At 45.1% G+C, this 57,671-nt stretch carries 47 protein-coding genes (1 of these 47 running past the window's edge); 15 read left to right on the top strand and 32 right to left on the bottom strand.

The annotated features are described in order from the left end of the window. From LMJ53_RS08070 to LMJ53_RS08055, 4 genes are all read left to right on the top strand, one after another. Nucleotides 1–834 carry the 3' portion of a phage major capsid protein gene (locus LMJ53_RS08070; RefSeq protein ID WP_229585588.1) on the top strand. The gene continues 345 nt to the left of window position 1, outside the view, so 834 of the gene's 1,179 nt are visible here — the last part of the coding sequence; the start codon falls outside the window, past its left edge; it ends in the stop codon at nucleotides 832–834. Nucleotides 835–900: 66 nt separating this feature from the next. Next, nucleotides 901–1,128, top strand: coding sequence for a helix-turn-helix domain-containing protein (locus tag LMJ53_RS08065; RefSeq protein WP_229585587.1), 228 nt, complete (start codon nucleotides 901–903; stop codon nucleotides 1,126–1,128). Further along, on the top strand, nucleotides 1,125–1,463 hold the full coding sequence (locus tag LMJ53_RS08060; RefSeq protein WP_229585586.1) for a hypothetical protein: 339 nt from the start codon (nucleotides 1,125–1,127) through the stop codon (nucleotides 1,461–1,463). Before LMJ53_RS08065 ends, LMJ53_RS08060 begins: the two co-directional genes overlap by 4 nt. Before the next feature lie 566 nt (nucleotides 1,464–2,029). After that, the gene (locus LMJ53_RS08055; protein ID WP_324295596.1) at nucleotides 2,030–2,734 is read left to right on the top strand and encodes a superoxide dismutase; all 705 of its coding nucleotides are present in this window, start codon (nucleotides 2,030–2,032) and stop codon (nucleotides 2,732–2,734) included. Between the two features lie 362 nt (nucleotides 2,735–3,096). Here LMJ53_RS08055 and LMJ53_RS08050 read toward each other — a convergent pair whose 3' ends face one another. Further along, nucleotides 3,097–3,465 (bottom strand): hypothetical protein, encoded by a 369-nt coding sequence (locus LMJ53_RS08050; RefSeq protein WP_229585585.1) that lies wholly within the window; start codon nucleotides 3,463–3,465, stop codon nucleotides 3,097–3,099. Between the two features lie 679 nt (nucleotides 3,466–4,144). On the opposite strand from LMJ53_RS08050, the gene LMJ53_RS08045 reads away from it, so the two are divergent. Beyond that, entirely contained in the window at nucleotides 4,145–5,002 is an 858-nt protein-coding gene (locus LMJ53_RS08045) for a pirin family protein (protein ID WP_229585584.1), read from the top strand. A gap of 152 nt (nucleotides 5,003–5,154) precedes the next feature. On the opposite strand, the gene LMJ53_RS08040 is transcribed toward LMJ53_RS08045, so the two are convergent. Continuing rightward, a complete protein-coding gene (locus tag LMJ53_RS08040) occupies nucleotides 5,155–5,481 on the bottom strand; it encodes a hypothetical protein (protein ID WP_229585583.1) in 327 nt (108 codons plus the stop codon). Nucleotides 5,482–5,582: 101 nt separating this feature from the next. Further along, on the bottom strand, nucleotides 5,583–5,735 hold the full coding sequence (locus LMJ53_RS17140) for a PLDc N-terminal domain-containing protein (RefSeq protein WP_420778854.1): 153 nt from the start codon (nucleotides 5,733–5,735) through the stop codon (nucleotides 5,583–5,585). Nucleotides 5,736–6,203: 468 nt separating this feature from the next. Here LMJ53_RS17140 and LMJ53_RS08035 point away from each other — a divergent pair, with 468 nt between their 5' ends. Continuing rightward, a complete protein-coding gene (locus LMJ53_RS08035) occupies nucleotides 6,204–6,446 on the top strand; it encodes a type II toxin-antitoxin system ParD family antitoxin (protein ID WP_229585582.1) in 243 nt (80 codons plus the stop codon). Then, complete coding sequence (locus tag LMJ53_RS08030) at nucleotides 6,443–6,793, top strand: type II toxin-antitoxin system RelE/ParE family toxin (protein WP_229585581.1); 351 nt, start codon at nucleotides 6,443–6,445, stop codon at nucleotides 6,791–6,793. The genes LMJ53_RS08035 and LMJ53_RS08030 overlap by 4 nt, the downstream gene beginning before the upstream one ends. 19 nt (nucleotides 6,794–6,812) lie before the next feature. Here the strand turns inward: LMJ53_RS08030 and LMJ53_RS08025 are convergent, their stop codons facing one another. Both LMJ53_RS08025 and LMJ53_RS08020 read right to left on the bottom strand, forming a co-directional pair. Next, on the bottom strand, nucleotides 6,813–7,619 hold the full coding sequence (locus LMJ53_RS08025) for an alpha/beta fold hydrolase (protein ID WP_229585580.1): 807 nt from the start codon (nucleotides 7,617–7,619) through the stop codon (nucleotides 6,813–6,815). 385 nt (nucleotides 7,620–8,004) lie between these two features. After that, a complete protein-coding gene (locus tag LMJ53_RS08020; protein WP_229585579.1) occupies nucleotides 8,005–8,424 on the bottom strand; it encodes a hypothetical protein in 420 nt (139 codons plus the stop codon). A gap of 583 nt (nucleotides 8,425–9,007) precedes the next feature. On the opposite strand from LMJ53_RS08020, the gene LMJ53_RS08015 reads away from it, so the two are divergent. Beyond that, entirely contained in the window at nucleotides 9,008–9,553 is a 546-nt protein-coding gene (locus LMJ53_RS08015; RefSeq protein WP_226751653.1) for a YaeQ family protein, read from the top strand. A gap of 76 nt (nucleotides 9,554–9,629) precedes the next feature. Here LMJ53_RS08015 and LMJ53_RS08010 read toward each other — a convergent pair whose 3' ends face one another. From LMJ53_RS08010 to LMJ53_RS08000, 3 genes are all read right to left on the bottom strand, one after another. Next, a complete protein-coding gene (locus tag LMJ53_RS08010) occupies nucleotides 9,630–10,205 on the bottom strand; it encodes a glutathione S-transferase family protein (RefSeq protein ID WP_229585578.1) in 576 nt (191 codons plus the stop codon). 186 nt (nucleotides 10,206–10,391) lie between these two features. Then, nucleotides 10,392–10,985: a dCTP deaminase gene (gene dcd / locus LMJ53_RS08005; protein WP_229585577.1), complete on the bottom strand. Its 594-nt coding sequence runs from the start codon at nucleotides 10,983–10,985 to the stop codon at nucleotides 10,392–10,394. 2 nt (nucleotides 10,986–10,987) lie between these two features. Continuing rightward, on the bottom strand, nucleotides 10,988–11,884 hold the full coding sequence (locus tag LMJ53_RS08000) for an Mrp/NBP35 family ATP-binding protein (protein WP_229585576.1): 897 nt from the start codon (nucleotides 11,882–11,884) through the stop codon (nucleotides 10,988–10,990). 129 nt (nucleotides 11,885–12,013) lie between these two features. Between LMJ53_RS08000 and metG the strand changes: the two genes are divergently transcribed. Both metG and LMJ53_RS07990 read left to right on the top strand, forming a co-directional pair. Next, the gene (gene metG / locus LMJ53_RS07995) at nucleotides 12,014–14,074 is read left to right on the top strand and encodes a methionine--tRNA ligase (RefSeq protein ID WP_229585575.1); all 2,061 of its coding nucleotides are present in this window, start codon (nucleotides 12,014–12,016) and stop codon (nucleotides 14,072–14,074) included. 33 nt (nucleotides 14,075–14,107) lie between these two features. Further along, nucleotides 14,108–15,568 carry an MFS transporter gene (locus tag LMJ53_RS07990; RefSeq protein ID WP_229585574.1) on the top strand — a complete coding sequence of 487 codons (1,461 nt, stop codon included), beginning with the start codon at nucleotides 14,108–14,110 and terminating at the stop codon, nucleotides 15,566–15,568. A gap of 35 nt (nucleotides 15,569–15,603) precedes the next feature. Here LMJ53_RS07990 and LMJ53_RS07985 read toward each other — a convergent pair whose 3' ends face one another. Both LMJ53_RS07985 and LMJ53_RS07980 read right to left on the bottom strand, forming a co-directional pair. Then, nucleotides 15,604–17,064, bottom strand: coding sequence for a hypothetical protein (locus LMJ53_RS07985; protein WP_229585573.1), 1,461 nt, complete (start codon nucleotides 17,062–17,064; stop codon nucleotides 15,604–15,606). 39 nt (nucleotides 17,065–17,103) lie between these two features. Next, entirely contained in the window at nucleotides 17,104–18,105 is a 1,002-nt protein-coding gene (locus LMJ53_RS07980; protein WP_229585572.1) for an NAD(P)H-quinone oxidoreductase, read from the bottom strand. Between the two features lie 95 nt (nucleotides 18,106–18,200). Here LMJ53_RS07980 and LMJ53_RS07975 point away from each other — a divergent pair, with 95 nt between their 5' ends. Next, on the top strand, nucleotides 18,201–19,406 hold the full coding sequence (locus tag LMJ53_RS07975) for a class I SAM-dependent methyltransferase (protein WP_229585571.1): 1,206 nt from the start codon (nucleotides 18,201–18,203) through the stop codon (nucleotides 19,404–19,406). 209 nt (nucleotides 19,407–19,615) lie between these two features. Here the strand turns inward: LMJ53_RS07975 and LMJ53_RS07970 are convergent, their stop codons facing one another. The 4 genes from LMJ53_RS07970 to LMJ53_RS07955 form a co-directional block, all read right to left on the bottom strand. Continuing rightward, complete coding sequence (locus LMJ53_RS07970; RefSeq protein WP_226751662.1) at nucleotides 19,616–19,915, bottom strand: PilZ domain-containing protein; 300 nt, start codon at nucleotides 19,913–19,915, stop codon at nucleotides 19,616–19,618. Between the two features lie 61 nt (nucleotides 19,916–19,976). Beyond that, complete coding sequence (gene hrpA / locus LMJ53_RS07965) at nucleotides 19,977–23,861, bottom strand: ATP-dependent RNA helicase HrpA (protein WP_229585570.1); 3,885 nt, start codon at nucleotides 23,859–23,861, stop codon at nucleotides 19,977–19,979. Between the two features lie 161 nt (nucleotides 23,862–24,022). After that, nucleotides 24,023–24,442 (bottom strand): CBS domain-containing protein, encoded by a 420-nt coding sequence (locus LMJ53_RS07960; RefSeq protein ID WP_226751664.1) that lies wholly within the window; start codon nucleotides 24,440–24,442, stop codon nucleotides 24,023–24,025. Nucleotides 24,443–24,517: 75 nt separating this feature from the next. Then, nucleotides 24,518–25,525, bottom strand: coding sequence for an isoaspartyl peptidase/L-asparaginase family protein (locus LMJ53_RS07955; protein WP_229585569.1), 1,008 nt, complete (start codon nucleotides 25,523–25,525; stop codon nucleotides 24,518–24,520). Between the two features lie 423 nt (nucleotides 25,526–25,948). On the opposite strand from LMJ53_RS07955, the gene ggt reads away from it, so the two are divergent. Both ggt and LMJ53_RS07945 read left to right on the top strand, forming a co-directional pair. Further along, the gene (gene ggt / locus LMJ53_RS07950; RefSeq protein WP_229585568.1) at nucleotides 25,949–27,628 is read left to right on the top strand and encodes a gamma-glutamyltransferase; all 1,680 of its coding nucleotides are present in this window, start codon (nucleotides 25,949–25,951) and stop codon (nucleotides 27,626–27,628) included. A gap of 89 nt (nucleotides 27,629–27,717) precedes the next feature. Continuing rightward, the gene (locus LMJ53_RS07945; protein WP_229585567.1) at nucleotides 27,718–28,698 is read left to right on the top strand and encodes a PHB depolymerase family esterase; all 981 of its coding nucleotides are present in this window, start codon (nucleotides 27,718–27,720) and stop codon (nucleotides 28,696–28,698) included. Nucleotides 28,699–28,702: 4 nt separating this feature from the next. On the opposite strand, the gene LMJ53_RS07940 is transcribed toward LMJ53_RS07945, so the two are convergent. The 18 genes from LMJ53_RS07940 to LMJ53_RS07855 all read right to left on the bottom strand — a co-directional run bounded on the left by LMJ53_RS07940 (nucleotide 28,703) and on the right by LMJ53_RS07855 (nucleotide 56,288). Then, the gene (locus LMJ53_RS07940) at nucleotides 28,703–29,899 is read right to left on the bottom strand and encodes a class I SAM-dependent methyltransferase (protein WP_229585566.1); all 1,197 of its coding nucleotides are present in this window, start codon (nucleotides 29,897–29,899) and stop codon (nucleotides 28,703–28,705) included. A 10-nt stretch (nucleotides 29,900–29,909) separates the two neighbouring features. After that, nucleotides 29,910–31,385 (bottom strand): cardiolipin synthase, encoded by a 1,476-nt coding sequence (gene cls, locus LMJ53_RS07935; RefSeq protein WP_420778853.1) that lies wholly within the window; start codon nucleotides 31,383–31,385, stop codon nucleotides 29,910–29,912. 99 nt (nucleotides 31,386–31,484) lie between these two features. Beyond that, a complete protein-coding gene (locus LMJ53_RS07930; RefSeq protein ID WP_229585564.1) occupies nucleotides 31,485–32,000 on the bottom strand; it encodes a cell division protein ZapC domain-containing protein in 516 nt (171 codons plus the stop codon). A 98-nt stretch (nucleotides 32,001–32,098) separates the two neighbouring features. Next, a complete protein-coding gene (gene pyrD / locus LMJ53_RS07925; RefSeq protein WP_229585563.1) occupies nucleotides 32,099–33,109 on the bottom strand; it encodes a quinone-dependent dihydroorotate dehydrogenase in 1,011 nt (336 codons plus the stop codon). A 71-nt stretch (nucleotides 33,110–33,180) separates the two neighbouring features. Next, entirely contained in the window at nucleotides 33,181–38,007 is a 4,827-nt protein-coding gene (locus tag LMJ53_RS07920) for an NAD-glutamate dehydrogenase (protein ID WP_229585562.1), read from the bottom strand. Between the two features lie 251 nt (nucleotides 38,008–38,258). Next, nucleotides 38,259–40,574 (bottom strand): efflux RND transporter permease subunit, encoded by a 2,316-nt coding sequence (locus tag LMJ53_RS07915; RefSeq protein ID WP_229585561.1) that lies wholly within the window; start codon nucleotides 40,572–40,574, stop codon nucleotides 38,259–38,261. 1 nt (nucleotide 40,575) lies between these two features. Then, nucleotides 40,576–41,589 carry a WD40/YVTN/BNR-like repeat-containing protein gene (locus tag LMJ53_RS07910; RefSeq protein ID WP_229585560.1) on the bottom strand — a complete coding sequence of 338 codons (1,014 nt, stop codon included), beginning with the start codon at nucleotides 41,587–41,589 and terminating at the stop codon, nucleotides 40,576–40,578. Nucleotides 41,590–41,737: 148 nt separating this feature from the next. After that, entirely contained in the window at nucleotides 41,738–43,099 is a 1,362-nt protein-coding gene (locus LMJ53_RS07905; protein WP_229585559.1) for a DUF1329 domain-containing protein, read from the bottom strand. Between the two features lie 16 nt (nucleotides 43,100–43,115). Further along, nucleotides 43,116–45,191, bottom strand: coding sequence for a DUF1302 domain-containing protein (locus tag LMJ53_RS07900; RefSeq protein ID WP_229585558.1), 2,076 nt, complete (start codon nucleotides 45,189–45,191; stop codon nucleotides 43,116–43,118). A 319-nt stretch (nucleotides 45,192–45,510) separates the two neighbouring features. Continuing rightward, nucleotides 45,511–45,735, bottom strand: coding sequence for a DUF2835 family protein (locus LMJ53_RS07895; RefSeq protein WP_229585557.1), 225 nt, complete (start codon nucleotides 45,733–45,735; stop codon nucleotides 45,511–45,513). Beyond that, nucleotides 45,732–48,311: an aminopeptidase N gene (gene pepN / locus LMJ53_RS07890; protein ID WP_229585556.1), complete on the bottom strand. Its 2,580-nt coding sequence runs from the start codon at nucleotides 48,309–48,311 to the stop codon at nucleotides 45,732–45,734. The genes LMJ53_RS07895 and pepN overlap by 4 nt, the downstream gene beginning before the upstream one ends. Before the next feature lie 244 nt (nucleotides 48,312–48,555). Further along, nucleotides 48,556–50,025, bottom strand: coding sequence for a Na+/H+ antiporter NhaC (nhaC, locus tag LMJ53_RS07885; protein WP_229585555.1), 1,470 nt, complete (start codon nucleotides 50,023–50,025; stop codon nucleotides 48,556–48,558). 88 nt (nucleotides 50,026–50,113) lie between these two features. Further along, on the bottom strand, nucleotides 50,114–52,135 hold the full coding sequence (prc, locus tag LMJ53_RS07880) for a carboxy terminal-processing peptidase (RefSeq protein WP_229585554.1): 2,022 nt from the start codon (nucleotides 52,133–52,135) through the stop codon (nucleotides 50,114–50,116). 17 nt (nucleotides 52,136–52,152) lie between these two features. Further along, a complete protein-coding gene (proQ, locus tag LMJ53_RS07875; protein WP_229585553.1) occupies nucleotides 52,153–52,884 on the bottom strand; it encodes an RNA chaperone ProQ in 732 nt (243 codons plus the stop codon). Between the two features lie 7 nt (nucleotides 52,885–52,891). Beyond that, the gene (locus LMJ53_RS07870) at nucleotides 52,892–53,206 is read right to left on the bottom strand and encodes a hypothetical protein (protein WP_226751680.1); all 315 of its coding nucleotides are present in this window, start codon (nucleotides 53,204–53,206) and stop codon (nucleotides 52,892–52,894) included. Then, nucleotides 53,206–53,676 carry a GAF domain-containing protein gene (locus LMJ53_RS07865; protein WP_229585552.1) on the bottom strand — a complete coding sequence of 157 codons (471 nt, stop codon included), beginning with the start codon at nucleotides 53,674–53,676 and terminating at the stop codon, nucleotides 53,206–53,208. The genes LMJ53_RS07870 and LMJ53_RS07865 overlap by 1 nt, the downstream gene beginning before the upstream one ends. 150 nt (nucleotides 53,677–53,826) lie before the next feature. Beyond that, nucleotides 53,827–55,656, bottom strand: coding sequence for a protein kinase domain-containing protein (locus tag LMJ53_RS07860; RefSeq protein WP_229585551.1), 1,830 nt, complete (start codon nucleotides 55,654–55,656; stop codon nucleotides 53,827–53,829). Then, nucleotides 55,653–56,288: a DUF4919 domain-containing protein gene (locus tag LMJ53_RS07855; RefSeq protein WP_229585550.1), complete on the bottom strand. Its 636-nt coding sequence runs from the start codon at nucleotides 56,286–56,288 to the stop codon at nucleotides 55,653–55,655. The genes LMJ53_RS07860 and LMJ53_RS07855 overlap by 4 nt, the downstream gene beginning before the upstream one ends. A gap of 365 nt (nucleotides 56,289–56,653) precedes the next feature. Here LMJ53_RS07855 and LMJ53_RS07850 point away from each other — a divergent pair, with 365 nt between their 5' ends. Continuing rightward, on the top strand, nucleotides 56,654–57,142 hold the full coding sequence (locus LMJ53_RS07850; RefSeq protein WP_226751684.1) for a fasciclin domain-containing protein: 489 nt from the start codon (nucleotides 56,654–56,656) through the stop codon (nucleotides 57,140–57,142). Between the two features lie 352 nt (nucleotides 57,143–57,494). Next, a partial coding sequence (locus tag LMJ53_RS17135; RefSeq protein ID WP_420778852.1) for a helix-turn-helix domain-containing protein occupies nucleotides 57,495–57,671 on the top strand: 177 nt, incomplete at its 3' end.

Raw genomic sequence — 57,671 nt, 5'->3', positions numbered from 1 at the left:
CAGGAATTGGAAAAGCTAGAATATCAGTCATCTGCAATTATGCGCTTGGCGACGGTAGTCGAATCAGAAACAGGCACTTATAAAAAATTGGTTAATTTGCGCGGTACCGGTGCTGGATGGGTCGGTGAAACTGACGCAAGGCCAAACACCGGTACGCCTAAACTTGCCTCAGTTGACATTAAACTTGGCGAGCTGTACGCGAACCCGCAAGCAACGCAACAGATGATCGATGATGCTGCTTTCAATGTTGATCAGTTTATTACTGAGGAAGTAGGCGAAAAATTCTCAGACCAACTAGGTGAAGCCCTGATCAGTGGTGATGGCACTAACAAGCCTAAAGGTATTCTTACTTACGCTAGCACAGCCGAAAAAGATAACGTCCGCGAGTTTGGTACTTTGCAATTCGTAGAGACAGCCGCGGCCGCTTTGATTACTTTTGATGATGTCAAAGCATTGCGGTCATCATTAAATGCAAAATATCGCACCGGTGCAGCCTTTGTAATGAATGACACAACGGCGCTGATCTTAAGCCTTATTAAAGATGGTAATGACCGCTATATGTGGCAAGAAGCTGTTTCAGCAGGTGAACCGGCAACGCTGTTCGGTTACCCGGTAGAAATTGACGAAAATATGCCAGATATTGCAGCCGGTTCAGTGCCTGTAATGTTTGGCAACTTGTTACGGGGCTATCATATCCCGCGTCGGTTTGATATTCGTATGTTACGTGATCCGTATACCAGCAAACCCTATGTAAATTTTTACACCACACAGCGGATCGGTGGTGGCGTAGTTAATAGCGAATGTATTAAGCTGTTAAAAATTAAATCAGCATAGATAATCTTTAACAGATCTTCTAAAAGGCCGGTTTATGTAACTGGCCTTTTTTATTGGGGTTAGCTAATGTCAAAAACGATGGTTCATGGTGGCCAACTATTAAAAACAGTTAGACGTAAGCTGGGTTTAACTCAGGAAGAGCTGTGCGAACTTGCGGATCTTAAGGTGAGAACATACCAACGCTGGGAAAATAAATTATCAGAACCTAGCTTTAGCACTGTTTGTAATATTTGCCGTAATGCTTTCAATATGTCGCTATTAGATGCGCTTAAATTTGCAGATCTCACATTATGAATATAAAAGATTTAAGACGACTGCTTTTCGATTGGGGTAATTACTGGGCCAAAATGGAAAGGCCTTTAGGTTATAGCCGTGTGTCAATCACAGCGGCACTTGCTGAATCGGCAAGAACTGGCATATGGACAACAGCAAAAGACAGAGGCCAGCTTCATATGGCCGATAATTTAAAAACACCGAGCTGGGTTTTAGAGCTGGATGAGATTATGAACAAGCTATCGCCAGATGAACGCAGAGCAATTAATTTACGCTACATCAAGAAAGCAAAGCTATGTAAAGATAAAAGCAAAATCGTTTTAAGTGCAGAAGTTCATATCTTGTCTGAATTATGAAATATTTTGAAAAAAATAAAAAAAAATAAAAATAATTTTTTTCCACACCTTAAGGCTGTTTTATTGGGGGTTCTTATGGGGGTATTAATTAAAATAAAAATTAATTAACCCTTCAAAAACAGCAGCTTAATGTTTATTTTCGGTCGTTCTCGTACCGACCAATAAATTCTTATTAAAAGCCAGTTAGCTTAAAGCGAGCTGGCTTTTTTTATATCTGCGGTTTGTCGCTCACCCTTTTAGCTATTATGCCGCTTTATTTGCTGTCGTAAGTGCTTTAAATTGCAGAGCCAATGCTCATTAATGCCGGTAAAAAGATGCATCACGCGGCCGTAGTATGCTTGCCCCCTAGAAATTAATGACGCTAACGATGACGACATTTCTAGCGCTTGTTAACACAACGCCAAGCCTAAACAGTCGCTATTGCCCCTATTTTTAAAACACCTTGTCGCGTTTTATTGCCGATTGGTCCCTACTTTAAAATTAAAGTGATCGGGCAGCATCATACTACTGTAGGATTAGTTAGTCCCTAAATTGGTAAACCCTCATCTTCATAGGAGTACAATACCGTGTTAACTATTCTCAAAGCGAAACTCCCTGCAACCTTACTTTGTTTATTCCTTGCTGCCAGTGCCCACGCTGAACCCTTTACGTTAGCACCGCTGCCTTATGCTGCAGATGCACTTGCACCGGTTATCGATAAAGACACCATGCAAATTCACCATGGCAGGCACCATCAAGCCTATGTGAATAACTTAAACGCCCAAGTAGCAAGCACCCCAGAGTTAGCCTCACTGTCACTTGAAGCGATGATGTCGCAAATATCACGCTTTAATACGGCGGTACGAAACAATGGTGGTGGTCATTATAATCATCAACTTTTTTGGCAATTAATGGCGCCACAGGCTGATGTTGGCGAGCCTTCAGCGGCCTTAAAAAAAGCCATCGAACGTGATTTTGGCTCTATCGATGCCATGCAAAAGTCGTTTAATCAGGCAGCAGCTACCCGTTTTGGCTCTGGTTGGGCATGGTTAATCGTGGATAAAGAGCACAAACTGCAGGTAACATCGACAGCTAATCAAGACAACCCCTTGATGGATGTGGTGGAAGTGCAAGGTACCCCCATACTTGCGCTGGATGTTTGGGAGCATGCCTATTATTTACAGTATCAAAACAAGCGTGGTGATTACGCTACGGCTTGGTGGACTATTGTGAATTGGCATAAGGTCAATGAGTTATATCGTAATGCCACCGAGCAAACCAAAGCTCATTAAGCCTTGATATAGCATTTTAAATACCGCCTAGGTGGCTATCGCTTAGGCGGATAAAACACTTTGTTATCACAGCCCTCACCTACGATGAGATCTTTGCTCGCGCATTTGCGAATAAAGCCAGAATGCGACTACAACCCCCAAAGCGGATCAGAGTAAATCACGGTAACTCTCTCGAAAAGCGCAACAGCTAAACGCATACTTCTAAGAATATGCCCCGCTCTTGCGGCGAGGCAACTGAATACTGTTGAGCAAGGTGTTTAGAAGAAGGGTATATCAAGTGCTCGTTATCTGACTCTGAAGGTTTCGAACAATCTAACAAAACAGTTTTTTGCAGATCTAGCGACCGCTGGCTTTAAAGCTTATTACGCTTGATGTTTTACTGTACGCAAGATACTTGCATTTACTTTGTTAAGCGTAAACACAACAATACCCCCTGTGACAAAAACAGCAATTAAGTCCTGCGGATCAAACACACCGGTTCCCACAACGGGCTGTAAACACTCATAAGTTGCGCAACCACATGTGATCCAAAATGCCGATTCGGGTGCTTTAGTTATCCAGTCTTTTGCTAAACCGATTAATAAAAAAATTGAGGTAATGGTTCCGGTAATACTTGGCAGATAATCTGCCAAACCAAAATCGGCTATTTGATTGGCGTATACCCAATCTCGATAATAGCTATCACCGATAGACGTTAACACTAAAAAACTCATTCCAATTAAAATGAACATGCAGCGAACTCTAGCCATACCATCCTCGGAATGAAAAATACTATTGATTGCACAACGAAATAAAACTGTAGTAACACCACATATAGCTTTACCGAAAACAAACAATTTTAAAAGGCAATTAAGCATTAAATTTACTTTGTTCTTACCATAACCATTAACCTTTTCGCCATTGGCTATAAATTTTCTTTTGGATCCTTAAAAAAGTGCCTCGTCGTTAGATGAATTATTTCAAGGCGATAGTCACCAACAAGCTATAGAAGCTAAGCAAATACCTCAACGGATATTCACTCCCTTTGCAGCGAGCCGGCTGATCATCATTGGCCAAGGTTTTAAGAAAACGGGTGTTTGAGTGCGGCGACGAAGCAAAGCGCGAGTTACGTTTTCGCCTTGGACAACGTATGAGCAGTCAGGCTTTCGAGCGAAATTGGGCATTTTCTTTGGATACTTTCTTTTGGCGACACAAAAGAAAGTATCTCGCCAACGGAGAAAACGTTAAGCTCTGCTTAAAAAAAGAGCTCGTTATCTGCCCCCAAAGGTTATGCTCAGCCATTTCAGCCAGATCATGCACATTCATTCTTTTTAATAGAACTATTCGCTTCTTTTATTCTAATATTATTACCCTGTTTAGAATGATACCGTGCTGAGTAGACTTAATTTCTGCATTGTTAAGGAGTACAACATGGCAAAAGTACTGAAGGCAACAACACATGATTTAGGTGGCTTACAGGTAAAAAGAGTGCTGCCTCACCAAGATAAAAAAATGGTTGGGCCTTTTATATTTTTTGACCAAATTGGCCCACATGATTTTCCTGCTGGGCAAGGTATCAATGTGCGACCGCATCCACATATTGGCCTAAGCACACTGACTTATTTGTTCGAAGGCAGTATTTTGCATAGAGATTCGTTAGGACATCATGTCGAAATACATCCAGGAGATGTCAACTGGATGACAGCAGGTAAAGGCATAACCCATTCCGAGCGAGAAACCTTTGAAGTAAGAGCGAACAAGCACGCCATTAATGGCTTACAGTGCTGGATCGCACTACCAGAGCAGATGGCTGAACTTGACCCCTCTTTTACTCATGTAAAAAAACAGCAACTACCCCACCTCATTCACGAGGGTGTTATGATGCGGCTCATTGTCGGCGAAGCTTACGGCATGAGTTCACCCGTTAAAACTTACTCGCCAATGTTTTATATCGACATAACGGCAGATAAAAACAGCAAAATTGCCAGACCTCATCCAACGTATGAAACCGCGATATTCCCTATTAGCGGAAAAATAGACATTAACGGAGTAACCTATGGTGCGGGTGAGTTTGTCTTGCTCGATGATATCGACTCTGAAATGACGGTTCTGCAAAGCGGACGATTTATCATGCTAGGAGGCGGAAAATTTACTGTAACCCCTTATTTGCACTGGAATTTTGTATCTTTCAGTAAAGCGCGGATAGAGCAAGCAAAAGCGGATTGGCAAAATGGCAAATTCCCCAACGTCATCGGCGACGATAAAGAGTATATCCCGCTTAAAAAATAACCCTCAACGTTAAGTATCTAACTTCGAGGGTGTGTAATAAATAGGATTATAAACACCTCAACATGTGCTTTAAAAAAGACAAGTACAATGCATATTACTTGACCAACTTATTGAGTTTCCGGCGAGTTTAAGCGGGTTGTTTAAAGCACGTGTTAGGGTTCATTGCATTTCACCAGAACACTGACAACGCCGCCTTCGCCGTAGTACGACAGCGACTCTTGGATAATGGTACAAGCCTGATTTCCAGCAATTTTTTGCTCAATTTCTGTTTGCACAAAATTGAAATAGTCTTCTTTCTCTTGGGCATCATTTACACTTGAAAAAATAAATTTAGAGTAATGATAAAAATATTTACCCTTTCCATATTTCGATGAATGCACCGATTTTGCTCTTGGATCAAGCTCAGCAAAATACGATAAGCGAGTGCATCCACAAAGAACAATAAAGGCAACCAATGTTATTGTAGGGTAATTTTTCATTCCAGCAGCCTAACGCAGCCAGCCAAGGCCGAAAAGCAATGCAGCAGATTTGAGGTGCAGCGAACAACGGCAGCGTTGCTAACTGGCCTTATTAAATGCCATTAGCGCTGTTGCACTCTTTTTGCAGGCTGAGTCACGATCAAGTAAATGATGTAGCTAAGTAACGGAAAAAATACAACCGCTAAAGACCAACCAAACTTTGCACCACCGTGGGAACGGCTTGATAGGATCACATGCATCAATGGCAAAACCATTATGATTAAAAAATGCCAAATACTTATTCCACCCATCATAAATTTAATCCTAAATTAAGTTGAAAATTAAAATCTTTCGCAAGACTACTATTAATTTAATCTCCCGCGCAGGCGTGCGAACGTGTCAGCGCCGCAGGTGCCGTAAGCCGAATGAAGCAGATTGTTAGCTGCCACCCGTTTTCCTTGAGAGTACACAGATGTAGATACTTGATAAGTGTCAGCCGCGAAACAGGACGCCGACGCCAGTAAAGTAGTAACCAGTAAACTTGCCTGAATTTTCATTTTAACTTCCTTGTGTTGTGAAGGTGAAACACCGCTAACGCCCAAGTTTAGCGCGGAAAGCCGCGCAGCGGGTTGACGTCGCAGACAGCGCTTTTTGCTGGCGATAAAATTTGTTTGTTATGCGCCTTGCTCACAATTCCAACTAATACCATAATTAGGTATCTTTTGGTATCCGAAGAGCTACACATGGCCAAGAACACAAGTATAACTATTGGAGAACACTTTGAGGGCTTTATTGCAAGCCAGATCCAAAGTGGGCGTTACGGCTCAGCGAGTGAAGTTATTCGCTCAGCGCTACGCTTACTCGAAAACCAAGAAACCAAACTTAACTCACTTCGTCAACTACTTGTCGAAGGCGAACAAAGCGGTGACGCAGAATATGACCTCGACAGCTTTATCAATGAACTTGATAGTGAAAACTCTCCTTGAAGCCATTTAATCTCACCGTTGCTGCTAAAACCGATTTGCGAGATATCGCATTATTCACCCAGCGTCGCTGGGGAAAAGAGCAACGAAATATCTATTTAAAACAATTTGATGATTCATTTTGGCTTTTAGCAGAAAACCCCGACATCGGTAAAATATGCGATGAAATCAGAATCGGATATCGTCAATTCTCTCAAGGTAGCCACGTCATCTTTTATCAACAGATCGGCAGCCAACAAATTAAAATCATCCGTATTCTTCATAAGAGTATGGATGTTAATCCGATACTTGGCGCAACGCAAAGCTTTGGGGCGGTAAAAGCGCAGCGTAAGCCGTCCCAGCCGCGTTAGCGGCGACAATAGCGCCTTGTTAGTGTTTTAAAAGCCGCTCAATAATTAGGGTAAGTTCACCAACTACTAATTCAGGCTCGTCAAACTGCACAAAATGACCACTCATCTCTGTTAACACGGCCCGCCCTTGTGGAAAAGCTTCGGCCCATTGTTTCCATGTCTCACCCCACTTTAATACACCTTGATCACTAGCAAGCAAGTGCGGAGGATTGGGATTTTTTTTGATGGAGGCAATAACAGTAACTGGCATGTCTTTGATCTGTGGGTAGTTCGGTAAAGGTCTCTTACTCCAAAAATCTAAGTAGTTGTTTGACATACCATTTTCCATATCAGCAAGCTTTACCGCAGCAATTTCTTTGTTAGCCTGCTCTAAATTAATAGCCCGCATAATATCCACATCATGCTCCGAAGACGGATCAAGCATAAGTAGTGCCTGTATTTGAGCAGGGTAAGCCACTGCAAAATCTCGAGCTACATTACCGCCATAAGAATGAGCAATTAAAATGACAGGCTGCGTAATCCCTAAATTTAGTAAAAGGTTGCTGGCATAATGAGCATACTCGTCAGAAGTAAAATGACGCTTTATTTTAGTTGAATTGCCATTACCTACCCTTGAGTAGCGAATAACTGTCGCTTTCTCAGCAATTTTATAGAAGACCGGATCCCAGTCAGATAGACCAGCACCAGCTCCGCTTTCCAGCAGGACTGTATACTCACCACTGCCAGCGATTTCATATTCCAGCTCAAAGTCCCCAACCTTTGAAAGCTTCGGTTCTGCGACCACAGAAAAGGACAACACAAAGAACGATAACAAAATGAATTTCAAAAAATCTCCTTAAAACACTAACGCTTTACTCACCGGAAAATTGGAAGCGCCAGCGAGTAATTTTTCCGGTGCAGTAACTTGTTAGCAGCAAACACCAAACCTTCGCGGCTTGCTGCTACGCGATGTTGACCGAAGCAACTGCACCCATAAATTAGAAACCTAACCAGCCAAGTGCGATACAGCGAAATGACTGGAACCTTAAAACTTGCTGCAAGCGGAGCAAATGAACCAAAGGAACAACGCTACCGCCCTCGCCGCCAGCGACTAACCCACAAACTGGCGGACTTTACGTTTTGGCTTACCCGGTAAGAAAACGAAACGAGAGCAATGCCAGAACAGAAAACCTATACAGCCACAACAACCCGAAAGCTGCTAACGCCCAAATTTAGCGCGGAAAACCGCGCAGCGAGTTGACGTCGCAGCCAGCGTTTTTTGCTGGCGATAAAATTTGATTGTTAGCACGGGAATTAAACACCTTAACCCGAATTGCATTAACTAGCACAACGCAGCAGCAAATGACGAAATAGCCAGTAAATACCATATAGATATCATCTGTTATTACCGCGCCTAAAATGGATGCCATATACAAAAGAAAGCTGCTTACTATGGCAGAAAAGGCTAAACAATTAACGAGATGGCTTCTGTCTGTAGTTAGTGCAACAAAACCTAACCCCAGAGCAACAATAACAAACTGAATATAGTTGGCTGGTATAGTACTTTTGATCAGTAACTCGACGATAAACACAACACCATAAAATATGAAATGTAAAAGTGCTGCATAATCAGCCATTTTCTTGGTAGTCATCGTAACTCCCTGTAATAGTGCTAACAGCTTAATAGTTTGGAGCGCCCATTATTTCTAACCATGTAAACGCCCTTCTATTTTTTGTTAAATAGTTAAACTATCTAACAACATCGCGTAAATCAACAGATTTTCTCTCGCTCTTTTAAACTGATTGTATAAAGCGTGTTTTAAACTTGCAATTTACTTGATAACAATAAATTCACCTAAAACTGTATATACATACAAGCTTATATATTTTAAAGCGCCGAATATTTCTTTTGCCTTTTGGCAATAGCTAACCGAGTTTATGCACACGTATCGTGATGACAAAAGAACCGTTGGTGCTTGTCGATTTCGCCGTTGGCGAGAGGCTTTAAAAACTATCTGAGAGCTCGGTATCTGACGCCAAAGCTATCGCTTAGCATAAAGCTTCAGCAGGAACAGGCGGTAGATAGCTCGGTATCTGACGCCAAAGGTTTTTGCCCCCGAAGGTTGTGCAACACACTGCAGATAGCTTTGCCCTAACCCATTGCAGCCATCAGCTCACTATTCAAAGCTTCAAGCTTTAAGGTACACTGCGTTTTTTTAAAAGCTGGGAATGGTTATGGCGCTTAAAGCGACAGTGTGCAAAGTACAATTGCAAATTGCGGATATGGATCGGCATTACTACGCCGATCACAGTTTAACCTTGGCGCAGCATCCTTCTGAAAATAACGAACGATTAATGGTGCGATTACTGGCTTTTGCCCTTAATGCCAATGAAACCTTAGGTTTTACCAAAGGGCTCAGCGGTAGTGAAGATGAAGCAGAGTTGTGGGACTTAGGTTTAGATGGTGTAATTGCGCATTGGGTTGAGTTTGGTCAAGTTGATGAGAAATGGCTAAGAAAAGCCTGTAACCGCGCTAAAAAGGTAACACTATATTGCTATGGTGGCCGCGTTGTTCCAGTGTGGTGGAAAGCCAACAGCGCGGCGTTAGCTCGCTATCAAAATTTAACCGTTATCGATATTCCTGAACAAGCAGTAGCGGATATGGCTAAGCTGTTTAACCGTAATATGCAAATTCAATGTAATATTAGCGAAAGCCAAATTTGGTTATCTGATGCGACGCAAAGCGTGTTAATTGAACCGGAAGTGTTGCAGCAAGGCTAAGTTGTTACGCCATGGCATGAACGTCGCCATGGCGCTATTTCGCTATTTCGCTATTTTTAACTTACTACCCAAGATCTTAAGTTAAACGCGGATCGGTGGTTGCAATGGCAGCTTGTTGTTTATTTTCAGCATAAAAGGCCTGCAGCGCCGGGTATTCGTCTAATTCTAACAGTTCTCTAAAGATTACCCAGTCTAGTAAGCTGTAAAGTGACATCGCGACATAATTCCACTCTGCAAACTCATGGTTTTGCGCTTGTTGCTCTAGCACGAACATCGAAGCGGCAATACGTTGTTTTTGTATATTAAAAAACAACCGATCTTCATTAGTATCTAAGCCACTGCGCGTCGATAAAAACAACGTAACCAATGAATCATTAATGGCGTTAATCACCGTTAATTGATTCTCTTGATACCAGCTTAAGGCGGGTAATGATAAAACCGTGGTGAGGTAACGGTAAATAACCCCTGAATCGAACACCATTTGCCCGTCATGCTCGAACATCGGCACTTTGAGTGTCGGGTTCAACGCTAAAAGCTTTTCACGATCGCCTTCTGCAAAGATTTGCATATCAACAAACTCATACGGCTGTGCCGCCAGTAACAAACGAATGCGCCGCACATAAGGTGAGGTTTGTGAGCCATATAATTTCATTTCACTTCCTTTAGAGCTGTATTGAGCTAATAAAAAATCATTTTTTATGCATTTAAAACACAGAAACTAACCACAATGCCTAGCACACAGTTGCCAGACTATGCAGTTTTATTGCATAATCATTGCGCTTCATTTTTGCTTTATAAGCTTGCGCCCACCTGATACGTGGGCTTTTTATTTTTTAGATCAGCCACCTTTATGATCATGACTGATGCGGCTGGCAACCGCCCCCGTTTGTTCTTTGTACTTCGCATCCAGCCGTTTATTGTAAGGTCTGGCAGCAGGGCCGGTCATCAGTTCAAAGTTTAACGCTCCTATTTTCATATTAGGGCGTAAAGCTAAGGGTAACTTACCACTGTTGTAAAACTCTAAAACGATATTACCTGACCAGCCCGGATCAATGCGATGTGCCGTCACGTGCACCATTAAGCCTAAGCGCGCTAGCGACGAACGGCCATCCAACCAGCCAACAATATCATCAGGCAAGGTCACTGACTCTAAGGTTACACCAATAGCTAATTCACCAGGATGCAGAATAAATACCCCATCATCGGCTAGCACGATCTCATCGCTCATAACGGAATGTAACGCCGCATCCACCTCGGCACGGGGGCCACTTAAATCGATGTAAGGTGCGGCATGCGCCACAAAAACTCGAAACTTATTACCCAAACGAATATCGACACTCACGCCACTGATCATATCAACATCGGGGGCTGGCGTGATGCAAATTTTGCCGTTGGCTAGGTAGCGCTCTATATCGCGGTCACATAATCTCATGTCTAATCATCCGTTATTTTAATTTCAACCGAAGCGTGCTCCGGTAATTCACCGCTTACCCGCTGTAATAGCGCCAAGCTAATATCATGATACAAAGCGGCCATGGCCGCGTCGCCTTGTGTTAACGCCACGCCCAGATCCGACTGCTGACGAATACTCCCTTGCAAGGGTAATTGCCCTAGTACCGGGACTTGATGGCGCTCAGCCAACCTTAGCCCCCCAGCACTACCAAATACATCATCATGCGCACCACAGCTTGGGCAAAGGTAAAAGCTCATATTCTCAACTAAGCCCAGTACAGGAATAGACACTTGGCGAAACATACTAATGGCTTTTTGGGCATCGGCCAGTGCTAAATCTTGGGGTGTAGTCACCACAACCGCGCCGGTTACCGGTAACTTTTGTGACAAAGTTAACTGAATATCACCGGTGCCTGGGGGTAAATCAATTAATAAAACATCTAATTCCGGCCAAATCGTTTCGTTAATCAGTTGCAGCAAAGCTTGGCTTGCCATTGGGCCACGCCAAACACTGGCATCCTCGGGATCCACTAAAAAACCAATAGATTGCAATGTTACCCCATGCTGCTGTAGGGGTTGCATTAATTTATTGTCGGGCGAGCTTACCTTTTGCCCCGTTAAGCCAAACAAGGTAGGTAAAGAAGGGCCATAAATGTCGGCATCAAGCAGGCCGGTGCGCACACCCGCGTTAGCCATCGCCATGGCCAAATTTGCAGCCGTTGTCGATTTACCCACGCCACCTTTGCCCGACGCGACCAAAATAACCGTGTGGATCGCTTTAAATACCGGGGCCTGTTGGCGAATTGCCAACAACGCGTTTTGCCAAGGCTCAGCCTGTGGTGTTTGGGTTACTGCTGATTTTTTCAGCCAATTAAACATCGAGACTCCTCAAAAACCAAAAAGGGTGGCATTTTTCCCAGCAATCTGACAATGCCGGATGCGATTTAATAGCGGCTATAGTATCATTAGCGCATATATTTTCAGTCATTTATGTAAGAGCGATCTTTAATGTCAACACGGAAAATTCTGATCACCAGCGCCCTGCCGTATGCAAACGGCCCCATCCATCTTGGTCATTTATTGGAATATATCCAAACCGACATTTGGGCCCGCTTTCAGAAAGCACGTGGCCATCAATGTTATTACGTGTGTGCCGATGATGCCCACGGCACACCGATTATGCTTAAAGCGCAGCAGCAAGGCATTAGTCCTGAGCAGATGATTGCGCAAACCAAAATTGAACACAGTACTGACTTTGCTGACTTTGGCGTGGCCTTTGATAATTATCATTCTACGCACAGTGAAGAAAATCGCGAGTTTGCCAATACCATTTATAACCGCTTAAACGCTGCGGGACATATTAAACGTAAAGTCATTAGCCAGTTATACGATCCACAAAAATCCATGTTTTTACCGGATCGTTTTGTCAAAGGCGATTGCCCTAAGTGCGGCGCACAAGATCAAAATGGCGATAGCTGTGATGTCTGCGGCGCAACCTATAGCCCAACAGAAGTTAAAAATCCTCGGTCGGTTGTGTCAGGCGCAACGCCCATATTAAAAGACAGTGAACATTACTTCTTTGACTTACCGGCCTTTGCAGAGATGTTGCAAGCCTGGACGCGTAGCGGTGCCCTGCAGGATGAAATGGCCAATAAACTACAAGAGTGGTTTAAAGATGGCCTCCAAATGTGGGATATCAGCCGTGATGCGCCTTACTTTGGCTTTGAAATTCCAGATGCGCCAGGTAAGTTTTTCTACGTATGGTTAGATGCCCCCATTGGCTATTTAGCCAGCTTCAAAAATTTGTGCGATCGCATCAATGTCGATTTTGACAGCTTCTGGGCACCCGGTTCAGATGCCGAGGTTTATCATTTTATCGGCAAAGATATTATTTATTTCCACAGCCTGTTTTGGCCTGCCATGTTAGAGGGCGCGGGCTTTCGCAAACCCAACGCGGTTTATGCACATGGTTTTGTCACGGTAAATGGCGCGAAAATGTCAAAATCGCGCGGCACCTTTATCAAAGCACGTACCTATCTAGAGCACTTAGATCCTGAATACCTTCGCTATTATTTTGCCAGCAAATTAACCAGTGGTATTACCGATCTCGATTTAAACCTCGAAGATTTCACGCAAAAAGTGAATGCTGATCTCGTCGGCAAAGTGGTCAATATCGCCAGTCGCTGTGCCGGTTTTATTAGTAAGCGCTTTAATGGCACCTTGTCGGCAACGCTGGCCGAGCCAGAGCTGTATCAAGATTTTATTAATGCCGGTAGCAGCATTGCGCAAAGCTATGAGCAACGTGAATTTGCGAAGGCCATTCGCGACATTATGGCGCTTGCTGATCGTGCGAATCAATATATTGATGCCAAAGCGCCTTGGGTATTAGCCAAAGACGAGAGCAAACAACAAGAAACGCATGATGTTTGCTCTATGGGTTTAAACTTATTCCGCGTGTTAATGCATTATCTTAAGCCGGTGTTACCGAAAATGGCCGCGGATAGCGAAGCCTTTTTAAATACCGAACTGCTGTGGCAACACTACCAAAGCCCTTTATTAAATCATGCGATTAACCCGTTTAAAGCCTTAATGCAGCGTGTCGATCCGGTTAAAGTGCAAGTCATGGTTTCGGCGTCTACCGAAAACTTACAACCCACAGCAGATGCCAGCAGCACAGCCGCAAAAGCGAAAGCGCCTGCTGCTGCGCCAATAGCAAGTGCAGAGCGTGAACCGATTAGCGACACCATCAGCATTGATGATTTTGTCAAAATCGATTTGCGCGTAGCCAAAATTATTGCCGCCGCGCCGGTTGAAGGCGCTGACAAGTTAGTGCAATTAACCTTAGATATTGGCGCGGGTGAAACCCGTCAGGTATTCGCAGGCATTAAAGCGGCCTATACTCCAGAAAGCCTCGTCGGTCGCCAAACGGTGATGGTCGCTAACTTAGCTGCACGCAAAATGCGCTTTGGTTTATCTGAAGGTATGGTGCTCGCAGCGGGGCCTGGCGGCAGTGATATTTTCTTGTTAAGCCCAGATGACGGTGCTCAGCCCGGGATGCGCGTTAAGTAACGCGTAACACAGTTCAACACTTAGAGGTAAAGGATGCCATCGCCATTTCGCAGTTTTTCGTCGCTGTTTTCCACCACGCTGATTATGGTGTTGGGAGCCGGCCTACTGACCACCTATTTAGCGTTGTCATTAGCCCGCGATGGTGTCGAGCAACTCTGGATTGGTGGCATGATGTCGGCTTACTATTTCGGTCTGGTTGCGGGCTCCAAAGTAGGCCACAAACTCATTGCCCGGGTGGGTCATATTCGCACCTTTGTGGCCAGCGCCAGTATTGTAACGGCCTCGGCTCTGTGCCACGCACTTACCGATACACTCGAAATTTGGTTACTGCTGCGTGTGCTCGTGGGCACCGGCATGATGTGTCAGTATATGGTGCTAGAAAGCTGGCTGAACGAACAAGCCGATAGCTCACAACGTGGCTCAGTGTTTGCGGGTTATATGATTGTGTCTTATCTTGGCATGGTAGGCGGTCAAACGCTGTTGTCGTTCTTTCCACAGCTGGGAATAGAGCCGTTATTACTGGTTGGTATCTGTTATGCGCTGTGCATTGTACCTATTGCGCTCACTCGGCGCATTCACCCACAGCCGCTGCATCCTGCACCGCTTAAAATCATGGCGTTTTGGCGTAAAGTACCGCAATCACTCACCACCATTTTAATTGCGGGAGGGATCTCCGGTTCGTTTTACGGTTTAGCGCCAGCCTTTGCGGCGGGTATTGGCCTTAGCAATAGCGAAGTAGCCAGTTTTATGTCTGCCACTATTTTAGCCGGCTTATTAGCGCAGTGGCCGATGGGTAAGCTATCGGATCGGATCCCACGAAGTCGTCTGGTCCGGATCAATAGTGCTTTATTAGGCCTGATTGTGTTAGTGATTGCCTTAGTCCCCCTTAACACCCTGCTGTTGTTAGCGGCGACCTTCTGTTTTGGGATCCTCGCCTTTACTTTATATCCGCTGGCGACAGCCATGGCCAACCAGCGCATTGAACAAAGTGAGCGTGTCGCGCTATCCGCCACCATTTTGCTGACCTTTGGCATTGGGGCAACCTTAGGACCCTTAGTGGCCTCTTTTAGCATGCAGCTATTTGGTAATAGCATGCTTTACCTCTATATGGCGGTGTGTTGTGTGATCTTGTTCTTGCGCTTGGCGCGGGTGAATTACAATCAAAAAGTGGCGACCCGACTGCTATCCGAACAGCAACCTTCCGATTATCAACTGGCTTCGGGTGATTTAGTGTCATCGCCTTTAGCGGCCGCTTTAGATCCGCGAGTTGATGAAGAGCTGGTACAGCAACAAATGCGTGATGATGTTGAGCCGCTAGCAGAACAAAGCACGACAGCAAATGAAGCAACTGCAGAAGGCGTCGCCCAGTCAGATGTTGCCTCTGAGCCGACAGTGCAACACAACAGCTTTGTGCCCAATATCCAAGAAGATGCGCCCCCTTTTGCTCCCTCTGACAGCTTGGTAGAGCCGGAATCAACAACCACAAAACCCTAAGCACGAGTTGGCTCGGCTTAGGGCGCTTTGCTGGCTTAGTTCGAGATCACTATGGCTTTATTCCACAAGTTTTGGTTTTTGGTATGTAAAAAATAATCATAGGGATGCCAAAACTTCGGAATGAGCGGTGAAGCCATGCGCTCTTGGAAGTCGTAAACGAGCTTGCGTAAGATATCTAACAAACGCTCTTCAGGGATCACTTCAAGCTTTTTACGGGCTGGCGCAAAATATAAGTTATTTTCAATGCTTAACACGCAAGCTCGCGCAGACGCTTGGTACGTTAAACTGTAGGTCACAATACGACAAAACGGCTGGCGGAAATTGCTCGGATAAAGCCCGGCAACGATGGCGTATTCATAACGATCCATGTCGTTACCATCAGAGTCTTTTGGAATATAAGGCAAGCCATAACCTTGCGGAAACATCCCGACAATCCGCAAAAATCCCGCCACACTATTTTTACTAATTTTGCCAAGCTCAGCACTTTTATCTAGCGCCAAAGCGGCCTTTGGCAGATCTTCATAATTGTAAGATTGCTTGGTTGATAACACCATCGAGGTATAGATTTGCGGGATCCGCAGCACATTACCAATGCCCTCTTGCGGCCGGGCAGCTTGTTTCAGCAACAACAGCAATAACTCACGTTTTTGTTCTTCATCACGTACAAAGCGATCTCGCTCATCACGATCGCGTCCACGATAACGGCCCTTACTCAGTGCATGCTGCACATAAGTAAAGGCTTCATTGTAACTGTCTTGTAAAAAAGCATTGCGCTCATCCGCCTCGAGTTCACGAAACTCATCGAAGTTACCTTCAGGTCCTTTCAACAGCAATTGGCAGCTGGGATGACAACGGCCGATATCTTGTAAAATCGCCGCCATCAGCACCGTGACATGAATGTTATCGCGATAAGGATGGTGAATAGCATTCTCCGCGTAAGGGAGTTCTTTACTGGCTTGATAACATTCCATGATATACGGATGATCAATCAGACCGTCCATAACTAAACGGTCTAACAGGCGTAAACTGAGTAATGCTTTATAAAGATGGCGCGCTTTTTGGTTGGTCTTGGCGACCTGCCGGCCTTTAGTGGGCGACATTAATTGGATCGTACCGAGCATCTTGGCAGTTTGCTGGTTCGTATCCACAAAGGTGTCACTTTGGCATAGTTGTAATACATCATAACAAATCGCTTCTAGCTCGCTATAACGCTGAAATTTCGCCTCTTCAACTTGATTATTGAATTCTTGAGATTGGCTTTCGGCCTCTTTTAAATTGCGTGCTGTACCCTTACCTTTCGCGCCGCTTTGATTGTTTTCAAATAAATACAATTGCTGCTCTAACGCAGCAGCTTGCTTATCTTCTTGTGGCTTAGCGGCAAACCAGAGCACCGCTTGCTCATAAATTGAGTCTTTCAACGGACTATGGTTATAAATCCGCTCTATTAGCCTTTGCACCGTTTTTGCGTAGGTGGCCTTGCCAAAACTTACTGCCATGCGTATGTCGTCCTTTCACTTGGCGAAACACCAATCAATTTAAAACGTTAAAACCAATTTACCAATGGTTTGATTCGACGCCAGCAGTTGGTGTGCTTGCTCGACATCTGAGGCAACGAACTGTTGCTGGATCACCGGTGTAACCTTGCCGCTGGCCATATCTGCTGCAAAATCATTAATAAAGTCCGCAGTTAACTTGCCCTTGTAGGCTAAATCGCGATTACGTAAGGTAGAGCACCAGAGCTGGCCGCGTTTTCGAAATAACGGTACTAATTCGAATTCTGGCACCGTGCGCCCCCCCATCATCGCATAGATAATGATCTTACCATCTTGGGCTAATAAGGCGACGTCTTGATTAATATAAGGCCCGGCAACCGGATCTAAGATCAGATTGATGCCTTCTGGCCAAAACTGTTTTAACGCGTCACTAAACTGCTGCTGCCGATAGTTGATGGCATACTTAGCACCGAGCTTTAAACACGCCTCGGCTTTGTCTGCACTGCCCACCGTAACGGCACTGTGCAACCCTTTAGCTTTGGCTAATTGAATAGCAGAAGTGCCAACACCGCTGGCACCCGCATGAATAAGCACACGCTGGCCAGGTTGCGCTTGGCCTTCGGTAAATAATAATTGGTAAGCCGTTAGAAAGGTTTCTGCGGTTGCTGCGGCCTGAGCCATGGTCCAGCCATCCGGTACCGGCATGGCATGCGCTTCTGGCATCACCACATATTCGGCATAACCGCCACCATTGACTAAACCAAACACTTGCTGGCCCAGCCAAGCCTCTAAACGGGCATCCGCCACCGCTACCACGGTACCTGCTACCTCTAAGCCTAAAATGTCGCTATCGCCTGGCGGTGGCGGATACAACCCTTGGCGCTGCATCAAATCAGCACGATTAATCCCACAGGCTGCCACGTGAATTAATAGCTGCCCGGTCATTAATTCTGGTATGGCTTGGTTTTGCCATACTAAAACACTGTTTTTACCGGGTTGCTGTACCGAAACGGCATGCATTTGCTGGGGAATTGGCTTGTTCATAGCACTCCATACCGATAGCTGCACGAATTTACTTTAGCTTTGTCGGTCTCTTCTCTAAAATACGGTCTTTAGTCTAGCACAGCGTACTTAAAATCATGAATAGAACCGTAAACTTACCGACCATTGTCTTACAAGAAGGTCGTGAAAAAGCTTTAAACCGCCGCCATCCGTGGCTGTTTTCCAATGCCATCGATAAGGTGTTAAATACCCCCAATCGCGGCGACACGGTTGAAGTACTCAGCAGCAAAGGTGAGTGGCTGGCACGTGCCGCCTATTCACCGAGTTCACAAATTCGCGCCCGCATCTGGACCTTTCAACAAGATGAAGCGGTTGATGTTGATTTCTTTGTACGTAAAATCAGCCGAGCGTGGCAGATCCGTCAAAGTGTGTTTAATACCGTGGATACCAATGGCCTGCGCATCATAGCGGCCGAGTCGGACGATCTTCCCGGCGTTACTATCGATAAATTTGCCGATGTGTTGGTGGTGCAATTATTATCAGCGGGAGCGGATGCCAAACGCAAAATGCTGGTAAGCGCCTTGCAACAGGTTTTTCCTGAGCACAGTATTTATGAGCGTTCAGATGTTGATATCCGTAAAAAAGAAGGCTTACCACTGGTTAAAGGCTGGTTACATTTACCCCGCGAAAGCGGCGAAGTGCTCATTAAAGAGCACGGTATGACGCTGATTGTTGATATTGTTGAAGGCCATAAAACCGGTTTTTACCTCGATCAACGCGCCAGCCGTGCAGCCGTGCGTCGTTATGCGAAAGATGCCGAGATTTTAAACTGCTTTAGCTATACCGGTACCTTTGGCGTAGCCGCTTTATTAGGCGGTGCTCGTAATGTGACTAACGTGGATATGTCAGAATTAGCCTTAACCACCGCCAGCCGTAACGCCGAGCTTAATCACTTAGATGTGAATGCCCTTACCCATACACGGGCAGATGTGTTTAAGTTATTACGACAGTATCAAGAAGAAGGCAAAACCTTTGATATGATTATATTAGACCCGCCCAAGTTTGCGGATAATAAATCACAACTCAATGGTGCCTGTCGCGGTTACAAAGATATAAACCGCTTAGCAATGCAATTAGTTAAACCTGGCGGTTTACTCTTCACCTTTTCCTGCTCAGGCTTAATTGAAGAAACGTTATTTCAAAAAGTCGTGGCCGATGCGGCGCTGGATGCCAAGCGAGATTGTTTGTTTATCGAACGCTTACAACAAGACAGTGACCATCTAATTGCCAGCTTCTTTCCTGAAGGCTTTTACTTGAAAGGCTTAATTTGCAAAATCTATTAGGTCCGCTTGAGCTTTGCTGATTATTTGCAGAGAAGCGGCTTACAGCTCGGTATGACAGAGCATGTGAGTGTAATGTAATAGACAGAAGAAAATGTCAGCAGCAGTAACGTACCTGTTACTGTTGTTGGCATCAGCCAGTCAATAAAGTTGCTACGCCTTTATATTAAAAGGCCTAGCAACGTTATATAGCGACTGAGGGATTAACCGCTTTAGTTAAGCTCGATGAAAGCTAAACCCAAATTGTAGCTCTCTTCGCTGTCTTGGCTGCAACGCATTACCTTAGCAGTCGCATCAAGCGGCGGTACACTGGCATTCGGTGATTCTAAACGGATGCGGATTAAGGTGCCTAACTCAATCAACTCATCGGTTTCAACCGACATTCCCGAAGCACTTAAATCACGACAAACCCCATCTACCACTCGGGCGGCTTCTGGGTCGTTAATCATCAGCTTCACGTCAGCATTAACCATCATGCGGTAAAAATGCCGGTTATCATTCCTGTTTACCATAGCGATTTCCTTAAACTACTTAACCTTTATCTTAGCAAGCTTAACGCAGCCTGCAAGTATATTATTTAAGCTCTTGTACGGCATTAAGGATCCGCTTCGCCGAGATGGGATAAGGCGTACCCAATTGCTGCGCATGCTGCGATACTTTTAGCTCTTGTAGCATCCAACTTATCGCGCTTACAGCCTCAGGCAAGGGTTGCCCAGCAAATTTGCCAAGCAGTTGCAAATAAGCTTGTTCGGCATGTTGATATTCGTGCATTAACAAGCGATCTCGATTCGGATCGACCGGCAGTTTTTCTAAACGTTTTACCATAGCACTGAGATAACGCAGCAGATCATCCATGCGCGAAGCACCATGTTTTGTAACAAAGCCTTTAAAAATCAATTGCTCTAATTGGCTTTTCACATCGGCTTGCGCCTGATAATGCGCCAAATCGACTTTGCCCTTTAAACGCTTTTGAATTTCGTGATACTGGTTAAGGATCCGCTCAACCTGCAGCGCAATTTGCCGCACCCGTTCAGCTAAATCAGCACGTAAGCGCTCTTTTAGCTGCTGAAACGCGTTGGCATCTTGTACCGGCAGTGCTTGCGTAATTAACTCATCGGTGGCTGCCGCAATACAATCATCAATCAGCTCTAATACCTTACCAAACGGATTAAAGTACAAACCCAATTTGGCGCGGTTAGGTAACGTATCTTGTAAGTACTTCACCGGGGATGGAATATTTAATAATAATAAGCGACGCAAGCCTTTGATATGTTCTTGCTGCGCACGCTGCGGATTATCCAGCAGCCGAATGGCGACGCTATCGCCTTCATCAATTAAGGCCGGAAAGGCTTTAATTTCAAAACCCGCTTGCAGCTTGACATACTCTTGCGGTAAGTCACCAAAGGTCCAGTTCGTCAGCGCCGCCTGCTCAATGCCCTGCTCTGCCACTTCGCTAAGACTTTGCTGTACTTCACCTTGCAGCTGTTGTTTTAACAAAGCCAAGGAGCGTCCTTGCGCCACGAGCTTACGCTCATCGACAATTTTAAAATTCATCCGCAAATGCGCGGCTAAGCCTGACAGCTCCCAAGCATCTTCTGGAATAATCAGCCCCGACATTCGTTTTAATTTATACGTGACAACGTCTAACAGAGGGCCATCCTCTGGTTGAATGCTTTGCAACAAGGCATCTGCATAATTTGGCGCTGGCACAAAATTACGCCGCAAGTTTTTTGGTAACGATTTAATCAAGGCCACCAGTAATTCATGACGCAGTGCTGGGATCAACCAATCAAAGCCGGTATTTTCAACCTGATTCAGTAGCGCCAGCGGGATCAACACACTGACACCATCATCTGGTTCACCAGGTGCAAAATGGTATTCTAACGGTAAAGTTAAATTACCCTGCTGCCAGCTTTCTGGAAATTTAGCCGCGGTAATATCTGAGGCATCCCGCTGCAATAAAGCATCAGGATCGAAATTTAAAAAAGTCGCATCTTGTTGGCGCTTTTTCTTCCACCATTTAATAAAATCAACACGATTATTAGCATACACGGGAATACGCTCAGCATAGAAACTGGCTAACGCATCATCATCGATTAAAATATCGCGCCGCCGCGATTTCTCTTCGAGTGATTGCACCTGCTCAATTAATTGCTGATTGTGTTGTAAAAAAGCATCTTGCAGCCCCGACTCGCCATTAATCAAGCCTTCGCGAATAAACAGTTGGTGAGACACGGCTTCATCAATACGGCTATACAAAACCGGTCTTTTGCCGACAATGATCACACCGTATAACGTCACTTGTTCATAAGCGACGACAGCGCCTTTTTTCTTTTCCCAATGCGGTTCACTGTAACTGCGGTTAACCAAATGCTGCGCCAAGGGTTCAACCCATTCGGGTTCAATTTTGGCTAAACTTCGCGCATACAAACGGCTGGTTTCAACCCACTCAGCGGCCATCACCCATTTGGGTTTGCGTTTAAACAAATGGCTGCCCGGAAAAGCATAAAAACGGGTTTGCCGCGGGCCCAAATAATCGGCTTCGCTGTCTTTACAGCCAATTTGCCCTAATAAGCCGCTTAATAATGACATATGCACTTGCTGATAATTCGCGGCTTGCTCGTTGCTTTTAAGTTGCTGCTCTTGTGCCACCTGGCTTAATTGCGCAACGAGATCTTGCCACTCGCGCACACGTAGGTAGTTTAAAAATTCTAACCGGCAGTTACGGCGAAATTGATTATTCGTTAAGGCATCTTGCTGCTGTTGCAGGTGATCCCACAGTTTAAGCCAACTGCTAAAATCAGAATCCGGATCGGCAAAGCGGCTATGTAATTCATCGGCTTTTTGCTGTTTATCCAGTGGCCGCTCTCGCGGATCTTGGATCGATAACGCCGCCACAATCACTAACACTTCACGCAAGGCGCCATTATCACTGGCGGCTATCACCATCCGAGCTAAACGCGGATCGATAGGTAAACGTGCCAGTTGCTTTCCTAACGCGGTTAATTTTAGTGGGTCTTTACCGCGCTGCTGTGCAATTGCACTGAGCTCTTCTAACAGCTTTAAACCATCATTGACGAAGCGGCTATCAGGTTTTTGTAAAAAAGGAAAAGCTTCAATATCACCTAATCCCAGCGCCAGCATTTGCATAATCACCGATGCAAGGTTCGTGCGCAGGATCTCCGGATCGGTAAACTCGGGGCGTCCGATAAAGTCTTCTTCGCTGTATAAACGAATACAAATACCGGCAGCGACCCGACCACAACGGCCTTTGCGTTGATTCGCGCTCGCTTGACTGATCGCTTCAATGGGTAATTGTTGTACTTTGGAGCGATAGCTATAGCGCGAAATACGCGCAGTACCCGGATCGATCACATAACGGATCCCCGGTACCGTTAAGGAAGTTTCGGCCACGTTGGTCGATAACACGATGCGTCGGCCTGCATGCTGCTGAAAAATCCGATTTTGCTCGGCAGCACTTAGCCGCGCATACAGCGGTAAAACTTCGGTGTGCGGTAATTGCAGTTTTTCTAGCGCATCGGCCGTATCACGAATTTCACGCTCACCGTTTAAGAAAATTAAAATGTCACCTGGCGGCTCTTGATAGAGCTCATTGACGGCATCAAAGATACCTTGCAGCTGATCGCCATCTTTATCATCCAGTTCACTGTAAGGGCGATAACGCACTTCTACCGGATAAGTTCGCCCCGACACTTCAACAATAGGCGCATCGAAAAAATGCTTCGAAAACCGTTCCGGATCAATTGTCGCAGAAGTAATGATGACCTTTAAATCAGGACGCTTCGGTAATAATTGCTTCAAATAACCTAATAAAAAATCGATATTTAAGCTGCGTTCATGCGCTTCATCGATAATCAACGTATCGTATTGATTTAAAAATCGGTCATGCTGCATCTCGGTCAGCAAAATACCGTCGGTCATTAACTTTATTAAGGTGTCGGCATGAGTATGATCGCCAAAGCGGATTTTATAACCGACTTGCTGCCCAACCTGACAATCTAATTCTTCAGCTAAACGCGCACAAACACTGCGGGCGGCAAGACGACGAGGCTGAGTATGGCCAATCGTACCGGCCACACCTCGGCCTAACTCTAAACAAATTTTCGGGATCTGAGTGGTTTTACCCGAACCGGTTTCACCGGCAATGATCACCACTTGATGCGCAGCAATGGCGGCTTTAATGTCATCTTTTTTAGCAACAACCGGTAACTCTTGAGGGTAATGAAGCGCCGGCACGGCTTTCGCCCGCACTTGGCGCAGCGCCATGGAGCGCTCAATATCGGCACAGAGCCGTGACAATTTACTTTGCTGTGCTGCAACGTCAGCGAGTTTTTTTAGCGCAGATAATTGGCGACGGAAACGAAACTGATCTTGCAGTAAGCAATCAGCCAATTTTGCGTAACATTCGGAAACAGAAAATGGTGCTGTAGCAGACAAAATAACGCCCTCAGAAGTCAGAGGGCGCAATGCTACCAAGTAAGGGTGCGGCAATCCAGTAATACGCTACACCGCCTGCTAACTGAAGTGTAAATATACTGAGGCGTCAGTGTTTAACCCACCTTACCGTATTAAGTGTAAATATACTAAGCCGTTAGTGTTTAACCTACTTTACCGTAATGCGAGTGTAGTTCCTTATCTATTGCCGCTAACACATCGGAACGGGTAATGATCCCCAGTAAAAAACCATCATCGTCGACAACCGGATAGAGTTTCGGCTGCGCTTTTAGCATCGTTTGTGCCACATCAATGATGCCGTAGTAATCTTTAACCGTCAGCACATTCGTTTGCATAATATCTGACACTTTAAACGATTGCTGATCGTGATAGGTTGACATCAGCATTCGGGCTAAACAATCTTGCTCTGAAATAAACCCAATAATTTTGCGCCGTTCATCAATAACCGGCCCACCGGTTTGTCGGCATTTAATTAATCGATCAACCGCCATTTCTACTGGCATCTCCGCATTAAAGGTCACGGGATGCTTATTCATATAATCAGCGACTTTCAGTAAATCCATATTTCCCCCACAACAACCTGTTAGTTAACATTTTAAGCTTAGCTCATCAGGCAAATTTTGCATGGGGGTTAACGATTAATTCTCAGCGTTTTCACTAAAAATTTCGACCCGCAGTGGCGTGACTGCGCCACGCATTGCGCGGTACATCCCTTCAGTGTTAAACGCCCAGCTTAATTGCCCGGCCGCGTCTACCACAATAACACCGCCAGTGCCCCCTACTTTTGCCAGTTCACTCATGACTTCTTGCGCGGCCACAGAGGCCATTTTACCTTGATATTTAACCCGTGCGCAGATATCAGAAGCCACTTGATAGCGGATAAAGTATTCACCATGGCCTGTCGCAGAAACCGCACAACTGCTGTTATCCGCAAAGTTACCGGCACCGATCACCGGGGCATCGCCAATGCGGCCATAGCGTTTCGCGGTCATACCACCGGTTGAAGTGGCAGCGGCTAAATTACCGGCCTGATCTATCGCAACGGCGCCCACGGTGCCCATGCGCCACGCTGGATCAAATGGGATCTGTGCTTGATGCGGTTGCGGTGCCATAGCTTGCTTAGCACGTTGCAAGGCTTTATACCGAAACTCGGTGTTGTAATAGGTATTTTTTACTCGCTCAAGTGGCAAGGTATCAGCAAAGGCTTCAGCTCCGGCGCCAGCAAGCATGACATGCTCAGATTGCTCCATCACGGCACGTGCTAATAAAATGGGGTTTTTAATCGTACTGATCCCCGCCACGGCACCGGCTTGTCGGTCTTGTCCCTGCATGATTGACGCATCCAATTCATGCTGCTCGTCAAAGGTATATACCGCCCCCTTGCCCGCATTAAATAACGGTGAATCCTCCAACAGCATCACTGCAGCGGTCACGGCATCTAAGCTGCTACCCCCTTGCTGTAGTACCGCGTAACCCTGCTCTACGGCTTGGGTTAACGCCGCTTCATAGGCTTGTTGCTGCTCGGTTGTCATTTGTGCTTTGTTGATCGTACCGGCACCACCATGAATAACAATGCCAACGGGGCTTGCTGCGAATGCATTAACACCAGCAACACTTAGCAATGCCGCTAAAACGGAAACTTTCATCGTCTCTTCTACCTTTCTCAGTGAATAAATTCTGCTATTAGATGTACGTTATTTCAGCGGGCTCAGCAAGTATATCGGTTGATTAAGCTATTTCTTGCGATAGATCAAAACGTAAAATCAGTTAGCGCTTATATTAACGCCCGTTGTTAGCATTTTTGGTGTTACAACACTAACCTGACACTTTGGCGCCTTTATTGGGCGCCTTTTTTATGTTGCTCAGCCGCTTGCTCAGCGCTGAGTCAATCGAAAGTGTACTGCATGCTGGATGGCACTTACCGCCGTGAGTTAGCCCATAAACGCTCTGCAAAAAAGCACTTAACACCGCTTTATTTTTGCTAAGACTAAAAGCGCATAACAACATCGATTTCTTTTCTTAAACGTCAATGCTATGTTCTGTGTTTCATCTTTGTTCGGAGCTTCGCTATGTCTTTCTTCACTCGTCCGTTCAGCCGCTTAGGGCTGATTGTTTGTCTCACCGTTATGTCTCCCGTGCAGGCAGAAAACGCCCTTAACGCCGGTGCGGTCGCCAGCCCAGATCGTTATGGTGCCGAAGTAGCGGCAGCGGTTTTAAAACAAGGCGGCAATGCCGTTGATGCAGCAGTGGCTACGGCTTTAACCTTAGCGGTAACCTATCCTGAGGCAGGCAATATCGGTGGCGGTGGCTTTATGACACTGTGGTTTAACAATAAAGCCTATTTTCTCGACTATCGGGAAATGGCACCGGCAAAAGCGCACCGTGATATGTATTTAAATGCCGAAGGTGAAGTAATCGAAGGCATGAGCTTAGTGGGTCATCGAGCTTCCGGCGTGCCAGGTACCGTCATGGGCTTGTGGCAAGCACACCAGCAGTTCGGCAGCTTGCCTTGGGCAACTTTAGTCGCGCCAGCGATTAAACTGGCAGAGGAAGGCTTCACCGTGCCAGATAAAGCCTATCATTATGAAGGGAATGCGCTACAACGTTATGCCGGACGGACAAACTTTGCTGACTATTTTGGCGCAATGCGCCCAGGCGAACAGTTTAAACAACCGGCTTTAGCAAAAACCTTAAGCCGAATTGCTGAGCATGGCCCAGCCGATTTTTACCAAGGTGAAACCGCAAAATTACTGTTAGCTGAAATGGCGAGGGGGCAAGGTTTAATCAGTGCCGAAGACTTAGCCAATTATCGGGCAGTCTGGCGTAACCCTATTGTGACTACTTGGCGCGATAAACAATTGATAACCGTCGCACCACCTAGCTCAGGAGGTATTGCGTTAATTCAATTGCTGACGTTAAAAGATCTGAATGCTCCCCACTTTGCTAATGTCAGCCATAACTCGGCCCAATACGTTCACTTAATTGCCGAAATCGAAAAACGCGTTTTTGCCGATCGTGCCGATTATCTTGGTGATCCTGATTTTACTGAAGTACCACAGCAACGCTTACTCGATCAGCGTTACTTAGCCAAGCGCGCCAGTGAAGTGAATGCCAAGGCTATTTCAGAGACGGCAAAAGTACGCCCGGGTTTAGAATCTGAGCAAACCACCCATTTTTCCATCGTCGATAAAGCCGGTAATGCGGTGTCAAATACCTATACCCTGAATTTAGATTATGGCAGTGGTGTTGTGGTGACCGATGCAGGCTTTTTATTGAATAATGAAATGGATGATTTTTCTGCCAAAGCCGGTGTGCCGAACGCTTTTGGTGTGGTTGGTAGTGATGCCAATGCCATTGCGCCGAATAAACGCATGTTATCCTCGATGACGCCGAGTATTGTGTTAAAAGATCAAAAACTGGAATTAGTGATTGGCACACCCGGTGGCTCAACCATTTTCACCAGTATCTTTCAGGTGATGCTGAATATTTATGATTATAAAATGACTCCCGCTGCTGCGGTGGCTGCGCTGCGCTTTCATCATCAATTGTTACCTCAAGATCAAATTCGCTTAGAACCCTATGCCAATTTAGCCAGCGAAGTAGCAGCAGAGTTAAAACAGCGTGGATATCAGCTTCACACGCCAAACTGGAACCTTGGCGATATTCAATTAATTAAAATTGAAAACCAGACACCGATCGCCGTGGCCGATCCACGTGGTCGCGGTGTAGCATTACTGGTTGAAGATTAAATACCGCTTGCCACTGTACTAAAGCCTTATTGTCGTTAGTCGCATGCTGACCGATAGTAAGGCATATTATTGTTATTTTTGGAGTGACTATGTTGTCATGTCGTCTAGCTGTGCTCAGTGCTATGGTAGTCAGTACCTCTCTCGCGGCCAGCGAAGCCTTACCTAAATTGAATTTAACCGCAAATATCACCGTTTCCGGCTTGTCTTCCGGCGGTTATATGGCCGGTCAGTTTCATCAAGCTTATGCTGAAGACGTCACGGGGGTCGCCATTTTAGCCGCTGGGCCGGTTAACTGTGCTCAAGGCGATTTACGTATTGCTATGGGGCACTGCATGGCGAACCCCAACTCAGAGCCTGATTTAGCCACCATTGAAATGAAACTGAATCAGTTACGCGAGGCGGGAGAATTAGCGCCACTGAGCGCGGTACAAGGCGCTAAAGTGTGGTTGTTTAATGGCAGTGCCGATCAAACCGTGTCAGCTAAAGTCGGCGCAGCATTAGCCAGACAATATACCCATTGGTTACCTGCAGCGCAGTTGGCCGTTGTGGCCGATCAACCTTTTGCGCACCACTTTCCCACGGCAAAAGCCGGTTTAACTGAGTGTGATAAATCAGAATCGCCTTTTATCGCCAGTTGTCAGTATGACGCTGCAGCAAAACTACTGGGCCATATCTTGGCTAAACCTTTAAAAGCCGCGACGGATCCGATTGGTCAGTTACTGAAACTGGATCAACACCAGTTAGCACCCGCCAGTCAAGGTCAGTTAGCACAGTATGGTTATGTGTATATCCCAAAAAGCTGCGCTGCCGGTCAACGTTGTGACTTGCACATTAGCTTTCATGGCTGTCGACAAGACGCTAGCCAGATCGGAGAAGCCTATCTGCGACAAACCGGTTTAAATGACTATGCTGAAGCCAATCAACTGGTGGTGTTATATCCGCAAGTTGAAAAAAGCACGTTAAACCCGTTTGGTTGTTGGGATTGGTGGGGCTATAGCGCAAGTAATTACCTCACCAAAAACGGCCCACAGAACCTTGCCGTAAAACAATTGGCGGCGGCTCTGCGTTAACACGTTAACAAGAGGCGGTGTTTGCGGACGCCGCCAATAACTGCTCTAAACAATGCTGCTCTACCCCATAAAACTGCTTTAAAGCGGCAATCTTGGCTAACACAGCGCTATTATCCTCAGGGCTTTGGCGCTTTGTTGCTAAGATCATTTTGTTCTTACTGGTATGTTCCAATGAAATAAATTCAAACACCTTGGTCTGATAGCCGTGTGCTTCTAATAGCAATGCGCGCAAACTGTCGGTGAGCATTTCTGCTTCCTGCCCCAAATGAATACCATGCTGTAGCATGGGGGCTAGCACGTCGGGTAAGCGTACCTGAGGGCGAATTTCTTTATGACAACAGGGTGAGCACATGATGATCTCTGCTCCGGTGCGGATCCCCATATGCAGTGCGTGATCCGTCGCGGTATCACAAGCATGTAACGCCACCATGATATTAATGCCACGAGCTTTAAAGTGCTTTACATCACCTTGTTCAAAATCCAGGCCGTTTAACCCCAGCGTTTGCGCCGTGTTATTACATAAATCCACTAAAGGTTGGCGCAACTCTACACCGGTAACCTGCACCGTTAAACCTAAGGTATGGGTAAAGTAATCGTGCATAGCAAAGGTTAAATAAGCCTTACCCGAGCCAAAATCGGCTACGCGTAACTGTAGCCGCTGACTCAAACCGGTTTCTTTTACCGCAGCTGCTAAAATTTCGACAAACTTATTCAGCTGTTTCCATTTATTGGATAGCGCCGGAATAATCTGACCTTGCTGATCAGTGACCCCTAACGCTTTTAAAAACGGCTGGCTTTGCTCGACATAGCGCTGCTTTTGCCGATTATGACTGGCCACACTGACCGTTTGCGTGTGTTGGGTTTGGCAGCTTAATAAAAACTTCCCTTTTTTACTTAAACTAAGCTGACATTGCTGTGTGCTTGTTTGCAAATTCGCTTGCCGAAAGTCATTCTGTACTAAGCCGGCAATTAGGCTAAGGGCCTGCTCTGGTGATAGGTTTTTTGTGATGTGATTCGTTTGATAATGATAAACACACTTTAATTGCCATTGTGCTTTAAGTTGCACGGGCGTCATTTCTAAGCGTTGTAGAGCGGCTTCGGGGCCTTGGTATTTACTCAACACCATTTTCACCAGTTGCTCAGCGCGCAGGGCGTGCTGTAACACTTCGATGAACTGTTGATAGTTTGCTTGCTCTTGCATCGCAATACTCCTAAAGGATCGGCGCCAGCAGATGAGCCGCACGTGCAAACACACGATGCCACCAAGGCTGAGCCTGTAATTCGGTTAAGTTCATTTGGCGAGACCGCGCAAAATCATGCTGAAATTGTACCGCCAAATTCTGTACAAAGGCGTCGTCATGCACCAGTGCGGTAATTTCAAAATTCAGTCGAAACGAGCGATTATCTAAATTAATGGTGCCCACTGCGGCGAGTTGTTGATCAACAATAAAACTTTTAGCATGCAAAAAGCCCTGCTGATAACGATAAATGCTTACGCCCGCATCCAATAAAGGCCCAATAAAAGCATAGGCCGCATGGGTGACCAACACATTGTCTGTTTGCTCTGGGATCAACACCCGTACGTCAACACCGCGAAGCGCCGCCAGTTTTAACGCCGCTAATGTGCCTTCATCTGGCACAAAGTATGGGCTGGAAATCCAAAACCGTTGTTCGGCACTGTGTATGGCATGCTGGATCAGTAAACTGGCCGTTTCAAATCGATCTGCAGGGCCTGAAGGTAAGATTAATACCGCAGCATCGCCCATTGCTGCGGCCTGGGCTTGCCATTGTAATGCCGGCAGGCTGTCGGTACTCCAAAACCAATCTTCCACAAAAGACAGCTGCAAGGCTTGTACTGCCGGGCCCGTTAATTTTAAATGGGTATCTCGCCATGCGCCATAGCGCGGATCCTGCCCCAAATATTCATCACCCACATTTAAGCCCCCTAACCAGCCGAATTGACCATCCGCAATCACGATTTTGCGATGATTGCGAAAATTCAGTTGGAAACGGTTACCCGGGCCTTTAGTGGATTGAAATGGCCGAATATCAACACCGGCCGTTCGTAATGCGCGAATATACTGATGCGGCAAACGATAGCTACCAATCTCATCATACAAAAAATACACTTTCACGCCAGCGCGCGCTTTATCGATCAGCAATTGCTGCAACTGGCGACCTAATTCATCGTCTCTAACAATATAGAACTGTACCAGCACATACTCTTCTGCAGCACGGATCCCAGCAAACATGCTAGCGAAACTCTGTGCACCATCAATTAATAATTCTGGCTGATTACCAGTTAAAAACGGCATTTTAGCCAGGCGTTCCACCGCATCTAACTGACTTATCGCTAAGGTTTCATCGCGAATAAAGGGATCAACACTGCTGGTTTTTAACTGATGCTTGGCTGCTAATTCGTTATCCGTAGACTGTCGGGAAATCACATACCCCTGAAATCGACTGCGGCCAAAAATCCAATAAGCCGGCACGGCAACATAGGGCATGGTATTAAGCGACACTAACCAAGCAATACTGCCTTGCGCGGTACGAGATGACATCAAGGCATCAACCGAAGACAACAAACCAGACAAATGAAATAAGGCAAGAAAGAGTAATAACAGACGGCGTTTTTTACTTAACCGTGAATGGCTAGGGCTATCACTATCACTAGTGGTGCGCTGCAGCGCTTGCTGCAGTAATTTTTTTATGCGAAGCATGACACGTTAACCTACCCTTTAAAGCCACGCTGTAGTTTAACATAGCGCCAAGCAGAAGGGATGCCGTTAGGCTGTTTGGGCAAAATCAACGTTCATTTCAAAGAATTGTGCACGATTACGCAATACGCGGATCACGGTGCCACGAGTGAGCAACTTACCCGCTAAGGTTTCGCCTTTGGTCAGCAGTAAACATTCGATACATTCTAAGTCTGAGGCGACCACTAAAGCAGGAATAATATCTTTACCCTGTAACTGCACTAATTGATATAAACCAATGTCTTGTTGGCGCTGAGTAACAAAATACCAGCTTTTATGCGCAGATAATTGACGATAACGATTAGCTAACGCATGCAAAGCAAACTGCTCGCGTTCTTCATCACTCAAAGGCAAAGGTAATAACACATCATGAAAACGCCAAAAAGCCTCAGCTTCCTCTAACGAAAAAGGCTGTGAGACGATTTTTTGATTGAGCACAGCGCCCGTTAACTCGGAAGTGAACGATGACGATGCACTCAAGGTTAACAACAAGCGATCTGCTTCTTGGCAATAATGCCAAACCCAATGTTCTGATGGCGTTAACATCTGATGTTCTTTACTCCTTGAAACAGAACAGGTAACTACAAAGTACTATAGCACGCAGATCAGATTTGAAAAGCGCAATTCACATTAAAAACGTTTTTTTATAGCGATTCAACGATGTTTTTCACGAGTTTAGGGCCATGATAGATAAAACCGGTGTAAACTTGCAGCAGATCAGCCCCTGCCGAAAGTTTTGCTTGCGCTGAAGCCGAATTGTTGATACCGCCCACACCAATAATAGGAAAGTCTTTACCTACTTTATGGCGTAATTGAGCGATGACTTCCGTACTTTTTTGTTGTACGGGTAAACCGCTCAAGCCACCTGCTTCATTGGCAAAAGGTAAATTCACCACTTGGCTACGATCTAAGGTGGTATTGGTGGCAATAGCACCGTCCATTTTACTGCGCAGTAAGGTGTCAGCGACTTGTTCCACCGCAATTAAATCCATATCCGGTGCTATCTTAACGAAAACCGGCACATACTTATCATATTGAGCTTGTAAGTCTAATTGCTCGTTTTTTACCGCCATTAATAAATCGAGTAAAGCTTCACCAAATTGTAAATCACGTAAGCCCGGCGTATTTGGCGAAGAAATATTGACCGTGATATAGCTGGCATGGGCGTAAACCTTGCGCATACAGTGAATGTAGTCGTCTTTACCCTGCTCGTTCGGGGTATCTTTGTTTTTACCAATATTAATACCCAGCACGCCTTTGTATTGGCTGTTTTTGACATTGTTAACGAGATAGTCAACGCCTTTATTGTTAAAGCCCATACGATTAATAATGGCTTCGGCTTGCGGTAAACGGAACATCCGCGGCTTATCATTGCCCGCTTGTGGCCGTGGCGTTACTGTACCCACTTCAATAAAGCCAAAACCCATTTGGCCAAAAGCATCAATACAATCCGCATTTTTGTCTAAACCGGCGGCTAAACCAACCGGGTTATCAAAATGGATCCCTGCTATCGTTTTGGGTTTTGCCACTAATTGCTGCCGCCATAAGGCCGCAACAGGAGAATGCGCTAGCCGTTTTAGGCTGCCTAAAGCAAAGTCATGCGAGCGTTCAGCATCACAGGTAAATAACAGTTTCTTGGTCAATGAATAAAACATAGTTGGTCCTGCAATAAAAAACCCCGGAAAAACCGGGGTATTGTAATGACTTTACGACTAAAACAACAGCATCAAACTGACTGACTTAACAACATCAGTTCGCGCATCGCCACTGAGAATTTAGCAAATTCATGACTTTGCGTTGTTTTAAACTCGGCTAACATGGAGCGCCAGCGCTCAACTAAGCTATGGTGCTGAGCTAACCAATGGTCAATAATCTCGTTGGTATCACAGGCATTACCGCAGTTTTTCACCACTACCGCAGTTAAACCCCGTTGTTGCCAATCTAATTCTTCACGATAAGAGGCACGTGCTAGCGCTTGCCAGTGGTTAGCAACCGGTTGACGCGTGATCTGCTCGAGGAACCAATGTAACTCTAGCTTGTCGCCCAGTTTGAAGTAAATTTCTGACACCATCGCTAATGGCAGTTGTTGATTATCCGCCACTTGGGCAATATCCATTACCGAGAATACCGTGCTTAACTGCGTTAGGTAACGGGCAATCTCAGCCGGAATACCCTGTTCAGTTAACACCTTGCTCTTCTCCGTTAATTCCTGCATTTCACGCTCGGCCACGTATTTCGACAGATCGCGAACCAGATCATTATAAGCAGGCTGGAAGAAAGCAATCGTTTGTTTGATATCCAACGACTTGTCACGATGACGTACAAACCAACGCGTGGCACGGCGAATAGTACGACGTAACTGGAACAACACACGGCTTTGTAAATCTGCGGCAATTTTATTGTCGAGTAATTCTAATTGTTTCCAATGGCTTCCCACGTCAAACAACTCACGGACGATAGCATAACAAATGGCCACTTCCGATACTGAGGCGCCCGTTTCTTCGAACATACGTTGCACAAAGTTAGGCCCCATTTCATTAACCAGCATATTCGCCAGTTTAGTGGCAATAATTTCGGCTTTTAACGGGTGTTGGCTGATTTGCTCAGCAAACTTTGTTTGCAGTACTTTTGGGAAAGCGCCACTGAGTAACTGTTGGAAATAGGCATTATCCGAGATATCTGGCGTAACTAAACGCTCTTTTAATACCATCTTGCCATAGGCCGTTAGGATAGCCAGTTCTGGGCGCGTTAAGCCCATGCCTTTAGCCATACGATCGGCAAGATCATCATCAGAAGGTAAGAATTCTAATTCACGATTTAGCTTACCGTCTTTTTCTAAAGCATGGATAAAGCGCGTGTACTCTTTAATTTGCTCAGAGCCAAGTAATGAAGACAAGCTAATGCTTTGCGTTTGACGGTAACAATCTTTAATCACGATTGCCGCCACATCATCCGTCATTTCGTTTAACAACTTATTACGTTGTTTGATGGTTAAATCGCCACCCGTGACAAGCGCATTCAAGAGGATCTTGATATTAACTTCGTTATCAGAGCAGGTTACACCACCGACGTTATCAACGAAGTCGGTGTTGATACGACCACCGTTGTTAGCAAACTCGATACGACCACGCTGCGTCGCACCTAAGTTACCCCCTTCACCGAAGATCTTCGCTTTTAAATCACGACCATTCACCCGCAGGGCTTCTGAGCCACGATCGCCCACTTCAGCATGGCTTTCATTCGTCGCTTTCAGATAAGTACCGATACCACCGTTCCAAATTAAATCAACCGGCATGGTTAAGCATTCACGGATTAATTCATTCGGTGTCATGGTCGCTTTGCTCGTGCCTAACATCTCTTTCATTTGTGGTGAAAGTTTGATGGATTTCGCACTGCGACTGAAAATAGCACCACCTTCTGAAATCAATGACTTGTCATAGTCATCCCAGGTTGATGTCGGCAGATTAAATAAACGCTCACGCTCTTTAAACGAGCTTGCCGCATCAGGATTCGGGTCAACGAAGATATGCATGTGGTTAAATGCCACTTGCAAGCGGATATGTTTTGACAACAACATACCATTACCAAATACGTCACCGGCCATATCACCGATACCGACACAGGTAAAATCGGTTGTTTGACAATTGATGCCAATTTCACGGAAGTGGCGTTTAACCGCTTCCCAACCGCCGCGAGCAGTAATACCCATCTTCTTGTGATCGTAGCCATTAGAGCCACCTGAGGCGAAGGCATCACCTAACCAGAAGGAATACTCTTCCGAAATACCGTTTGATATATCTGAGAAGGTCGCCGTGCCTTTATCTGCTGCGACGACGAGATACGGATCATCTTCATCTAAACGCACAACATCAGTAGGGGGTACGATACTGCCTTGCACGATGTTGTCGGTAATATCTAACAAACCACGAATAAAGGTGCGGTAGCAATCTTTACCTTCATTGATAAAGGCTTCACGCCCGCCGGTTTCCGGTAGTTTTTTACATACAAAACCGCCTTTTGCACCTGACGGCACAATAACGGTGTTTTTAACTTGCTGAGCTTTAACCAAGCCAAGCACTTCGGTACGGAAATCTTCGCGTCTATCTGACCAGCGCAGACCACCACGCGCCACCTTACCAAAGCGTAAATGCACGCCTTCAACCCGAGGTGAATAAACGAAAATTTCAAACATCGGTAACGGCAATGGCACTTCAGGGATCAGATCCGGTTTTATCTTAAACGAGATGTAAGGCTTGTCGCTGTTATCAGCGGCTTTTTGATAATAGTTGGTACGCAAGGTCGCGTTAATCATATCAACGAAACGGCGGATAATACGATCGTCATCCAAGTTAGCGACATTTTCTAACTGCGCAGCAATTTGCTCTTCCAGCTTTTCAATCGACTTAGCGGTAGCTTTCGATTTTGGGTCGAACTTCATGCTGAACAACTGCACCAATAAACCGGCTAAACCCGCATAGCGCGAGAACGTATTTTCAACGTAAGCTTGCGAGAAGGTGCTACCAATTTGCCGTTTATACTTAGCGTACGCACGAATAATTGACGCTTCACGACCAGTAATGCCTGCACCTAAAATTAAGCGGTTGAAACCATCGTCTTCTAACTGCCCTAACCACACTTTGGTTAAAGAATCTTGAAAGCTTTGTTGTGCTGCAGCAAAGTCGGCCGGTAACTCCCCTGTTAACTCCATAGCGAAGTTTAAGATCCAACTTACAGAACCATCCGGACACTTCACCGCATAAGGCGTTTCACCAATAACCCGTAAACCGAAGTTCTCTAACATCGGTAACACGTCAGATAAGTGGATAGGATGATCTTTATGGAATAAGTTTAAACGTACTGCTTTGCTGTCTTTGCTCTCTTCTTGTGGCCGGTAGAACAACATTTCCAGCTTATGTTCAGCATTTAAGCCTTCTAACTTACCGATATCAACCAGGGCATCATTCGGTAACATGTCTTCTTTATAGGCACGTGGAAAGGCATGTAAATACTTACGACTCAGCTCACGACCTTTGGCTTCGCCATAAACACCAATTAAGGCTGTTTCGAGTTTATCTTCCCAAGTACGCGCGGCTTCAACCAGGTTACGTTCAATTTCTTTCACTTTATACTCAACTTGGCGGTCATTGATCCGCACCAAATAATGGGTGCGGGCCAACACAGATTCAGAGAAATACGTAGTAAACTCAACCGGCTCAGTCGATCCTAAAGCTTGTGCCAGTAAGGCTTGCGTATCTTTACGTAATTGCGTGTTATAGCGCTCTCGCGGCACATAAACCATCGCCGTAACAAAGCGGCCAAAGGTATCTGCACGCAAAAACAAACGCGTCATGTCACGTTCCTGCATTTGCAGTACGCCCATGCTCACATCTAATAATTCATCAACGTTCGCTTGTAATAATTCATCACGCGGATACGTTTCTAAAATATTCAATAACGCTTTGTAGGCATGTGTGCCCACCGCGAATTCTGAACGGGTCATCACTTGTTGCAGTTTACTTTGCAGTAATGGAATATCCGCTGCACTGTTGTTGTACAAACTGGATGAATAAAGACCGATAAAGCGATCTTCACCCACCACATTACCATTCTTATCAAAGCGCTTGATACCGATATAATCGATATAGGCTGGGCGATGTACTCGAGATTTATTGTTGGTTTTGGTTAGTACCAGCAACGAGCTATTTAACGCTTGCACACGGCCACGCTCGGGTAATTCGGATAACATCAAATCACGTGGTTCAGAGCGACGCATTAAGCCGAGCGCACTGTCTTTATGGGCAACAATTTGGTAATCGCCTTTTACCGGATTAATGTCATAAGCGCGATAACCCAATAAAGTGAAGTTATCTTTCACTAACCAATTTAAAAACGCCGTAGTTTCAGCAATATCTTCTTTGCTGGCTTTACCCGCATGCTTAGGTAATGCCGCAATCACCGCTTCTAATTTTTGCTTAGCCGGTTGCCAATCTTGCACCGCTAAAGACACATCTTCCATCACAGACAACAACTCGGCTTTTAACGCATCGATAGCGCTAGCATCCGTCATCCGGTCAATTTCAATATGAAACACGGTTTGTTGTGTGGTGGGATCGGTTAAACGACCTAATTTTGAAAAATCGGTTATGGTGCCGTCTTTCTCTCGCTTAGTTTGCAGCGGGTTGTGCAATAACAAGTGCGCAGTAATCCCATGACGGGTTAACGCCATTCGCACCGAATCAACTAAAAATGGCATATCTTGCACAACTAACTCAACAATAGTGTGCTTAGATTCCCAACCATGGCGAGCCAGTTCAGGGTTAAACACCCGGATCCGCGCGGCAGCATCGGCATGCTGATTTAATGTTTGCCATAAACTGAGGGCAGCACCATAGAGATCACTGTCATTACGACCGACTAAATCTTCATTTGACATATTTCCGTAGAGGGTTAAAGCGAACTTTTCGACTAACGTTACTTGCTCTTTTACTTTTTGTTTGATGAGCTTGCTGACGTTTTGTAGTAACACTGAGGGTAGACTATCTAACTTGGTCATTATTATTACATCCTTTTATCAATCACTGCGAGGTCGCATGATCCACAAAATTATAAGGGATGGTGCAGGTGCAGTGTAGTAATTATTGTAGCGCTTTTGAAGCGATATTTCTGGCTTTTATGCTGGTTAAACCAGTGTTTAGCCTGAAGATTTGGCTGATTATTCAAGCACCCTAAATAGAAAATGGCCTTACGGCCATTTTCTCGTTGCATCACTGCATAAATATGTCAAAACGCTTTAAGCGCAATCGCTTAGTTTTTGCGCCAAAAGAAGCTCGCCAGTGCGGGTAAAACCACAATAGCGCCGAGCATATTGACAATAAACATGAAGGTTAACAGGATCCCCATATCCACTTGGAACTTCAGTGCTGAAAACACCCAGGTGCTTACGCCAATCGCTAAGGTGATACCCGTAAACAAGACTGCGCTGCCCCGCTCTTTTAAGGCTTCAAAATAAGCTTGGCGTAATGGCATACCTTCACGCAACTGCTGGCTCATTGTTGATAAGATATAAATGCCGTAATCAACACCAATACCCACACCCAGCGCAATCACTGGCAACGTCGATACGGTTAAACCGATTTCCAGTTTCGTCATTAACGCGGTCGCTAACACCGATACGACATACAGCGGGATAATCACGGCAGCCGTTGCCCGAACAGAACGGAAACTCAGTAAACACAACACGATGACCGCAGCATAGACATACCACATCATCGGTTGTTGCGCATCGCTCACCGCCTCGTTGGTGGCAGCCATCACCCCTGAAGGACCTGTCGCTAAAGCAAACCGCGTTTGCTCATCACCTAATTCTGCACCGTATTGCTTCACCGCAGCAACAACACGCTCGATGGTTTCAGCTTTGTGATCTTCTAAAAACAACATCACTGGCATCACCGAACAATCGGCGTTAAGTAAACCCGTGCTGGTTTCAACGCGTGAAGACGCTTGCACCAAGCTTTGTGTGTTACGGGGTAGAACTCGCCATTTCGCATTACCTTCGTTGTAGGCTGCGTTAATCACTTTTGATACCGACGGCAAAGAAACGGCTGACTGCACTCCGGGTACGTTTTCCATTAACCAATGAAATTGATCGATCCGATCCATTATTTCATGGTGAGTACAAGCACTTGGAATGGTTTCAACCATCACGTTGATATAATCCACCGAAATCGCAAAACGGTCGGTGATCATAAAGGTATCTTGGTTGTAACGAGAGTCTTCATGCAGAGCCGGGGCACCGGCATGCAGATCACCGATTTTTAACTGCTGGCTTTGCCAATGGCCATAAGCAAACAACAAGGCCGTAGCGAGTAAAATGACCGTTGCATAAGGCCGAGTTGCGAAGGCCGATAAGGCCATCCATACCTTTTCCGCTCGCAAATTAGGCGCGGCCACTTTTTGCTTGTACTTGTCGCTAAAGCGCACAAACGACATTAACACCGGTAACAACACCAAGTTAGTCAGAATGATCACGGCAACACCTAAACTGGCAGTAATTGCCAGCTCGCGGATCACGCCAATTTCGATAATTAATAGCGTTAAGAAACCCACCGTATCCGATAACAGTGCGACACCGCCTGGCACTAACAGTTTACGGAAGCTGGCTTGGGCGGCCGTTTTTGCATTCATGCCGCTAGCAACCCGTTTACCGGTGGAGTTAATCATTTGCACACCATGGCTTACACCAATGGCAAACACTAAAAACGGTACCAGTATCGACATTGGATCGATACCAAAACCCAGTACCGTTAATAAACCAATTTGCCAAACCACCGCAATTAATGAACAAGCAATCGGCAATACCGTTAGCATTAACGAGCCGGAGAACAAAAATACCATGATGGAAGTAATTACAATGGCAATACCAAAGAATGCCACTACCCCTTTAGCGCCCTCTGCAACATCGCCCACCATTTTGGCAAAACCAATGATATGCACGCTGATTTGTTCAGATTGATATTTTGCACGAATGTCGTTTTCTAACGTCGAAGCAAAAGCAATGGTATCGACGGGTAAGTTGGTTTCTGGATCCAGCTCTAATAACGAAGCGGTGATCATGGCACAGCTGTAATCGTCAGCAACCATCCGGCCAACCACACCGGCTTTTTCGGTATTTTCTTTTACTTTGGCAAGACCGCGCGCGTCGGCCGTAAAATTAGCCGGGATCACTGGGCCACCAGCAAAACCATCTTCTACCACTTCAATAAAACGCGTACTGGGACTGAACAGAGATTTAACTAATACCCGCTCAATACCGGGTGTATACACCACATCATCGTGGGCACGGCGAAAGCTATCAAAAAAATTGGCATTGAAAATATCACCACTGGCATCGCACATGGCGATCAGAATGTTATTTGCACCACCAAAATCCGCTTCATGCTTCAGATAGGTTTGCATGTATTCATGCTTTAAGGGGATGTTCTTACTAAAAGCGGCATCCAATTTAATGTCTGTTGCTTTAAACAACAGCAATATCGTGGTGAGTGCAAAAAGCACTATCACGATCAACCGATGCCGAAACAAGCCAATTTCAATTTTATTTACCAGCCAATTCATACTCATATTATTCAGACTTACTTAATGGTGTTAATTTAATGCCTACCTCAGTGACCAGTAACAACTGCTCACCTAGGGCGACACCATTTAAAATAGCGCGACCATCGGCTTGTGACATATCTTGAAAACTTTGACCGTTATCTTCGCTTCGCAGCAATGCGCCAGCATTACCAGTGATAAACAGTCGACCTACTGAGTCAGCAAAAAGACTGTTGAGGGTAGCATACACCGGCAAATCAATTTGCTGCCAACTGTCGCCATCATCCTCACTTAAAAAAACGTGACCGCGTAAACCCGCAGTAATGATGCTGCCCTGTTCAGTGCGATGCACTGCAAACAAGGAGCCATTGTAAAATTCTTCTAAACGCTGCCAACTGGTGCCCGCATCGTCACTTTTGGCCATAAAACCGGCTTCGCCCACCATGATGATTTGCTGATCGTTGACAATTAACCGATTAAAATGCGGCAATACCGATTCACGTTCCAATAAATACATTTCAGGATCGGTTTCTTCTAAATCGGCTAAATATTCAGCATCGTCTACTGAAACTAAAGTTTTGTGGAAGGTCGGTTGCCAAGACACGCCACCATCAGACGTCGTAAAAAACAGACCGTATGCGCCAATGGCCAAGCCTTGTTGTCGATTGAAAAAATAAACATCCATCAATGGCTTATCCTGCTCCGGCAGGAATTGCTGCAGTTGCCAGCTTTTGCCACCATCTTGAGTGTGTAAAATGGTCGCGTCGTGCCCAACCGCCCAGCCATACTGCTCGTCTGTAAAATAGACCGAGGTAAGTAATGATTGAACAGGCACAGTAGCTTGTTGCCAGTTTTTGGCATCATTGCTCAGCAATATGTGGCCGCGTTGACCCACAGCAGCAAAACCTTGCTGCCCGACCTTAACCACGTCCGTTAAGAGCGATTGGCTTGCCAACGGCATCATATAAGCCGCTTTAGGCGACATTTCGGTGTTTTCGTCTGCATCGCTGGCGTGTGCATCAGCACCCTGAACCAGGAACATCGCGGCCAGACATCCGGCAAAAATCTTGTTATACATGAGCTGAGTTCACTCTGCTTAGCGCGTCAGTTAATTAAAATATAGCAGTGAATGACACTGGTCTTGTTAAAAAAAAGGCTGGCTACGAGCCAGCCTTGTTTCAAACTAAGTGTTATCGAGTACCTTCACGACGCAGCGAAGCCGGTGTGAAGTCGTTATCAGACAGGGTTACCGAGAAGTCATACATCTTGTCTTCGTTATCTAAACCGATAGCGATATAACGACGAGAGTTCAAATCGTGATAAACCTCTAAAGTACTCCAATGCGTTGGCACTTCGTAGTAGTTCAAGCCATGAGCAACAGCAACGCGATACAAATCACCACGGTTGTCATATAAATCCGCTACATGGATCTGCCAGCTGTCTTCATCAATAAAGAACACACGCTTACCATAAACATGACGGGTACCTTCTTTTAAGGTTGCTTCAACCACCCAAACACGGTGCTTTTCATAACGCACATGTTCTGGATTAATATGACCGGCTTGTAAAATATCGTCATATTTAAGGGTGTTGCTATGCAGTTTGTAATCGTTGTAGGCAATAAACATTTCTTGTTTGCCTTTTAACGTCCACTCATAGCGATCTGGAGAACCGTTGAACATATCGAAATCGTCCGTGGTACGCAGACCATCTGACGCGGTACCTGGTGCATCATAAGCCACGTTTGGTGCGCGACGAACACGACGCTGACCGGTGTTGTAAGTCCATGCTTGACGCGGTGTCGCCACCTGGTCCATGGTTTCATGCACTAACAAAGCCGTACCCGCTAAACGCGCAGGTGAGTTTACGCTTTGTTTAAAGCGGAACAGGATGTTTTCCGCTTCTAATGCAGCCGGCGTCGCATCAGGGTGCGAATACTTGAACATGATTTCTTCATCAAAACCAATGATCGTGTAAGCACCATTTGACGTTGGCGCAGCTTGGCCACCATTACGTGAAGCGGCTACACCACGGTAACGTACAATGTGGTTCCAAACCGCCTCAACACCATTAGATGGCACTGGAAACGGGATACCAATAGCCGCATTGCGTAAACCATTACCACCCTGCACTAACTCAGCACTGCCAGCAATTTGCTTAGTCGCATCATAAAAGTACTGTGGAAAAGACGCACTACGCCGTGTTGGGTAGATGTTCATTTTGAACGTATCAGGATACAAATCAAATAAAGCAATTTGGCCAGGACTTAAAAACTGACGATATTGCTCAAGATTCGCTTTGCTGATAGTGAATAACACTTTGTCATCAGCAAACGGGTTAGGATGGTGATTACCCGGGGTAAAACCCGCCGGAGCAGATTTAATACCGCCAGTCCATTCCGGAATAGAACCATCGGCATTGCCCGCGCGTTCTGCGCCAATAGGCGTGAGATCTTGACCTAAACGGGCAACTTGATCAGCCGGTAATTTAGCCAGTGCATTACAGCTGAACACTAACGCTACAGCTGAAGCTAACAGGGTGAGTTTTTTCATAATTCGTGCTCGTCCCTTAAATAGAGTATTTAATGTTGAATGAAATAAAATCGCGATCTGCAATGTTGTTTGTCGTGCCAACACCATCCCAGAACCAGTTGTAACTGAGTTCACCAGACCATTTACTCAAATAATCGAAAGACAAGGCATAAGATGCCGACTTACGATCTTCTACAAACATAAACAGTGGATCAGGTGTAATACCATTCACGTCATGTGATAACACTAAACGTTGTGATAAGTTCACCCCAGCAAACACGTTATTGTAATCGGCTTTCGCTAAGATCCGGTAACCCCAGGCTGATGCAGTTGGGAACGGGTTCGTTTCAGCACCATTTGATAAGCCAGTATGCAAACCATCTGACACGCCATTGGCACCAATTAACGGGCCACCGCTACGATCGGTGCTCGGGCCGTTTAAACGCAATACGTCTTGGCTTGGCATATTGTTAATTCTGACACCACCGACTTCCGCCAACATCGTAAAGTTATCAGCACCTAACATTGGGCCAAACAAGTGAGTAAAAGTCATTTGAGCTTGTACGGTATCACGCAGGATATAACCTTGCGCATAGTTACCCGGTGTGGCTTTTACGCCAATGTCACGACCTAACTGAGAAATACCCGCTAAATCTGGACGTAAACCTGCATTGGCTAACTGCTCTGGCATACCCGCGTATAAAATTTCCACGTCGTCAATTTGTAATGGATCATCTTGACGGTAAGAAACTTCACCCGCTACAGAGGTGGTGCCTAAGTTGGTGTTAAAACTAAAACCATACAATTTGATATCTTCAGGGTATTCTAAAATACCTTTTGAGAACGCTTGTAGATTTTGTACATTGCTGGCATCTAAGGTACCGGCATTTTGTACCAGGTAGCCAATATCAGATTGAATAGCCGCCGAACTAAAGTTAGAAGCCACCCCAGAAATAACAGGTACCCGACTATGGTAGTTCATGTAATACAGTGCAAATTCGGTATCACCTAAACTTGGTGCGAAATACTCAAATTTAATACCGTACTGACCACCATTCTCAGGCGTTTGCTCTCCTGCAGAACCGGCTGGACGTAATGCCACTTTTGTTGGATAGGCTAAGTATAATTGCGCCGCTTGCGCTGCACTAACTTGACCCGCGGCCACCGCCGCACCTAAACCATTTAAGTTTTGTAGCAAGAACGCCAGATCGATATCAGGGTTACCGGAGAAACCTAACTGGATGTTTTGTGCATAACCACCACGACCGGCAAAGTCGTTAGTAGAAAAGTAAGTGCCTGGAGGCGGTAAATAACTTTCTTGCCAATCGTATTGGTAAAACATTTCGGTCGACAGGTTTTCAGTTAAACCTACCGATACGGTAAACATACCCGTTGGAATAAAGGCTTCTTTTAAATCGGCGCCCGGTGCACGTAAAATACCTACGTCAACGGGTGTAATGTTAATACCGTGTGGAATGAAAGTACTTTCACCCCAGCTCAGTACTTGATTACCTAAACGCACCGTCACCGGCGTCATACCGTCATTAAAAGAAAAGTTGCCATAGATGTACGCATCTAATAAGCGAATATCTTTACAGGCTAATTCGCTTGAGCGATCGTCAGCACATGGATCGACACTAGCACCACTTAACGGATTGCTATAAGCAAAGTTACCGTTGTTCAGTGCAGTATCGTAAAAATACATAAACCGGCCAAAAAAGCCGATGTTATCTTTAGTGATGGAAACTTCGTGTAAGCCTTTAAATAAGCTACTGAACATATCACCACGATCGAAATTCAAATTACCCGCATCACCGTTGCTTGAATAAGCACCCGGTTGAGCCCAGATATCAGCAGAGGGGTAAATCACGTTAGTGGCCGCGTTGTAGCCTGTCCAATCAAAACGTGGATGGTTTACTTTCGCAATGGTATCCCAGTTGCGTTCTTCAGTACGCCAGCTGGCACCGTAAGAGAAAGTTGAATCGAAAACGATATCAACATCGCCTAAGCTAAAGGATGCTGCCTGTGCGGGTGCATAGGCAAGCATGAGCAGCGCAGCAGTAACGCCAGCGGCTAATGGGCTTTTTGCAAAGCGGTTGGGACTTTTTAACATGTTGTTGTCTCCCCCCTGTCTAACAGGTTATGGTCTGTTCTTTTAGTTATGATCTGTTTCTTTTGCCGAAGCACAAGCAGACTCTTTCACTAAAATAATTACATCATTTTTGGGCGTTAGCAAGGCTTGCCACAGCGTAAATCTATTGATTTACATTCATTTTTTCGTTTTTTAGCTAATACCGCAGCTGATTTGGTCAGACCACAGTTTGACCCATCAGGACAGACCAGAGGCAGTAACAGCTAAGGCATTGATTAAAATAGAAATAACCTAAAGCAAATTAAGAATATTTAGCAAGCTATCGTTTGAAGTTATTACTCTAATTAATTTTCTCTAAGCTGAAGAAATCTCCGTTGTTGGTCAAGGTTAATCGAAATCGCCCTCGGATCCCCAATTGACTAATAAAGGGTTTAAAGTGCTTAAAAGCCAATTGGATACGTTCGCCACTGTCCGCAGTGACAATAACATAGCGTATTTCACCGCGGTAAAACTGCTGACATTTCTCAGTTGAAACAAAACCGGAGAACAGGTACTGACGATTCATGGCAAGCTTTTGCTGACCTTTTCAAAGACATCATCCGATAAGCCAGGCTGGGCCAACAATGCCGAGAGCATGGCAATTAATTGCTGCTGACGTGCTTTATCATAACGTCGCCAAGACAATAATGGCGTCAGTAAACGCGCGGCTAATTGTGGATTGACCGGATCTAATTTACTGACAACATCGGCTAATAACTGATACCCCTTGCCATCTGCCCGATGGAATTGTTGTGGATTACGCTGTGAAAAGGCACTGTATAATGCGCGGATGCGATTTGGGTTTTTCCAACTAAACCAACTGCGCTCGGTAACTTGCTGCATCTTACTAAAAACATCATCACCTAGCGTAACGGCAACCAAATTACTATATTTATCCATAACTTGGACATTGGCATGATACTGTTGTGCAAATTGCTCTAACAACTGCGCTGCGCTTGGCAAGGCGGCCGCCTGCGCCGATTGCAACGCAGCTAAACGATCGGTCATATTATCAGCCTGCTGATAATGCTGCGCCACCCAGTTTTCCCCCTCTGCAGTCAGGGCTAAATAACCTAAACAGCGCCGCTTCAAGGCACGCTTTGCTACAGCCTGTTCACTGTATTGATAAGGCTCGCGAGTGATTTGCTGATAACAAGCAGCAAAGTCAGCCTGTAAACTTATCGCTATCTGCTGCTGCAGCAAGGTAAGACTTTGCAATAATGCCGTTACCGGGATCTCATGATATTGCCCTGCTAAAGTATCAAAATCAGGCAAGGTTAATAGCTCCGCCGTTAAAGCCAGATCGGCTAACGGCTGTTGCAACCAGCCACGAAATACCGCGATTAAGTCAGCTGATAACACGGGTGTTTGCTGCTGTTTTATCGCTTCAGCAATTAATAACGACCAATATTGTTGCATCGCATCCCAACGCGCTAAACCATTACTGGCGCTGCTGGCAATCGTTAATAAATCGGTTGCTTGATAACTGGTATGTAATTTTACCGGTGCTGAAAAATCTTCTAACCACACCACTAACGGTTGTTGGGGTATCTGGGATAATTGAAATTGCTGTTGCTGCTCAGTCAGTAGTAAGAGCTCAGCCCGAGCGGGAGTACCATCTTGATAGAGCAATTCGATCCGTACTGGGATCAGTAAAGGCAATTTTTCTGTTTGCTCAGCACTGGCAGGAGTAAATTGGCTAATATCTAACGTTAATTGCTGGTTTGCTGCATCAAATTGCTGTTTTACCGTCAGCTCAGGTGTGCCGGCCTGATTATACCAACGCCGAAACTGCGTTAAATCAATACCACTGGCATCTTGCATTGCTTGAACAAAATCATCGCAGGTAACCGCCTGGCCATCATGGCGTTGCAAATACAGCTTTAAACCTGCACTGAAGCCTGCTTTACCTAAAATGGTTTGCAACATGCGGATCACTTCGGCGCCTTTGTCGTACACCGTTACCGTATAGAAATTGTTCATCTCGATCACTTGCTCAGGTCGGATCGGATGCGCCATTGGGCTGGCATCTTCGGCGAACTGGGCGGTACGCATAACCTTAACGGCATCAATACGATTGAGAGTGGGTGAGCCCATATCTGCACTGAATTCTTGATCGCGAAAAACCGTTAAACCTTCTTTCAAACTTAACTGAAACCAATCACGGCAGGTCACGCGATTGCCCGTCCAGTTATGAAAATATTCATGACCAATAATAGATTCAATATTAAAATAATCTAAATCTGTGGCTGACTGCGCATCCGCTAAAACAAATTTACTATTAAAAACATTTAAGCCTTTATTTTCCATCGCGCCCATATTAAAAAAATCAACAGCGACGACCATGTAGCGATCTAAATCATATTCCAAACCAAAGCGTGTTTCATCCCAGCGCATCGCGCGCTTTAGTGAAGCCATAGCAAATTCAGTTCGTGGTAAGTCGCCCTTCTGCACATAACACTCGAGCAGCACTGAGCGCCCTGAAGCGGTAACAAAGTTATCGCTAAGACAATCAAAATCTCCCGCGACTAAAGCAAATAAATAAGCGGGTTTGGGAAAGGGATCTTCCCAACGCACAATACGACGACCATCAGATAAGGTTTGCTCACTGATTTTATTGCCATTGGATAATAAAAACGGCAATGCCTGATTATCGGTGATGATGGTGGTGCTAAATATCGCTAGGACATCAGGGCGATCGGGATAATAAGTAATACGCCGAAAACCTTCTGCTTCGCACTGCGTGCAATACACACCATCGGCTAAGTATAAGCCCTCTAAAGCGGTATTTTGCTCTGGGTTAATTAGCGTAACAATTTCTAACTCACCCTGATCAGGGACATTGCTTAACGTTAAGCTATCGGCGGTAAGTTGATACTGGGCAGCAGTTAAAGCTTCACCGTTTAACGTGATGCTCTCTAAAATTAATTGTTGCCCATCCAACACCATGTTACCAGGCGTATTACGCTTAAAACGCAATATAGACTTCACACGGGTTGCCGTGGCAGCCAGTTCAAAGGTTAAATCAATGGTACGAATAGTAAAACAAGGAGGTTGATAATCAGCAAGCCGTTTAGGTTGACGATGTAAAGTGTCGTTCATAAAAAAATCCTGTGTTGAAGCCGCTGTTCAATAACAAAAAGCCTAAACAAGATCTCATGCGGCTAACTCAGTCGGGCGGCTTTGCGCTTTATTTCATAGAAATGCTACTTAACACCACAAACCAGCCTGAGGCTAGATTAGGGTGTAAGTAAAACAAAGCCTTTATCGCCATGACTAGACGTTAGCATTAAGATCATCAGCTTCAGGCGTTTAAGCATCAGCGAAGATAGTAAAACTAAAGAATTTAATTTGCCAATACGCGTTCAGCTACTGACTTAGGAGGCGTCAGTTTTAGGATTTTTATGCCCATGTACGCATAAATCACGGCCAATATTGGGTTAATTAAATTAAAGAACGCATAAATAAAGTAATCCAGTGGGTTCACATTTAATACACCGTGCATATAAGCACCGCAGGTGTTCCATGGGATCAAGGGGCTGGTGATGGTGCCGCCATCTTCAAGCGCTCGAGATAAATTTACGGGGGCCAAATTACGCCGTTGATATTCTTCTTTAAACATCCGCCCTGGCATCACAATCGAAATATATTGATCTGCCGTTAAAATATTGGTCGCCAAACAGGTGCCCATGGTACTGACAATCAATGAACCACTGCTGCGGGCTAACTTTAAGATAGCTTCAACAAATTTGCGTAGCAAACCGATGTGTTCAACCACCGCGCCAAACACCATAGCACTAAAAATTAACCAAATGGTATTGAGCATACTGGCCATACCGCCGCCACTGAGTAAGTCATCCATACTTTCGTTACCGGTAGAGATAGAGAAGCCGGCGAATAAGGTTTGCCAAATGATTTTAAAAACAGCCACGGCGCGCGGTAAATCATCCGATGCTAAACGGCTAAGAAGATCATCTTGAAATAATACCGCCCACACACCGCCCAACAAGGCACCAATGAAGACGGTAGGAAATGCGGGGACTTTTTTGATAGCCATGGCCAACAGCACAAATAACGGCACTAATGACCATAAACTGATATTAAATTGTTGCTGTAAGATGTTGCTAATGTCAGTGATATGCTGGAAATCAGCAGAAACATCGCTGTTAAAACCAATAATCACAAAGCCGAACAGCGCCAGAATAATACTCGGAATAGTCGTCCACAACATATGCCGAATATGCTCGAAAAGATCGGCACCAGCCACCGCTGGAGCAAGGTTAGTGGTTTCACTTAATGGCGAAATTTTATCGCCAAAATAGGCACCTGACACAATAGCACCAGCCGCAATAGCGGGTGACAACCCTAACCCACTCGCCACACCAATTAAGGCTACACCAATGGTAGCGGCCGTTGTCCAACTGCTGCCAATACTCATGGCAACGATGGCACACAGCAGGCAACTGGCGGCATAAAACCAAGAAGGATTTAAAAGCTGCAAACCATAATAGATTAAAGTGGGAACCGTGCCCGATAATAACCAAGTACCAATTAACGCGCCTACCGCCAATAAGATCAACACCGCGGCTAAGGACACCGAGATGCCTTTAACGATCGCTTGTTCGATGCTTTGCCAATGGTAACCGTTTTTCAAACCAATTAAGGACGCTACTGCTGCGGCAATGAATAACGCAATTTGATTGGGCCCGTATGAGGAATCATCTTTAAACAGGTAAACCGAACAACCAAGTAACGTAATTAATACCACCATGGGTATTAACGCATCTAACATACTGGGGGATTTTGGCGCTGCCATCGTTATAAGGCCCTTTTATAATTATTATGGTGTCTTTTTTGTAACATAAAAGAAAGGCGGTAAAAACCGCCTTTGGCTAAATCATGTTTTATTTTTTAGCGACTTGATTTAATTGTAACCAATCGACAGTAATATGCGCCGCCTCTTCTAAAAAAGGATCCAGTTTAGATAATAACTCTGGGGCATCATCTACTGAGGTGACCGCCGGTAACGCTAAACGTTTTAACCGTTCATTAGTACGTGCTAGCGCACGTGCTTCATCCGCTTCGCGTTTGGCGATACGCTCTGCTTTGTTCAACGAGACACTTTTCTCATCTTTTTGCTGCTGATACTCGGCAATATCGGTGAGCAAATACTGAAACTCCGTTTCTTTGGCTAAGCGCTGTTGATGTTTTTGCTGCAAAATCGGCACTTGTTGCTGAATACCCGTAGACGCTTGATATTGCGCAGGCGCAATAGCATCCCAAGGTAAGGCATATTCTTCTTTGCTTTCGCCCCACTCCGCAGGATCTATCGGCGATGGGAAGGTAATGTCAGGGATCACACCTTTATGTTGCGTACTGCCGCCATTAATCCGATAAAACTTGGCCATAGTGTATTGCACGCTACCTAGTTGTTGCTCAAACATATCGTAGATGCGACCAATACCACGATGCTGCTGCACCGTACCTTTACCAAAGGTTTGTTCACCTATAATGAGAGCTCGACCATAATCTTGTAACGCCGCGGCAAAAATTTCTGAAGCAGAAGCGCTATAACGATCGACCATAACAGTTAAGGCGCCGTCGTAATAAGATACGCCATCGCTGTCCCCATTTAAGCCAATTTTGCCATCACCATAACGGATTTGCACCACTGGGCCACGATCAATAAATAAACCGGTTAATAATGTCGCTTCTTGTAAAGAACCACCGCCATTACCACGTAAATCGATAATAAGCGCATCCACTTTTTGCTCATTGGCTTCTACCAGCAGTTTTTTCACATCTTCTGATAAATTGTTGTAAAAACCAGGAATATTAATGACACCAATTTTGCTTTGTAACTCGCTTAATTTAGGGGTCAATATTTCAAATTTGGCTGCTCGATCTTCTAAACGAATTTTATCACGAACAATCTCAATTACTTGTGTTTGGCTATTCGCTTCGCTGCCGCCCAATACTTGTAAACGTACTTTACTGCCTTTGGGCCCTTTGATCAGATCGACCACATCATCTAACCGCCAGCCTACGACATCAACAAAGTCTTTCGCTTCCTGTGCGACACCGACAATACGATCCTTTGGCTTAATTTTCTGTGTTAAGTCAGCAGGACCACCGGGAACTAAGCTTTGAATAACGGTGTAATCCTCGTCTGCTCTTAATACCGCACCAATACCTTCTAGCTGTAAGTTCATTTCTTGTTGAAAACGTTCAGCATTGCGAGGTGATAAATATGAGGTGTGGGCTTCTACAGCTCGGGCAAAAGAGTTCATCACAATTTGAAACACATCTTCGCTTTGTGTTTGAACTAGGCGTTTTTGCGTGTTTTTATAACGCTTAGTGAGGATCTCTTTCGCTTCTTCAACGGTCTTACCGGTGAGTTTAAGATTTAACAAATCAAACTTGACGCGTTGCCGCCATAACTCGTTCAATTCATTTAAATCGGCTGGCCAAGCGGCGTCTTCACGATCGTAAACGTACTCATCGTTGGCAGCAAAATCGTAATCTTGCGCTAACTGCGCTAACGCAAAGTCAAAGCGTTCAAAACGGCGCTGCTGCGCCAAATTAAACATGTCAAAAGCAAACGTTAAATTGCCACGATTAATGCCATCATCAAATTGATTACGATATTGCTCAAACTGAGCAATATCGGTCGCCATCAGGTGATTTCGATAATAATCGAGGTTTTTTAAATAGAGATCAAAAATTCGTCCCGACAACGCATCATCTAATTGCACAGGCAAATAATGCGAACGCGTGAATGTTGCTGCAATGCGCTTACTGGCTGTGGCATGTTGAGCTGATTGGCTAATAACCGGTAGCGCACTACTGTCGAGTGGCTCAGGTGTTGTTGCTGTTACGCCTAAAGCTAAAAATAAACCAACCGCTATCAGGGATAATTTCTTCATAACACTCTCTATATTCGTCAAGCTTTGTACAAGCTATCCTGACGTGTTTTGATGATCATGCCAGAACCAAGTTGCACCGTTACATCCGGTAAATTCACTTCAGTGATCGTGGCGGGCATCGGTGACGAGCCTAATTTAACAAGCACTTTATCACCTGTCGCTAACTGCGTCGGTTCAACGGTTGTTAACGTGACGGCAACGGGCGCAACGTCAATTGTGGCTTTTACAGGTGTCGCTTTTGCTGGCACCTTCTGAGCCTTAGAGGCGCGATCTGCCGTTTTGTTCGGTCTTTTTTTATCAACACCGGCAGCAACAGGTTTGGCGACGTTTTGCTTAGCACGTTGCTCTTGCATTTTAGCTTTACGCTTCTCAGCGGCTTTTTGTTTACTTTCAGCTAATAATTTTGCGGCATGCTCAGCTTGTTGTGCATCAATTTGCTCTGCAGCTTGACCGTCAAGGTCAACGCGACTAACGCCTTCTTTTACAGATTCAAGGTAACGCCAGCTTAAGGTATAAACTCTTAACGCTTGACGTATTTGGGTTTTACTCACTGGGCTATCTGCAGCAAGCCGTGCAGCTAAATCCTGAAAAATACCTACTTTCAGAGGTTTAACTTGTTGATCAGCAGCGAAACACAATGGGAATTCACTGACTAAATACGCCAGTACATCTTTCACATTGGCCAGTTTTGCATGTTCGGCAGTAGGTAGGTCTGTTGCTTCAACTAGCTCAGCAGGGGGATTTGTCATTCAGGATTCACTCTTCTTCATCATCTTGTTCAGCAAGCAGTTCTGCTATGCCTTCATCTATTTGTTGTTGGACAAAAGATAGCGCCCAACCAACCAACTCGTCTTGATCTACATCCAATAAAATAGTGTCTCCGCGCAATTGTTCCCACAATTGCGGCATCAAAAACGCTATTTCTACTGATGTTAGGGTGTCGGGTAAAGCATCCCAGACAGCGTGAGCAATAGCATTAAACTTATCTGCTACTAGCTCTTCTTCGCCATCCCAGTCACCGACTTCATCAACTTGCAGTAAATAATCCTGCACAGATAATAAATCTTTCATTAAACCTGAGCCAAACGTTGTTCAAAAATGTCGACTAACTGACCCAGATAATCTTCATCAATGTCATCAAAGCGGTTTAGTAAAGGGCTATCAATATCGAGTACCGCAATCACGCTACCGTTGTGCCGCACGGGTAAGACAATTTCTGAATTACTGGCAGCATCACAAGCGATATGACCCGGGAACTCGTGGACATCTGCCACCCGTTGAATAGCGCCTGTGGCCACACAGGTTCCACAAACACCTTTACCCACGGCAATGCGCACACAAGCCACTTGCCCTTGAAACGGGCCTAAAACTAATTCACCTTCGCGCATAATATAAAAGCCTGCCCAATTGAGATCGGGTAAGCCATTAAACAACAAGGCACTGAGATTAGCCATATTGGCGATCAGATCAGATTCGTGCTCTAACAAGCCACGTGCTTGCTCTAGCAATAAACGGTAATTGGCGCTTTTCTCGCTCGACATACTTCTTATCAAATTCAGGTTACACTAAAGGCCATACATTACTTGTTTTAAGCGTTAATTTAAACCTTTTTTAGCTTAAACCACGCAGCCAGAGCGCGACATTCAGCGCAGAAAGCTTGGTTTGCTGCTTATTTCAACAGCCTTGCCGTATTAAACGACAAAACTATATGGATTTGCCGGATACAAGCATTGTGGCGCTTGTGGTTGATGGCTAAAGCGTCGCGTATCTTTGTAAGGCAACTTCATAAAGCCACCGACGCCTTCACCACTAATTAAAGCAACTTTACTTAAAATACTTTGCAGTAAGGCATTAAACTCGCGTTCAGCGGTAGGATCGAGTAAGCGGTAATAGCTATGCACTTTCATATAAAGTGGCGCCACCTCAAAGATAATACAACCGGTATGTCGAATTAAGTTAAGCCGAGCAATATCATCCATAATCGCATCAGGCAACACCAATTGCTCATCCGGATCTTTACCATCTTCAAAGTAAGAATGTTGCTTGCTGGCCTCTTCTAAACTGATCACCGGGGCTAATTGATAAGGAATGACGCTATCCTCCGCCGGAATAAAAGGCTGCTGTGTCGACTCACGACTAATATGAATGGTGTTGCGGGCATTGAATAAACACGCTTTGAAGATACCGACTTTGCTGATTGCGCGCGCTAAAGTCACCACATTATTAACAGCTAATGCAAAGGCTCGCGCCAACTTATCATTGTACAAGTTTAAGCTACAATCGATATAAACCCCATTAGCTTGCCAATGGATCGCAATACCGCCTACCACCGGATAACGGGCTAAACGGCTGACTGCCGCTATAAAGGCTTTTTCTGTCTCGCCCATACCTTCTAAATAATTTTTATAATATCGCTCGAGTTGCACATCATCGACATAGCCAATGTCCTTATCTTCATTGTGCTCCCGCAAAAACGATTTACGTGAAGAGTAAACCACTGTGTCTAATTCACGCTGTTGATCGCTTACCCACACCGGTAACAAAGGATCATCATTAAATAATGGCAGCTCTGGTAACACTAAGCGCTGCAACCGGGCCATATGCTGCAAAAAATAGTCCCCTGCTTGTTCGCGCAACGTTAAATCGTCGGACAACATACCATCGAGCATAGTGGCAAATTCGAGCGGTAAACCAAGACTTCTAGCGGGAATCGCTTTACGACCAAAACGGCTAGGTTGGCCGGATGCTAAAGCATATAGCGTGCTGGCAACACCTTGCTCATCAAAACGCGGGCTAGATAACTGCCCCGCACGTTGCTCAGGCCCAGTAAAATATACATCTCCCATTCTAGCATTCGAATTCTGTAAGTCTGCCGACATCAGTTGCATGACATTATTGGATAAGTAATGTCCTTCATGATCAAGTTGTGCAAAAACGGATGATCCCCAATCAATTAAGCTTACGAGGCCGCTTTCTTCATCAAACACCAAATTAGACGGTTTAACATCGCCATGGACAATTGGTAAGGCTTCACCGTCTTTTTGATTACGTCGTAAATGCCAGAGTAAATCGGCTAACTGTCCGGCAATAGAAATGATGAGTTTTACCGGTAAGCGCCCATGTAATAAGCTATATTGCTCCAGATCGATGCCGGGAGCCCGCCCCATCATTAAGATCCCCTGCTTTTTAATTACCTGATAAGTGACAAAAGGTGGCACTGCAGGATGATCGACCTGCGATAGCATAAAGGCTTCATCCGCTAAACGTTCTTGAATATGCTGCGGCAGATTGATCCGTGAGAATTTAAAAACATAAGGATGCTCATCAATACCAAAACCCGCAAAGGCAAAGCCATAAGCGCCCTTACCCAGTAAACTAATTTGTTGGTATCCCAGTTTCTCTAACTCATCAATACAAAGCGCCACCCAGTCTTTCAGCTTTTTCGCATCATTGGCATTTAACAGGTAAATAGACTGCTCTTCGGGGATATAAAAGTTACGTAGATTACGATCTTGCATCATAGCCCTGCCGTTGACTTGCTACGCAACATTTGTGCACTGATATCAAAATACCAAACAAACTCAGTACCATCTCTTGGATTCACAATTGTCATAACGTCATAAGGCGTGTCATCCTGCCAAAGCAGCGCTTGTGCTTGAATATCAAAACCATGCATTTGGATAAAAGTATACAGCTCAGTTGTACTGGTAGCTTGAAAAGCTGAAGCAGTACTTTTACCATCGCCACTTTGCCAGATAGCCGCCATTAAGCTGTCTAACACCTCTTGATGATATTCACCCTGTGTTTGCTGCTGACTTTCCAAATGACAAAGCATGGCACCGTAATGACCATTGAGGCTGATATAGTTTGTTTTTAAAATTTTGTCACTTTGTAACAAGCAGTCTTGCCATTGCTGCTGTTTGATAGCATCAAACATTGCTGTCGATAAAACGCGTTCCGTCATGGTATGAGGCTGGTAAAACGAAGTACTTATATAATGCTTACGTAACGTGGCTAATCTAGCGGGATCAGGGCCTTGTTCTATATCCGCAATTAAACTTTTATATTGCAAATTGGCTTGTGCCAAACGTTGCTGTTGCAGCGGATCCAGCGGGTATGTGCTGACTTGACTACATCCCACGATTTGTAACATCAAAACAACCCATAAAGTTCTTGCTGCGCGACAAACTTGCATAAACATTGTTATAGCCATATTGGTGATCATTCGACAATAGTATGCAACTATTTAACTGGCAATTACTAGTCAACTCGTACCGACATAGCAAATGGATCAATTCATAAAACACGTTGCACAAGACTCACTTTGGCGATATTTAAAGCAAAATTGCAGCAAAAAAAGGGCATAATCTCAGTTATGTTTGCATTAATGCTGCCAGCTACGTCATTAGTTAACATCTGGTTTCACCAAAATTAAAAAATATAAATCTGATCCTTGCAACGATCTACAGCGTTTCTAATGCGACTTTTATGTCTAACCTAAAGCTAAAAGGAAAAATTATGAAACTCTCACGTATGATCACCGGTTCATTATTAGCAACATCATTATTTTTTGTCGCACAAGCGCACAACCATGGCATGAAAGCAGATATCGTAGATACTGCCGTTGCTGCTGGCAATTTCACCACCTTAGTCACCGCAGTAAAAGCGGCTGACCTTGTAGATACGTTAAAAAGTGAAGGCCCATTTACTGTTTTCGCACCAAATGATGCCGCATTTGCCAAAATCCCAGCTGCAGATTTAAATGCGTTAGTCGCAAATAAAGAAGCGCTTACCAGCGTTTTAACTTACCACGTAGTCGCTGGCAAAGTGATGGCTGCTGATGTTGTAAAACTGACTAAAGCAACGACTGTACAAGGTCAAGATTTAGCCATTGAAGTAAAAGATGGCAAAGTTTATGTCAACGGCGCGCAAGTGATTGCTACAGACATTAAAACAAGCAATGGCGTGATCCACGTGTTAGACACTGTTGTCATGCCAAAAATGTAATCAATCCTTTCTTATCAAAAGCCCACTTTTTAGTGGGTTTTTTATTGTTTAGAATAGTGAATTAACCATGCAGCAAACAATATTTACGACTGCAAAAACACGCTAATGCGACTTAACTGATGCTTTTTCCAACAACTAGCCACAACTTAAGCCATACCTCGTGCAGCAACAGCTAATGAAATGCTTTTAACCACATAAAAGCACGGTTTTATCTCTTAAATTTTATAATACCATTCCATCTTGTTTTCTGCTCTAATTGTACTCACCAAATCATCACACTCTGAGTCTTATGAATCATACTGCTGAAGACATCCTTAAGCTTTCTCGCGCCTAGAAAAATGGGCGTAAGCGCATGCGTTTGCTCGCTATTGCTCAGTTCCTTGAATGTAAAAACCGTACACAGGTCGCTAATCAATTGAAGATAAGCCGTACCAGCGTCAATAACTGGGTGACTCAATACCTTGAATTGGGGCTTGCAGGCTTGGATGCACGCAAAGCAAAAGGGCGTATTCCTTATTTAACTCCCAAA

The sequence above is a fragment of the Rheinheimera sp. UJ51 genome, from assembly GCF_020819615.1.
Classification (GTDB): domain Bacteria; phylum Pseudomonadota; class Gammaproteobacteria; order Enterobacterales; family Alteromonadaceae; genus Alishewanella; species Alishewanella maricola.
Note: the sequence above shows the minus strand (reverse complement) of the source record. Positions and strands in the feature narration are given on the sequence as shown.

Coding starts and splice junctions, on each gene's coding strand:
- LMJ53_RS08065 (WP_229585587.1), top strand. CDS start 901: ATGTCAAAAACGATGGTTCATGGTGGCCAACTATTAAAAACAGTTAGA.
- LMJ53_RS08060 (WP_229585586.1), top strand. CDS start 1,125: ATGAATATAAAAGATTTAAGACGACTGCTTTTCGATTGGGGTAATTAC.
- LMJ53_RS08050 (WP_229585585.1), bottom strand. CDS start 3,465: ATGTTCATTTTAATTGGAATGAGTTTTTTAGTGTTAACGTCTATCGGT.
- LMJ53_RS08045 (WP_229585584.1), top strand. CDS start 4,145: ATGGCAAAAGTACTGAAGGCAACAACACATGATTTAGGTGGCTTACAG.
- LMJ53_RS08040 (WP_229585583.1), bottom strand. CDS start 5,481: ATGAAAAATTACCCTACAATAACATTGGTTGCCTTTATTGTTCTTTGT.
- LMJ53_RS17140 (WP_420778854.1), bottom strand. CDS start 5,735: ATGGTTTTGCCATTGATGCATGTGATCCTATCAAGCCGTTCCCACGGT.
- LMJ53_RS08035 (WP_229585582.1), top strand. CDS start 6,204: ATGGCCAAGAACACAAGTATAACTATTGGAGAACACTTTGAGGGCTTT.
- LMJ53_RS08020 (WP_229585579.1), bottom strand. CDS start 8,424: ATGACTACCAAGAAAATGGCTGATTATGCAGCACTTTTACATTTCATA.
- LMJ53_RS08015 (WP_226751653.1), top strand. CDS start 9,008: ATGGCGCTTAAAGCGACAGTGTGCAAAGTACAATTGCAAATTGCGGAT.
- LMJ53_RS08010 (WP_229585578.1), bottom strand. CDS start 10,205: ATGAAATTATATGGCTCACAAACCTCACCTTATGTGCGGCGCATTCGT.
- dcd (WP_229585577.1), bottom strand. CDS start 10,985: ATGAGATTATGTGACCGCGATATAGAGCGCTACCTAGCCAACGGCAAA.
- LMJ53_RS08000 (WP_229585576.1), bottom strand. CDS start 11,884: ATGTTTAATTGGCTGAAAAAATCAGCAGTAACCCAAACACCACAGGCT.
- metG (WP_229585575.1), top strand. CDS start 12,014: ATGTCAACACGGAAAATTCTGATCACCAGCGCCCTGCCGTATGCAAAC.
- LMJ53_RS07990 (WP_229585574.1), top strand. CDS start 14,108: ATGCCATCGCCATTTCGCAGTTTTTCGTCGCTGTTTTCCACCACGCTG.
- LMJ53_RS07985 (WP_229585573.1), bottom strand. CDS start 17,064: ATGGCAGTAAGTTTTGGCAAGGCCACCTACGCAAAAACGGTGCAAAGG.
- LMJ53_RS07980 (WP_229585572.1), bottom strand. CDS start 18,105: ATGAACAAGCCAATTCCCCAGCAAATGCATGCCGTTTCGGTACAGCAA.
- LMJ53_RS07975 (WP_229585571.1), top strand. CDS start 18,201: ATGAATAGAACCGTAAACTTACCGACCATTGTCTTACAAGAAGGTCGT.
- LMJ53_RS07970 (WP_226751662.1), bottom strand. CDS start 19,915: ATGGTAAACAGGAATGATAACCGGCATTTTTACCGCATGATGGTTAAT.
- LMJ53_RS07960 (WP_226751664.1), bottom strand. CDS start 24,442: ATGGATTTACTGAAAGTCGCTGATTATATGAATAAGCATCCCGTGACC.
- LMJ53_RS07955 (WP_229585569.1), bottom strand. CDS start 25,525: ATGAAAGTTTCCGTTTTAGCGGCATTGCTAAGTGTTGCTGGTGTTAAT.
- ggt (WP_229585568.1), top strand. CDS start 25,949: ATGTCTTTCTTCACTCGTCCGTTCAGCCGCTTAGGGCTGATTGTTTGT.
- LMJ53_RS07945 (WP_229585567.1), top strand. CDS start 27,718: ATGTTGTCATGTCGTCTAGCTGTGCTCAGTGCTATGGTAGTCAGTACC.
- LMJ53_RS07940 (WP_229585566.1), bottom strand. CDS start 29,899: ATGCAAGAGCAAGCAAACTATCAACAGTTCATCGAAGTGTTACAGCAC.
- LMJ53_RS07930 (WP_229585564.1), bottom strand. CDS start 32,000: ATGTTAACGCCATCAGAACATTGGGTTTGGCATTATTGCCAAGAAGCA.
- pyrD (WP_229585563.1), bottom strand. CDS start 33,109: ATGTTTTATTCATTGACCAAGAAACTGTTATTTACCTGTGATGCTGAA.
- LMJ53_RS07920 (WP_229585562.1), bottom strand. CDS start 38,007: ATGACCAAGTTAGATAGTCTACCCTCAGTGTTACTACAAAACGTCAGC.
- LMJ53_RS07915 (WP_229585561.1), bottom strand. CDS start 40,574: ATGAGTATGAATTGGCTGGTAAATAAAATTGAAATTGGCTTGTTTCGG.
- LMJ53_RS07910 (WP_229585560.1), bottom strand. CDS start 41,589: ATGTTCCTGGTTCAGGGTGCTGATGCACACGCCAGCGATGCAGACGAA.
- LMJ53_RS07905 (WP_229585559.1), bottom strand. CDS start 43,099: ATGAAAAAACTCACCCTGTTAGCTTCAGCTGTAGCGTTAGTGTTCAGC.
- LMJ53_RS07900 (WP_229585558.1), bottom strand. CDS start 45,191: ATGTTAAAAAGTCCCAACCGCTTTGCAAAAAGCCCATTAGCCGCTGGC.
- LMJ53_RS07895 (WP_229585557.1), bottom strand. CDS start 45,735: ATGAATCGTCAGTACCTGTTCTCCGGTTTTGTTTCAACTGAGAAATGT.
- pepN (WP_229585556.1), bottom strand. CDS start 48,311: ATGAACGACACTTTACATCGTCAACCTAAACGGCTTGCTGATTATCAA.
- nhaC (WP_229585555.1), bottom strand. CDS start 50,025: ATGGCAGCGCCAAAATCCCCCAGTATGTTAGATGCGTTAATACCCATG.
- prc (WP_229585554.1), bottom strand. CDS start 52,135: ATGAAGAAATTATCCCTGATAGCGGTTGGTTTATTTTTAGCTTTAGGC.
- proQ (WP_229585553.1), bottom strand. CDS start 52,884: ATGACAAATCCCCCTGCTGAGCTAGTTGAAGCAACAGACCTACCTACT.
- LMJ53_RS07870 (WP_226751680.1), bottom strand. CDS start 53,206: ATGAAAGATTTATTATCTGTGCAGGATTATTTACTGCAAGTTGATGAA.
- LMJ53_RS07865 (WP_229585552.1), bottom strand. CDS start 53,676: ATGTCGAGCGAGAAAAGCGCCAATTACCGTTTATTGCTAGAGCAAGCA.
- LMJ53_RS07860 (WP_229585551.1), bottom strand. CDS start 55,656: ATGATGCAAGATCGTAATCTACGTAACTTTTATATCCCCGAAGAGCAG.
- LMJ53_RS07855 (WP_229585550.1), bottom strand. CDS start 56,288: ATGTTACAAATCGTGGGATGTAGTCAAGTCAGCACATACCCGCTGGAT.
- LMJ53_RS07850 (WP_226751684.1), top strand. CDS start 56,654: ATGAAACTCTCACGTATGATCACCGGTTCATTATTAGCAACATCATTA.